This window comes from Streptomyces sp. GbtcB6, assembly GCF_019091475.1.
GTDB classification, from domain to species: Bacteria; Actinomycetota; Actinomycetes; order Streptomycetales; family Streptomycetaceae; genus Streptomyces; species Streptomyces hyaluromycini.
Map to the genome: position 1 here is coordinate 313,234 of NZ_JAGXJL010000004.1, position 55,824 is coordinate 369,057.

Genomic DNA, 55,824 nt, shown 5'->3' on the forward strand with positions numbered 1-55,824 from the left:
TCCGGCTGTCACCGCGGCGGCGGCAGCGGCGGGGGCGCCCACCAGCGCTCGCCGGGAAATCTTCGCCTGATCCATACCGCCAGCATGGCGAGCGGACCCCGCCCGGATCAGCTCCCGAAAGTCTGTCTCCGCACATCTTTCGTAGCTGCCTCGGCATCCCGAAGGCATCCCGAAGTCGTACCGGGAGCGGCCCATGGACTCCGCCAGAACTCCGCCGGACTCTGGAGCTCCGCCGGAGCCTCGAGCCCCGAGCTCAGAGCTCGTAGTCCTGCGCCGGCTCGTCCCAGGCCACCTCCCGCAGCCCCTGGTCCGCTTCGTGGCCCGACGGCGGCTGGGGTGTGGCCTGGAACCAGACGATCGTGAGGGACGAGCGGTGCAGGACCGGGTCGTTCTCCGGGCTGACGGGTGTGGATTCGAACAAGCCTGTGCAGGCGACGGGCGGGAGGATCTCCACCGGGCCGAAGGGGCCGGCGCGGCCGTCGTCCGGGTGTTCGCGCGGGGGCGGGACCAGATGGGCCGGGGTGTGGGGGACGACGGCCGCGGCCGAGGACAGGAGGTCCTTGATGCGGCGGTCGTTGAGGGTCCGGTGCGGATGGCCCTCCAGCAGCCCGCCGTACGTCGAGGAGAGCCGAAGGTGGGTGAGACCGATCGAGCGGCCGGAGGCGAGGACGACGCGGGTCAGGGGCATGAGCGGCAGGTTAGGGGGGCGGGCGGCTGGGGGTGTTCGAATTTCAGGGTCGGCGGCCGGTCATGCGGGCCGCCGACGCGATCGTCGCTCGGGCCTCTTGTTCCGTCAGGCCCGTGTGGACCGCCGCGTCGATCAGCGGGGCCCGCAGGGCTCGGCCGATGCCGTTCTCGTAGGCGCGGCAGGCCGCCCAGAAGAGGCGGGTGTTGCGCTGGCCCTCGTGGGCGGAGAGGACGAACTGGACCAGGCCCTGGCCGCGGTTTCCGACCGAGGGGTGGGTCGCGGGGTGCGGTGCGCGTGGCGGCGGGAGCAGGAGGCGGAGGAGGGACGGGGGGCAGGGTGCGGGGACCAGGTGCTCGGTGCCGGGGGCGGTGGCGTAGACGCCGTGGTCGGTACGGGAGCCGGGGCCGACCAGGTAGCCGCCGGCGCCCCGGATGTCGATGCCGGGGGCCAGGCGGCTCGCCGAGTTGGGGATCACGGCGTCCGGCGGGCCGGTCAGCCAGAGGTGGCGGCCGCCGCTCGGGGTGAGGACGACGACCGTCGGCGGGAGGGTGAACAGGTGCCGCAGGGCCAGTTCGCGCAGGGCGGAGGTGGAGTCCGTACCGGACTTCACGTCGAGGTCGACGCCGATCAGGCGGTACGGGGGCAGCCCGCAGGCGATGCCGTAGCCGGTCGCCCAGGGCGCCGCGGCGAACAGTTCGCGGATACGAGCCGGGTCGGTGGTGGCGTCGTACACCCCGTGGCCGGGGCGGCCGCACTCGCCGTGGCAGGGCGGCAGCGCGGGGTCCGGGGCGTGGCGGTGCGGGGAGCGCAGGGCCGGGAGCTTCGTGCGGGACAGGGGGATGACGGCCAGGCCGCGCTCGGCGGCTGACAGGGCGTGTGCGAGGGCCAGCGTCGTGGCCTGCCGATCGGTGGTGGCCATGACTCCATGTTCGTACGTGCGTTCGAAAAAGGGAAGAGGGGGTCGGTGTGACACGCCGAGGGCGGGTACTTCGTCGCGGGTCGGGGCCGGAACGGTTTTTCCCTTGGGGTGGCTGATGGGGGTTGATGTCCCGAGTGGTCATGACTGGGGCAGGAGTCGACCAAAGATGGCGAAAAGGGTTTATCGACTTGTCATCACGCTTGAGGGCGAATAACGGCTTCCGGGGTGGTTCGCCGGGGATTCGGTGGGCAACTCTGGTCTCGCGACGTCGATGACAACCACCGAGGCGGTCGGCCAACTGCCCCGGAAAAAGCATTACTTGACGTACTTCCGGCACAGCCGGGCTCTGAGAGGAAACAACATGGCAAGCATCCGTACCGCCCGCGTTCTCGCCGCCGTCTCCGCCCTCCCGCTCGCCGCCGCCCTCTTCGCCGGTGTCGCCGCGGCGGACAACGGTGCGATCGCGGACAACGGATCGAGCGCCAACGCCGGCGTGGCGGGCATCATCGGCAGCGGGGTCGGCCGCGACAACAACGGCAACTCCTCCACCACCCAGCAGAACGCGGTGGGCAACGGCGCCTCGAACCAGAGCAACACCGCTCAGGTCAACCGCTCCGCGTGGACTGCGATCCAGCAGGGCAACGACAACGTCGCCGTCCACTTCACCCAGCTGTGGTAAGCCCCGGCTGAGCCCTGGTGGGGGTGTGGTCTGTGGGGATGGGCAGTGCGTCCGCGCGGCGGTGCTTCGGCACCGCCGCGCAGGCGTTTTCCGGCCCCTCCGCCGCCCCGTTCGTCGGCCCCTTCGCCGACCCGTTCGACCTTGACAGTGAGCCATATCTGACGGACAGTCAGAAACCATGCATCTGGCTCCCACCGAACGCCAGCAGCGGCTGCGTGCCGAACTCCGCGCCTACTTCAGGGCCTTGATTCCATCCGCCGCCCCCGAGGACCCCGCCGAACGCCGTGCCCTGCTGCGCCGCATCGGCGCGGACGGCCTGCTCGGCCTCGGCTGGCCCGTCGAGTACGGCGGTCAGGGCCGGGGCGCCGACGAGCAGTTCGTGTTCTTCGACGAGGCGTACCGGGCCGGCGCCCCCGTCTCCATGGTCACCCTGAACACGGTCGGGCCGACGCTGATGAAGTACGGCAGCGAGGAGCAGAAGGCCCGCTTCCTGCCCGGCATCCTCCGCGGCGACCTCGTCTTCGCCATCGGCTACAGCGAACCCTCCGCCGGCACCGACCTGGCCTCGCTGCGTACCCGGGCGGTACGGGACGGCGACGGCTGGCGGATCGACGGGCAGAAGATCTTCACCTCGGGCGCCCAGCACGCCGACTGGATCTGGCTGGCCTGCCGCACCGACCCCGAGGCGCCCAGGCACCGCGGTATCTCGATCCTCCTGGTCCCCACGGACACGGCCGGGTTCTCCTGGACCCCGATCGAGACGGTGGGCGGCCAGATCACGACAGCGACGTATTACGACGGCGTCCGCGTCCCCGCCGGGAACCTGGTCGGCACCGAGCACGACGGCTGGTCGCTCATCACCAACCAGCTCAACCACGAGCGGGTCGCCCTCGCCGCGACCGGTATGCAGGCCGAGGACTTCTACACGGCCGCGCTCACCGCCGCCCGCACCCCCGATCCGGTGACGGGCCGGCGCCGTATTGACGAGCCGTGGATTCGTTTTCGGCTGGCCGAGGCGTATGCCCGGCTGGCGGCGAACCGCCTGCTCAGCTGGCGTCTGGTGGGGGATGCGGGGGCGGGCCGGGTGGCCCCCGCGGAGGCCAGCGGGGTGAAGTTCGCGGGAACGGAATCGGCAGTCGCGACGTATCGCATGTGTCAGGAGATCGTCGGCGAGACGGCATTGGTCCGGTCCGGCTCGCCGGGGGCGTTCGGGGGCGGCGAGCTGGAGCGGCTCAACAGGGCGGCGCAGATCAACACGTTCGGGGGCGGGGTGAGCGAGGTGCAGCGGGAGATCGTCGCGACGATGCGGCTCGGGATGCGCAGGACGGGGAGGGGTGGCGACCGTGGCAGCGGCAGGGGGGAGTGACGAGCGGGGGGTGCGGCCTGCGGAGGACGATGCGGACGATCTCGGAGCACGGCTCAAGGCGTACGAGGGGCAGCCGGCGGCCCGGGCCGGCACCGGCAAGGACCCGGTCAACCTGCCCATGATCCGGCACTGGTGCGAGGCGATGGGCGACACCGACCCGGCGTACGAGGGTCCGGACGCCGTCGCCCCGCCCACCATGCTCCAGGCCTGGACGATGGGCGGCCTCTCCGGCCACTCGGCCCGCACGGGCGCGTACGACGAGATGCTCACCCTCCTCGACGAGGCGGGCTGCACCTCGATCGTCGCCACCGACTGCGAGCAGGAGTACCTCAGGCCCCTGCGGCCGGGCGACGAGGTCGGCTTCGACACGGTGATCGAGTCGGTGTCCGGGCGGAAGACCACCAAGCTGGGCACGGGGTACTTCGTCACCACCCGTACGGACGTCCGCGTCGGGGACGACCTCGTCGGCACCCACCGCTTCCGCGTCCTCAAGTACGCGCCGAGCGGCCGGAAACGCAAGCCGCCGCCGCGCCCCCGCCCGGTCGTCAACCGGGACAACGCCGGCTTCTGGGAGGGCGTGGCCGAGCGGCGTCTCCTCGTCCAGCGGTGCGCGGCCTGCGGCACCCTGCGCCACCCCTGGCTGCCGGGGTGCAACGCCTGCGGCTCTCTCGACTGGGACACGGTCGAGTCCTCCGGCGAGGGCACGGTCTATTCGTACGTCGTGATGCACCATCCGCCCTTCCCGGCCTTCGCCCCGCCCTACGCCGTCGGCCTGATCGAACTCGCCGAGGGCGTGCGGATGGTGAGCAACGTGGTGGGGGTGCCGTACGACAAGGTGCGGATCGGGCTGCCGGTACGGGTGGAGTTCCGCCGGTACGAGGACGCGGAGGGGACGCTGACCCTGCCCGTCTTCCGGGCCGCCGACGTGCTCGGCGATCACGGCGCTGTCGGTGCTCCCGGCCGTCCCGGCGATCACGGCGCTCCCGGCGGGGAGGCCTGACATGGACTTCGCGCCCACCGAGGCCCAGGCCGAGGCCCGTGACCTGGCCGCCAGGATCTTCGCCGACCTCGCCACCCACGAGCGGCTGCGGGCCGCCGGCACCGGCAGCGACCCGGAGCTGTGGAAGGCGCTGTGCGGGGCGGGACTGGTGGCCGCGGTGGAGGAGCTGGGCCTGCTGGGGCTGGTGCTCCTCCTGGAGGAGCAGGGCCGCACCACGGCTCAGGTGCCCTACGCGGCGAGCTGTGTCTACGGGCTGCTGGCGATCACCGCCCACGGCACCGACGAGCAACGGCAGCGCCTGCTGCCGGGCATCGCGGCCGGCTCGACCGTGGTGACCGGGGCGTTTCCGGCGCAGCCGGGGGTACGGCTCCCTGTCCACCCGGGGGCACGGCCCTCCGCGCGGCCGGTGCTGAGCGGCACCGTCCCCGTCGTCCCGTGGCTGCGTGACGCCACGCATGTCCTGGTCGCCGACGCCGGCCGGCGGCTGTGGCTGGTGGATCTCGCGGTGGGCACCGGTGTCGAGGAGATCGAGCTGACCGCGCCCTGGTCGGCGGGGCGGCTCACGCTCGACGAGGCCCCTGCCGAGCCCCTGGGCGCCGACCCCGCCCTCGACCCTGACCCCGACCCCAGCCCCGCCTCCGGCGCCTATGCCGACGTCCTGGCCACCGCCCGCACCGCCTTCGCCGGTCTCCAGGCGGGCGTCTGCGCGGGCTCCCTGGCCCGGGCGGTGGCCCACACCAACACCCGCGAGCAGTTCGGGCGCCCCCTCGCCACCCGGCAGGGCGTCCAGCTCCGCGCCGCCGACGCCCACATGGACACCGAGTCGATACGGGTGACGGCGTACGAGGCGGCCTGGCGGCGGGACGCCGGGCTGCCGTACGCCACGCACGCGCTGACCGCGGCCTGGTGGGCGTCCGAGGCCGGACAGCGGGTGGTGCACACGGGCCAGCATCTGCACGGCGGCGCGGGCGCCGACGTCGAGCATCCGGTGCACCGGCACTTCCTGTGGGGACGGCAACTGGACGCGTATCTGGGCAGCGGGGGCGAAGTGCTCCAGGAACTGGGGGAGTTGATCGCGAGTGGGGACTGAGACGACGCGGCCGGCCGTGGGGACTGCCCTGCCGCCGCTGGAGATCCCGATCACGCGGACGCTGATCGTGGCCGGGGCGATCGCGTCCCGGGACTACCAGGACGTGCACCACGACGCAGAACTGGCCCGCCAGAAGGGCTCCCCGGACATCTTCATGAACATCCTGACGACGAACGGCCTGGTCGGCCGGTACATCACCGACCACTTCGGTCCGCCGGCCGTCCTCCGCAAGGTGGTCATCCGGCTGGGGGCGCCCAACTACCCGGGCGACACGATGGTGCTGACCGGCCGGATCGAGGAGCTGGACGACGAGGCGGGGACGGCGACGGTCCGGGTGGTCGGCGCCAACAGCATCGGCAACCACGTGACCGGCACGGTGACCGTCGCCCTCACCGGACGCACCGTGGACAGGGTGACCGTCACCGTCCCCGACGAGGAGGACTCATGAGCGTGCGGGGGCGGGACTCGCTCGGCGGGCGGGCGGCGATCGTGGGGATCGGGGCGACCGAGTTCTCCAAGGACTCGGGGCGCAGCGAGCTGCGGCTGGCGGCGGAGGCGGTGCGGGCCGCGCTGGACGACGCGGGGCTGACGCCGGCCGACGTTGACGGGATGGTGACGTTCACGATGGACACCAGCCCGGAGATCACCGTGGCCCAGGCCTGCGGGATCGGCGAGCTGTCCTTCTTCTCCCGCGTCCACTACGGCGGCGGCGCGGCCTGTGCGACCGTCCAGCAGGCGGCTCTCGCCGTGGCCGCCGGGGTCGCGGAGGTGGTGGTCTGCTACCGCGCCTTCAACGAGAGATCGGGCCGCCGCTTCGGCTCGGGCGTACAGCACCGGGAGCCGTCGGCGGAGGGGGCGGCGCTCGGCTGGGCGCTGCCGTTCGGGCTGCTCACCCCGGCGTCCTGGGTGGCGATGGCGGCGCAGCGCTACCTGCACACGTACGGGCTGACCCCGGAGGCGTTCGGGCATGTGGCGGTGGTGGACCGGAAGTACGCCGCGACCAACCCGGCCGCCTACTTCCACGGCCGCCCCATCACCCTCGCGGACCACGCGGCCTCCCGCTGGATCGTCGAGCCGCTCCGTCTCCTGGACTGCTGCCAGGAGACGGACGGCGGCCAGGCCCTCGTCGTCACGTCGGTGGAGCGGGCGCGCGATCTGCCGCAGCCGCCGGCCGTGATCGCGGCGGCCGCGCAGGGCGCCGGCCGGGCCCAGGAGCAGATGACCAGCTTCTACCGGGACGATCTGACCGGGCTGCCGGAGATGGGCGTGGTGGCCCGGCAGCTCTGGCGCACCAGCGGACTCGCCCCGGCCGACATCGACGTGGGGATCCTGTACGACCACTTCACCCCGTTCGTGCTGATGCAGCTGGAGGAGTTCGGGTTCTGCGGGCGGGGGGAGGCGGCGGACTTCGTGGCCGAGGAGCGGCTGCCGCTGAACACGCACGGGGGCCAGCTCGGGGAGGCGTACCTGCACGGGATGAACGGGGTGGCGGAGGGGGTGCGCCAGCTGCGCGGCACGGCCGTGAACCCGATACCGGGGGCGGACCGGGTCCTGGTGACGGCGGGCACGGGCGTACCGACGTCCGGACTGGTCCTGACCTCGGACGGCTGAGCCCGCCCCACAGGCCGGGCGCCTCGGACGGCTGAGCCCGCCACCATGCCGGGCGCCTCGGACGGGTGAGGCCGAGGCCCCTGTCGTCCTCCCCCTGAGGGGTAAACCCGCAGGAGTTCCGCGCCCGTACTCCACCTTCAGGAGGTGTAGGCAGCCCCACCCCTACAACCTGAGGGGGACTCTGCTTCGGGACCTGCGGCCGATCCGCCGCGACACCGCTCGCTCATAGCGTGGAGCCATGACCACACCCGTCTGCACCAGCGCTTCGGACGCCGCTGTCTCGCCGAGGCAGACCCGCCCGCACGCCCGCCCCTACCCGTCGTTCGCGTCGTATGTCAGGGCCCGCCAGCCGGTCCTGCTGCGCACCGCCCGGTCGCTGACCGCGAACCCGAGCGATGCCGAGGACCTCCTCCAGACCGCGCTGGCCAAGACGTACGTGGCCTGGGAGCGGATCGAGGACCACCGGGCGCTCGACGGCTATGTGCGCAGGGCCCTGCTCAACACGCGTACCTCGCAGTGGCGCAAGCGCCGGGTGGACGAGTTCGTCTGCGACGAGATGCCCGAGCCCGAGTCGGTGCCCGGCGAGGACGACCCGGCCGAACGGCAGGCGCTGCACGACGCGATGTGGCGGGCGATCATGAAACTCCCGGCGCGGCAGCGGGCGATGGTCGTGCTGCGCTACTACGAGGACCTGAGCGAGGTGCAGACGGCCGAGGTGCTCGGGGTGTCGGTGGGCACGGTGAAGTCGGCCGTGTCGCGTGCGCTCGGCAAGCTGCGTGAGGACCCTGAGCTGGACCTCGCCCGATAACGGCCGGAGCGTCCGGAGCCTCAGGAACCTCCGGACGGGCTTTGTTGGCTTTCTCCTAGTGACATACCGCCCGGTATGTGCGCAGAATCAGCGCAGCCCCCTTTACCGCCGAGTAGGCAATGTCGCCTTGGGAGGACGCCGTGCTGAGCACCATGCAGGACGTACCGCTGACCGTCACCCGCATTCTTGTGCACGGTGTGCTGGTGCACGGACGGTCCCAGATCACGACCTGGACCGGCGAGGGCGAGCCGCAGCGGCGCAGCTTCGCCGAGGCGGGCATCCGCGCGGTGCAGCTGGCGAACGCCCTCCGCGACGACCTCGGCGTCCGCGGCGACGACCGGGTCGCGACCCTGATGTGGAACAACGCCGAACACGTCGAGGCCTACTTCGCCGTGCCGTCCATGGGCGCGGTCCTGCACACGCTCAACCTGCGCCTGCCCGCCGAGCAGCTGGTCTGGATCGTCAACCACGCCGCCGACCGCGTCATCATCGTCAACGGCTCGCTGATCCCCATGATCGCGCCGCTCCTGTCCAAGCTGCCGACCGTCGAGCACATCGTCGTCTCCGGCCCGGGCGACCGGTCGCCGCTCGCCGGTGCCGCCGCACAGGTGCACGAGTACGAGGAACTGATCGCGGACAAGCCGAAGACGTTCGACTGGCCGGAGCTCGACGAACGCCAGGCCGCCGCCATGTGCTACACCTCCGGCACCACCGGCGACCCCAAGGGCGTGGTGTACAGCCACCGTTCGATCTACCTGCACTCCATGCAGGTCAACATGGCCCAGTCGATGGGCCTGACCGACCAGGACACCTCGCTGGTCGTCGTACCGCAGTTCCACGTCAACGCCTGGGGCCTGCCGCACGCCACCTTCATGACCGGCGTCAACCTGCTGATGCCGGACCGCTTCCTCCAGCCCGGCCCGCTCGCCGAGATGATCGAGCGCGAGCGCCCCACGCACGCGGCCGCGGTCCCCACCATCTGGCAGGGCCTGCTCGGCGAGCTCACCGCCCGCCCCCGGGACGTCTCCTCCCTCACCCAGGTCACCATCGGCGGCGCCGCCTGCCCGCCCTCCCTCATGACGGCCTTCGACAAGCTGGGCATGCGGGTCTGCCACGCCTGGGGCATGACCGAGACCTCCCCGCTCGGCACCATCGCCCGCCCGCCGGCCCATGTGGTGGGCACGGAGGAGGAGTTCGCGTACCGCCTCACGCAAGGCCGCTTCCCCGCGTCCGTCGAGGCCCGGCTCAGCGGCCCCGGCGGCGAACGCCTCCCCTGGGACGGCGAGTCGGCGGGCGAGCTGGAGGTGCGCGGCCCCTGGATCGCGGGCGCCTACTACAACGGCCCCGACGCCGAGCCCCTGCGCCCCGCCGACAAGTTCAGCGAGGACGGCTGGCTGAAGACCGGTGACGTGGGCACCATCTCCGCCGACGGCTTCCTCACCCTCACCGACCGTGCGAAGGACGTCATCAAGTCCGGCGGCGAGTGGATCTCCTCGGTCGAACTGGAGAACGCGCTGATGTCCCACCCGGACGTCGCCGAGGCCGCGGTCGTGGCCGTACCGGACGACAAGTGGGGCGAGCGCCCGCTGGCGACCGTCGTCCTGCGGGAGGGCGCCACGGCCACCTTCGAGACCCTGCGCATCTTCCTCGCCGAGGAGGGCAAGATCGCCAAGTGGCAGCTCCCCGAGCGCTGGACGGTCATCGAGTCGGTCCCGAAGACGAGCGTGGGCAAGTTCGACAAGAAGGTGCTCAGGAGGCAGTACGCCGACGGGCAGCTGGACGTCACCAGCCTGTGAGCGCCCCTCGCTGAAGCGCCCCGTCAGGGGCGCGGGGAACTGCGCGACCGGCCACGACCAACCCGCGGCCGAAGGTCGGCAGTTCCCCGACGGCGCTTTCTTGCCTCAGTTCGTCCCGATCCTGGCCAGCAGATCAACGATCCGGCTCTGCACCTCGGAACTCGTCGACCGCTCCGCCAGGAACAGCACCGTCTCCCCCGACGCCAGCCGAGGCAGGTCCGCCTGGTCCACGGCCGCCGTGTAGACGACCAGCGGTGTCCGGTTCAGCTGCCCGTTCGCGCGCAGCCAGTCGATGATCCCGGCCTGGCGGCGGTGCACCTGCATCAGGTCCATCACCACCAGGTTCGGCCGCAACTGCCCGGCCAGCGTCACCGCGTCCGCGTCGCTCGCCGCCCGCGCCACCTGCATCCCGCGCCGCTCCAGCGTCGAGGTCAGCGCGAGCGCGATCTCCGCGTGCTCCTCGATCAGCAGCACCCGCGGCGGATGCTGCTCGCTGTCCCGGGGCGCCAGCGCCTTCAGCAGTACGGCGGGATCGGCACCGTACGCCGCCTCGCGCGTCGCCTGTCCCAGTCCGGCCGTCACCATCACCGGCACCTCGGCCGCCACCGCCGCCTGCCGCAGCGACTGCAGCGCGGTCCGGGTGATCGGCCCGGTCAGCGGGTCCACGAACAGGGCCGCCGGGAACGCGGCGATCTGCGCGTCGACCTCCTCACGGGAGTTCACGATCACCGGCCGGTAGCCGCGGTCGCTCAGTTCCTGCTGGGTGGTGACGTCCGGCGCGGGCCACACCAACAGTCGGCGCGGGTTGTCCAGCGGCTCCGGGGGCAGCTCGTCGTCCATCGGCTGCGGGCGCGGCGGGTCCGCGACCTCGACCGCACCGCCCGGACCGTCCAGCGGCTCCGGGCCCTCGGCGGCGTTCACGTCCGGCGCGCCTATCGCGTACGACCGTCCGGCGCCCTCGGTGGCCCCCACCAGCCGGGACTGCCCGGCCAGCGACGGCTGCGGCAGCGACGGCTGTGGCAGCGACTGCGCGGCGACCGGCTGTTCGGCCGACGGATGCGGCCGGGCCGACTGCTCGGGCTGCGGCTGCTCGGCACGCGTGCCCGGGTCCGGGGGCGTGCCCAGCTTGCGGCGCCGCCCGTTGCCGCCCGGCTGGTGCGGGGGCGGGGTCGCCGTCGGCTGCTGCACCTGCGCGGCCTGCCGCGAGAACGGCACCCCCTGCCCCAGCGTCCGCACGCTGAACGCCCGGCCCTGAGTGGAGTCCGGGTCGATCGGTGCCGGTGCCGGTGCCGGTGCTGGTGCCGGTGCCGGAGTCGCCGCCGGCAGCGCCGTCGCCTCGGCGGGCAACGGCTGTGCGGCACGCGCCGGTCGGGAGGCGGCGGGGGCGTCGTCGGCGCCCGGCCACTGCTGCGGCCCGGGGGCCACCGGAGCGGCCTCCGCCGGGAGCGGCTGCGCGGGAGCCGGGGCGGCTTCGGCGGCCGGGGCAGGCTGCCCGGGGGCCACCGGAACGGCGCCCTGCGGCTGCGGTTGTGGCTGCGGGGATGCCTGGGCCGGTACGGGAGCGCCCGGCAGCGCCTGCGCAGCCGGAAGGGCGGGCCGGCCCTGGTTCGCCGGCCCGGCCTGCACGGGGATGCCCTGAGGCTGCACCGGCTGTCCGGGGACGGCCGCCTGTGCGGGCACCGCCGGGACTGCTGGCACCGCCGGGACCGCCGGGACCGCCGGGACCGCCAGGGCGTCCGGAGTGTTCTCCGCCCCCGGCTGGCCCACGGCCCGTCGGCGACGGCCGGTCGGTGCGTTGGTGGGGTGCGGCTGCGGCGGGGTGTGGTCCTCGGCCTGGTCGTGCGCCACGGCGTCGTGCCGGCCCTCGTCGCCCGCCGCGTCGATCGGCATCGGCTCGGGGGTGCGGTCGGCCTCGGCGGGCGGCAGCGCGAAGACCGGGCGGGGGCCCGCCTGCTGCTGCTCGGCCCGCTCCGCCCGCTCGGCCGCGGCGGCCAGCGCGCGGCGCCTGCGTCCGCCGGGCTGCCCCTCGTCGACGGCCGGCTCGGACGGGGCCGAGGGCAGGGCAGGCGGCAGCGCCTGCCGCTCGTCCGGCTCCCGCCGGGCGCGCCGCCCCGACGCCGGCACGGGCACGCCCTGCGGCGGAACGGTGCCGCCCAGACCCGTACCCGAGGCGGCCGCCCCCGCGCCCTGCTCGGCCGCCGTCACCACGGCGCCCTCGGCGACCCCCGGGTCACCGTCGGCCGCGCGCCCGCGCCGCCGTCCGGTACCGCCGGACGCCGACTCCGCGCTCTCGATCGCCGCGGGCCCGCTCTCCGGGCCCTCCACCTCGGCGGCGCGCCGGCGCCGCCGTCCGGTCGGCGCGACCGGGCCCTCGCCCTCGCCGCCGGCCTCGCCGGGAACGTCACTCTCCAGGAAGGCGTCCACGGAGGACCGCCGGGCCCGCCGCCGGCCGGCGGCACCGGTCTCGTCGGCGGCCTGGACCGTGGCCACCTCGGTACCGGCCACCGCGGTACCTGCCGGAGGCGTCACGGCTCCGGCGCCACCGCCGATCGGCACCTCCAGCACGAACGCGCTGCCGCTCATCCCCGGCACTTCATGGGTCTGCAGCACCCCGCCGTGGGCCCGCACGATCCCGCGCACGATCGGCTCGTGCACCGGGTCTCCCCCGGTGTACGGCCCGCGCACCTCGATACGGACCACCTCGCCGCGCTGTGCCGCCGCGACCACCACCGTGTTGTCCATGTAGCCGCCCGCGGAGACGGGCGCGTTGCCGGTCGCGTCGACGCCGGCCACGTCCGCGATGAGATGCGCGAGCGCGACGGCGAGCCGCTGCGGGTCCACCTCGGCCTCGATGGGCGGCGCGTGCACGGCGAACTGCACCCGCCCGGGCCCGATCAGCTCCACCGCCCCGTCCACACCGGCGGCGACGACGGCGTCGAGCATCACCTTCGTACGGGTGATGTCCTCGGTGCCCTCGTCCAGCCGCTGGTAGCCGAGCACGTTGTCGATGAGCTGGGTGATCCGCGAGTAACCGGCCGACAGGTGATGAAGCACCTGGTTGGCCTCGGGCCACAGCTGCCCGGCGTCGTCCGCGGCGAGCGCGGCCAGTTCCCGGCGCAGCTCGTCGAGGGGGCCGCGCAGCGACTGCGCGAGCAGCGTCAGCAGCTGCTCGTGCCGCCCGGAGAGGGCCTCGTACCGGTCCTTCTCGCGCTCGCCGAGGGCCGCGTACCGGTCCTCGCCGGCCGCCAGTTCCTCGGCGTGCCGTTCGAGCAGCTCCTCCACCTCGGTGACGTGCTTCTGGCGCAGCGCGGTCAGGTCGGAGGCGTGCTCCTCGGAGAGCCGCTCCAGCTCGTCGGTGTGGGCCTTCTCCTGGGCCGTCTTCTCGTCGACGACGGAGTCGTACGGCCGCCGGTCGGTGAACGTCATCACGGCGCCGACCAGCTGGTCGCCGTCGCGCACCGGTGCGGTCGTCAGGTCGACCGGCACCTTCTTGTCGCCCTTGGCCCACAGCACCTGCCCGCGCACCCGGTGCTTGCGTCCGGAGCGCAGGGTGTCGGCGAGCGGCGACTCGGCGTACGGGAAGGGAGAGCCGTCGGCGCGCGAGTGCAGCACGAGGTTGTGCAGCTCCTTGCCGCCCAGCTCACCGGCCCGGTATCCCAGTATCTGAGCGGCGGCCGGATTGACGAGCACGATCCGCCCGTCGGTGTCCGTCCCCACGACGCCCTCGCTCGCGGCCCGCAGGATCATCTCGGTCTGCCGCTGCGAGCGGGCCAGCTCGGCCTCGGTGTCCACGGTGCCGGTCAGGTCGCGGACGACGAGCATCAGCAGCTCGTCGCCGCTGTAGCCGTAACCGTCGTACGCCTGCTGCCCGTTCTCCAGGTTGGCGCTGGTGACCTCGACCGGGAACTCGGACCCGTCGGTGCGCCGCGCGACCATCCGCGTCGGCTTCGTCCGGCCACGGGGGTCCATGTGATCGGGCCGCCGCATCGATCCCGGGATCAGCCGCGAGTCGAACTCCGGCAGCAGATCGAGCAGCCCTCGCCCGACCAGCGCGGTACCCGGCGCCTCGAAGGCCTCCAGAGCGATGGTGTTCGCGTTGACGACCGTGCCGTTGGCGTTGACCAGCACCAACGCATCCGGCAGCGCATCCAGTATGGCTGCGAGGCGAGCAGCGCCTCGGGATGGCCTGCTGCTCACGAGACGCTTCCTCCCTGTTACCGCACCTTGCCGACCGCTCGGGCCATCTTGCCAACCGGCCCGCGGCGTGTCACGCGAGGGAGTCTAAAGGCACCGGTTGCGCTCGCGACGCCGGATGAGAGGGAGGTCGCACGACGAAGTGACGGCGAACATGTGACCGACACGCCTCACCTCCGCCATACCTTCGCGCGACATTTACGGAAGCGGGGCCACGACCGTGAAACGGCTGTGCCGCCGTTATGAGCCGAGGCTGGCTCACGAACCGAGGCGGGTTCACAGACCGAGGCCGGTTGATGAACCGAGGTCGGGCAGCAGGGGCACCATCCGGTCCCAGCGTCCGATCTCGCAGCCGTTGCTGCGGTCGTACGTGGCGTCGACCGGGCGGCCGGCCCAGGTACCGGTGACGTGGGCGGTGGCCGGGCCGCCGTAGAGCATGGTGCAGGCGGTGCCCGGGGCGACCGGGGCGAAGGTGTCGCGGCCCCAGCGGGTGTTCCGGTCGAGCGCCTGGCAGGCCCCGCCCACGTCCGGGTGACTGCCGGCGCCGGGGTGACAGGACAGCTCGTACGTCCCGTCCCGCCCGTCCCCGGCGTGCCGCACGGTGACGGTGAGGTGGTCTGCCGTCTCGGCGGCGGAGGCGGGCAGGGCGGCGACGGACCCGAGGACGGCGGCGACGGCCCCGAGGGCGCCCCGCACGGCGAAGTGAGACATGCCCTGCCCAACGCGCGGCCCGCCGGGATGTTGCGCGACGCCTCCGGGCCTCGCGGGAAGGGCTTTGCCCTGCGGCCCGACTGCCTAGTACCGTGGGAGCCGATTGGTGACAGCACGCTCGACTGTGTCATCATCTGCACGCACCACTCGCGCTCACGCGGGCGGCTGTGCTGGAGGCGTCGCCTAGTCCGGTCTATGGCGCCGCACTGCTAATGCGGTTTGGGCCTTAAAGCCCATCGAGGGTTCAAATCCCTCCGCCTCCGCACCTCAATCAGGGAGTCCAACCGTTTCGGTCTGGGCTCCCTGATTCGCGTTTACGGCCCTGCCACCACGACATCCCACACCGCCACCACCGCGACGGCGACCCGCCACACGCCCCGCCCCAACCCCCGGCCGCCACCGCCCGCAGGCCCCGCCCGATACGACGTTTCCGCAGCTCACAAGGGGTGCGCCTAACGGATTTCACATGGCGGCGGCAGTCATGTAATGTTCTTCCTGTCGCCGCGAGCGGGCCGAAAGGGCCAGGAGCAAAGACAAAATATAAAAAAACAAGCACTCGTAGCTTAACGGATAGAGCATCTGACTACGGATCAGAAGGTTGCAGGTTCGAATCCTGCCGAGTGCACACAGGTCAAAGGCCCCCCGGAATTGTTCTGGGGGGCCTTTGACATCAACCGCTGACATCAACGCGCCTGGAAGCGCCGATCACTCCCCAGTGTCCGGCTCCTGCTCTTCCTGTGAATCTTCCTTCGGATCATCCAGCCCGAGAGCGTCGTCCATCCGATCGGCGGCGGCCCTGAGCGTCGTGTTCATGACGTGGGCGTAGGTGTCCAGCGTCATGGTGATCGTGCTGTGCCCGAGCGTTTCCATGATCGTGCGAGCGTCCACACCCTGAGCGAGCAGCAGCGAGGCGCACGTGTGCCGGAGGTCGTGCACGCGCACGCGCTGTACGCCGGCGTCCCGGCACAGGATGGTGAGCATCCGGTTCAGGCTGCGGGGGTCGGTGACGCGGCCGGTCGTCGTGGTGAAGATCAGTCCGTTGGGCTGGCCCGGCACGGACTGCCACTTCTTCCCCGCGACCTTGCGTTCCCGCTCCTGCTGCTCCTGGTGCTGAATCAGTGCCTGCGCGCAGGCCTTCGGGAGCGACACCTTGCGGATCGATCGCGGATCGATCGCGTTGTCTTGGGGGTACCGAAAATCAACTCACGCCGGATGCGCTGCACGTTCCTGCGGACGCGGAGTTGGCCGTTCTTCAGGTCGATGTCCTCCCAGGTGAGTGCGAGAGCTTCACCCCGGCGCGGGCCCGTCGACACGAGCAGCAACCACAGGGCGTAGAGGCGGTGGGGCCAGGCGGTCTTGAGCAACAGGCGGACCTCGGCGCTGTCCAGCGGACGCACCTCCTTCGGGGTGACGGTCGGGGTTTCCACGATTCGGGCGACGTTCCGCGCGATCAGTTCCTCGCGCATCGCCTGCTGGAGCGCAGACCGGAGAACGGCGTGGACGTACTGGACAGTGCGGGCCGACGGCCGGCGCTCGCAGCAACGCCCCACCGCGCAGCAAGAACGCTTATCCTCAGGGCGTTCCTTGTCCGCACCTCGGAGGCAGCACAGGCAAGATCCCTTGAACTCCGACAGGAACCGGCGCACGTCGGCCGGCGACAACCGGTTCAGCCGCTTCTTTCCGAGAGCGGGCCGGATGTACAGGCGGGTCAGACCCTCGTAGCTGTTGAGCGTGGACGGCTTGAGCCGCCCCGACGCGATGACGGCGAGCCAGTAGGTCAGGTAGTCGCCGAACGCCATCGTGGACTCAGCCGCCGGAATGCCCTGTCGGGTCTTCTCCTGCAACTCCGTGAGCTTGTCGGCGACCTCCCGCCGCGTCTTGCCGTAGACGAACTTCCGGGTACGGGTTCCGTCGGGGCGGTAGACGTAGGCGGCGGCCTGGTAACGGCCGTCCGCACGGCTCGTGATCGTTCCTTCGCCGTTGGCGCGGCGCTTGGACATCAGTCGGTCTCCTCAATGCGGGTCTGCATGTACCGGCGTACGGCGTCGACCGGTACGCGACGGGCGCGACCGGACGTGAAGCTTTCGAGCTGCTTGGAGCGGATGAGGTCGTAGACCTTGCTGCGGCTGAGGCGCAGAGCGGACATGACTTCGGGGACCTTGAACGCCTCGGGGGTTGGGGGCGTGGCAGTCCTCGGGGGGGGGGGGCTTCTCTGAGGGGCGCTACTTCCGCTACCGCCGCTACCGCGCAGGTCAGGGGCCTGTTCGGGGTAGCGGGAAGGGGTAGCGGTAGCGGATGGGTAGCGGCGCGGTAGCGGCAACTCGGGGCCGTTGCCGCTACCGCGTTGTTGCTGGTCAGGCCTGGTTTTCGGTGCCGGGTAGCGGAGGTAGCGGACTTTCCGGGGGTGGGGGGCAGTAGCGGGCCCACGCGTCGTGCAGATCGGTGGCGTAGCAGCCCTTGAGGACGCTCCCGGCGGTCTTGATGTTGCGGGAGGCGATCGGCTCGTTGTCCGCCGTCATGTACTCGGCGAGCATCCGCGACAACCTGCGGTTGTCGAGCGGCTTGCCGTGCAGATCGGCCCAGGGTGCGTCGTCCAGGGCGTTGAGCCGGTCCAGGATGGCGACGGTGGGCAGGCGGTCGATGCCGGCCATGACGTGGTCGCGCAGGTCGGCGAGCAGCCGGATGCCGAGGCTGCCTTCGTCGTTGGCCTTGGACGCGGTCACCAGCGTCACGCACGCCTTCCGGGCCTGCTCGGGCCAATCGCCGCCGACTGCGTCCGCGATGGCGAGCAGGGGCTCCCACACGTCGGCGGGCCGGTCGGTGCCCCGTCGGGCATGTCGGGCCAGGCGCCCATGACGAGCCCCTGCGCGTGTTCGGCCCATTGGGCGAGCCGGTCACGGAGCTTGTGCCCTTCCGCCTCGTGGACGCGGGCCCGGAAGGATTCCACGCGTTCGTTGCGGGCCCGTCGGCGCATCCGGATGATGACCGACCGGGTCATGATCGTGTCGGGCAGCGAGCCGAGGCCGGCGACCGCGACGGCGCAGTACGAGGGGAAGGCCTGGACGGTCTGGTTCCCGCCGTCGCCGATGCACCGGTAGGTGACTCCGGTGCGGCGGTGGCCGGCGTTCAGGAATCCGCGCAGTTCCTCGTTGTCGCCTGCCTTCGGGCCGAAGACGGTGTCGATCTCGTCGAACAGGATGGTGGGCCGGCCCTGCGGGTTGGACACTGACCGGAACAGGGCGGCGGCGGACGCGTTGACGGCCGTCATGGGGGCGGGCACGAGGGTTTCCACGATCTCCAGCGCGCGGGACTTCCCCGACCCCGGTTCCGGGGAGAGGAAGGCCAGGCGGGGGGTGGAGTCGAAGCGGTCGAGCAGGTGCGCGTGGGCGTCCCACAGGGCGACGGCGACGTAGGCGGCTTCGGTGGGGAAGACGTTGAACCGGCGGTGGAACGCCTCGACGTCGTTGAGCAGCGTGGCCCCGTCGATGGTGGGGGTCATGCGGCGGCCCTTCCTTCCGTGTGGGATGCGGGCGTGCCGTCGCACACCTGCTTGTGCACCTCGTATTCCGTGATCAGGGCGGGGACGGTGCGGGGGCCGGTGGCGGTGCCTGTCTGTCCGCAGGGCCAGGCGTAGGCGGCGGTGGGGGTGTCGCCGTAGCGCTTGGACCAGCGGGCCCCGTCGTCGTGATCGCGGTAGACCGGCGGGGCGTAGATCCGGATCCCGGGCCGTTCCGGCGTCGGGTCGGCCGGGTCGGTGGTCTGCGGGTCAGGGCGAAGGGCAGTTCGGACGCCCTTGCGGGCGACGTCCTTCGGTTCGCCCACGGCTGCGGTGTCCACAGGCTGTGGAGCGGCGTGCGGGCCGCCCGGGGTGGTGGTGATGCTCTTCAGGAGGGGGGCGGGAGCGAGGGCTCATGCCGCCTCCCGGCGCCCGGAGTTGTGGGTGATGGACCAGTCCAGGGCGCTGCGGAGGGTGGAGCGGCACTCGGCGGCGGACAGACCGGCCCCCTGCCCCGCCTCCTGAAGAGCCTGCTCGACCACGTGCCGGGGGAGGTCGCCCCACGCGATGAAGCGCCCCAGAGCGCGCGCGGCCCGGAACAACGCGCTTTCCCGCGCCCCGGGTTGGGCCCCGGCGACGTTCCGTGTCTCGTTGGCGAGTGCTACATCCGCATATCGGCGTGATTGCCCCGCTGCTACGCCTGAGGGGGTCTGTGCGGGCTTGAGGGCGGGTTGCAGGATGGTTTGGAGCCAGAGAGGCAGCGGGGCTGCCTCGGGGGCGCTCAGGGCTTCGTAGGCTCCGGTGGGGGTGGTGCTGCCGGCGGCGACGATGTACCCGCCCCATGCCCGGGTGTCGACCGAACGGGCCACGGTCCCGGTGGTGTTGGTGAGGCGGACGCCGGCCGGGGCGGTGAAGTACAAGTGCATGCCGCCGCTCGCGGTCCGCACCCGGTAGGTGTCGGGGACGTCGTGCCCGGCGCGCTCGCAGAGCGCTGCGAAGGTCGCCGCGCCGTCAGGCGCGTCCGAACTGCCCTTCCTGTTCTGGCTCTTGGGTACGTCCAGGTCGACCACGAGCAGCCCGGACGGACCGGTTGCGATGCCGACGTTGAACGGGGCCCGCGCCCACGCGGCGCGGACATGGCACTGGGCATCGACGTTGCCTAGAAGGCTACGGACCACACCTCCTACAGGGGAACGATGCCGCGTCCGTGACCGCGGCCATGAAGCCGCTCGCCCGCGACTGACAACGGACCCGTAAGCGCAGGTCAATCCTGCGATGCTCCGTCTCATGCTCCCCCGTCCGGCGCCGTCCGCAGCGGTTCACGCGCTGGACCGAAGTAGGGGAATGAACGAGGTTGAAGACGCGCATTAGCCTGTCGAGACGTTTCCTCATGGTCTTCCGGGTGACATGCCGGCGATAGCTCTCACGAGGGGAAACCCGCGGACATAAGGTTTCTGCATGACCATCGGTGAAGTTACTATCCAGGCGGCGACCGCACTGATGGTCCCCATCGTCACCGCAGCGGTCGGCACAGCAGGACTTATGGCCCAGGATCGCTGGAGGGAAAGGGATTTCGGGTTCCGCCATAAGGCGCTGCTGGAGAAGGCCCAGTTGGAAGTACAGTTCATCACTAGTTGGATTCAGGCGAGGAAACAACTGGAACCTGCGATCAACGTTTTTCCCGCGGCTGAGAGCTGGCTGGACCGTTGCTACCAGTCGGCCGAGGAGGCTAGCTCTGCAACTCCGCCGAAGCCGTCACAAAGCCGATTCGTCGGGCCATTGCGAGATGCTGACCTGACTAGCAAGATCGGCGAGCCCATCATCTTTGAGAGCACCCGCGTATTCTGACCGTTTGGACCAAGGGATAGCTTCGAGCAGGACGCGGTGCATCCCAAACCGGTTATGACGGGATCCCGCTGAGTTACTCCTTCAGGCTGTCGTCATCGTCCTCCATTGGCGTGTCGGGAAACACCGCATGGTCGCCCCGTTACCGTGCGGGGGTCGACCACAAAGGACTGCCCGGCGGCTGGCGGGTAAGGGCTCCGTCAGCCGCGTAGCGGCGTAGCCCGATCGAGAGGATCTGGACCTTGAACGATTGTTCCCGCCGCTACCTGCTCAGGGCGTCAGCGGCCGCCGGCGCCGGGGCGATCGTCATCCCGGGCCTTACGGCCGCAGGCGCGCCGGACATTGCGGCCGCGAGCACCTCGGACCTTCTGGCCGCGAGCGACCCGACTAAAGGGTCGTCGGGATGTCCGCCGGCGAAGCTGACCGGTCGCGTCGTCCGCCCCGGTGACGCCTCGTACACGGATGATCGCATCGACTACGACCAGCTGTTCTCTCACTACCCGCTGGTCATCGTCTTCGCCCAGGAGACCCAGGACGTGGTGAACGCCCTCACCTGGGCGCGGCAGCACAACGTCGCACTGCGGGTACGCAGCGGCCGCCACGCCCTGGAGGGCTGGTCGAACATCGACAACGGCATCGTGATCGACGTCAGCCAGCTCAAGTCGGTCCACATCGACACCGACGCTCGTACCGCGACGGTCGGCGCCGGCCTGACCCAGTTGGAAGCGGTGACGACGCTCGCCAAGCAGGACCTCGCGGTCACGACCGGAAGCGAGGGCAGCGTCGGCTTGGTCGGTGCGACGGTCGGCGGCGGCCTTGGCCCCCTCAACCGCTGGCTCGGCATGGCCTGTGACAGCCTGATCGGGACCGAGGTCGTCGTCCCGTCGGGTCGCGACTGCGCCGAGGTGATCCATGCCGACCTGAAGGACCACTCAGACCTGCTCTGGGCGCTCCGTGGGGCGGGAAACGGCAACTTCGGAATCGTCACGCAACTCACCTACAAGGTGCACCCGCTCAAGCGCATCGCCTATGTGCAGGCGACCTGGGACGGCCTTACGGACCTGCATGGGATCTTCGATGCATGGCAGCGTACGGTACCGTTCGCCGACAACCGCCTCGGATCCGAAGTCGAGATCCACAAGTCCCAGATCCTGCTGTTCGCGTGGCTCGCGGAGGGCACGGCGGCAGAGGCCAGAAAGATGCTGGCCCCGATCCTGTCGATCGGCACGCCCGATGTGAAGGTGCAGGTCGGTAACTGGGGCCCCATCTTTGCCGGAGCCCAGGTCCCGCGCTCGCAGGAGCCCGCCAACGTGAAGTTCTTCTCACAGTTCGCCAAGAAGCTGTTCCCGAAGAAGGCGATCGACGTCATCGGCTACTACATGCGAAACGCTCCCACGGAGGACAGCAACTACTTCGTCGATGCCTTCGGCGGGGCGATCAAGAAGGAGCCCCGCGGCGGCACCGCGTTCGTGCACCGCGACGCGATCTTCTACGGCGAGATCGGCGCAGCCTGGGGGACTCCTTCAACGACACCAGGCGTCTGCGACCCGCTCACCTCGACGTGCCAGGCCTGGACCGCCGAATTCAGCCAGGCGATGCGCAGCTTCGTGGACGGCGCCTACGTCAACGTGCCGAACGTCGGCATGCAGGAGTGGGAGACCGCCTACTGGGGGAGCCGCCACTTCGAGCGGCTGCGCGAGATCAAGGCGAAGTACGACCCCTCCAACGTCTTCCAGTACGAGCAGAGCATCCCGCCCGCGTCACGCTGATCGACAGTTCGCCGTCGGGGCCCCGCCCCGGTCAGGCTCGGCCTTTCACGCAGAAGGGTCCGACGCAGTCGAAGGGTGTCGTTAGCCTCGATCTTGCATGAGGGATCGTCAGCTTGCTGACGATCCCTTTGCTCGTTCAGAGTGAAGATTTCTGCTTGCGGGCAGGGCTGATGGTCCCGCTGTCGTGCCGGGTGGGCGCCGGGTTCCACGGCTCCGGTTGTGATGGTGCTGGTAGCAGGGATGGGATGCTGCTGGTCAGCCAGGGTTGGGCAGAGCATCGAGCCGGTCGAGGGCGATCTGGATGATCTCCAGCCAGATCTGGCTCTGGGGCGTGTCGTGCAGGGCAGGTTGCGCAGGCCGGTGGAACGGGCGGCGCGGATGCGGTCCTCGGCGCGGACGCGCGGTGCTGACATCAGCAGCTGACATCAACAAGCACGGACAGCGGTGCATAGTCACGGACGGTTACCTGAAGCAAGGTGCGACGTTGGTGCATTGGATGGCTTCTGGGACTTGATCGACTGCGACCTGCACGCGCCTACGGATCAGAAGGTTGCAGGTTCGAATCCTGCCGAGTGCACACAGGTGAGAGGCCCCGGAGAGATCCGGGGCCTTTTGCGTTTCGGCTTCAGCAATGTGCAGAGTCAGGGCCACCGGCGCTTGGAGTGCTGGGCCAGCGGCGGTGCTCCGCGCCCGCGCACTGGGTATGGACGCGGTCCGGCCCTGAGCTGATCATCCGGCTCTGTTGCGGCTGACATCAACAGCTGAGTTCAACGCTGGCGGACAGAAGCGGAGCGAAGCAGCCGTCGAGCCTCCTCCATGTGGTGCGGGCCTGCCGGGTCGTCGTCGGGGAGCTGCATGACAGGATCAGTGCCGGCTCGGAGGGTCAGGGGGAGGCCAGGGTGGGGATCTTTAAGCGACGGCCCGCGGACACGGCGGCCCTGGAGGCAGAGGCTCTCGTACAACGCATCGAGCGGGCCGTCCCCTCCGGCGGAGTGGGCGCGATTTCGGATGAGGCTCAGGCCGAGCTACGCGAGTGCCTGGCCGAGGCCGAGAGTCGCCTCGGTGACGGGAATCGTGCGACGCAGCTGGCCCTGTACCAGCTGAGCGTCGGACTGCTTCATACCGGTCCCGTAGCCGAGGCGGAGGCAGGGTTCCGGCGACTTCGGAAAATCCGAGGCCGGGCCCTGACCGACCGGGCCACTCCGATCCTGCTGCGGCTGCACGCCGCCAGCCTGTCCCGTCTGGGCCGCCACGAGGAAGCCGCTCGCGCGTACGAAGCCGTTGGCGATCAGCTCGGGGAACACGTCGACGAGCTCAGCTCGGCGTGGCTCAGCGTGCGGGCCCTGCGCTCCTCCGAACTGTGTCACCTGCGCCGGTTCGGAGAGGCCGAAACCGATGCGCGTGCCATCATCGAGCGGAGCGTGTTCACACCCGCGCCCACAGGCCTCTTCGTGCGGTGGATCGCGACACACTCACTTTCCTACGCCCTCACCCGCCAAGGACGGCCAGAGGAGGCGGAGTCGGCCGCACGCAAAGCCCTGGCGGCCATGCGGGTGCGCCAGGACGACAGAGGCGACTTGGTTTTCTCCCTGGAGCAGAGCCTCGCCCACTCACTCAGCGCGCAAGGCCGCTACGCCGAGGCCCTCGACTGCGTGACCAGTGCCCGCCAGGCCTACACCACCTCTCGACACTTCGACGCCGCCGAGGCCCACACCGCCGGCGTCCCCACGGCCGAGGCTCTCCTGGGCCTCGAACGCCACGACGAGGCGGCCCAGGCCGCCCGCGACACCATCACCGCTCTCACGGAACTGTTCAGCCCCGACCACGCGTGCGTACGCGATGCCCGAGAACTGCTGGTGCGGGCAACGAGCGCTACAGCGCCCTGACCCGGCCTCTGGCTTTTGCCTCGACGGCAGTGTTCGACGGGAACCGGCTCCGGTCTGTCCGTGCCCTTGGAGGGGAACACTGTTCGGCATGCCTGTCTCGTTGCATCACATCGTCATAGACGCCCACGATCTTCCCGCCCTGGCCCGGTTCTGGGCCGAGGTGCTGCGCTGGCGGGTCCTCTCCGAGCGGGAGCGGGAGGTGGTGATCGGGCCGGACGAGACGGCCCCGGTGGGAATCTGCTTCATGCCGGTGACCGATCGCAAGGTCGTCAAGAACCGCCTGCACCTCGATCTGACCTCCCCGGCGGAAGACCGGGAGGCCGAGATCGAGCGGATCCTCGCACTCGGCGCTCGCAGAGCGGACGTCGGACAGAGCGGTGACGAGTCGTGGACGGTGCTGGCCGATCCGGAGGGGAACGAGTTCTGTGTGGTCCGTCCGAAGGAGACCCTCATCGGCTAGCCCTGGGAGTCACGCGGTCGAAGCCGGTCGAGCGCTGTGCGGTTCGCAGAACTCTGGCCAGGCGCTGCAGCGTGGCCGCAACATGACTCCATGGCCGCCGGCAGAGGTTTCCGACTGTTCGCATCCAAAGCTCTGTTGATCTGGACCGCCTGCCTGGCGGGGCTCGCCTTGGCCGACGGGATCTACTGGGTCCAGCGTCACCGTCTCCCCGACGCGTCGAGCATCAACATCTCGATCGGCGGGACCGCGTTCGTGGCAATCGTCGGCAGCGTGAGTGCCATGCGGCGTACGCAGCGCAGGAAGCACAGGGAATCGCGGGAACCACGGGAACCGCGCTGAAAGCGGTACCAGCGGCGGCCGGGTTTCCGCCCGGTGGCACACCCCGGCACGGCTGCGGCAGCCGTCGAGTTCGGCTATCGGCTATCGGCTGACGTGGTCTTCGCCGGCACCCGGCCGACCGTCGGGATCATCACGCTGGTACTCGGTGTGGCGGTCACGTCCTGGGGCGTTGTGCGAAGGGCGCGTGCCATGGTCCGTGGGATGGCCGACTTCACGGAGCCGTACGGGCAGACCCGCAAAGTGGCCGACGGCCAAGGCGCGGTCACCACCGGCGAGCTGGCGTCCAGCACCATCGAGTGGACGGTGTTCCGGGAGTAACTGGAGACACCCGGCCTCTTCGTGCTGCTGGGCGACGATCGCGCGGTCGCGTTCGCGGTACTGCCCGAGACAGGGGCGTGGGACGGCTTCGCGCCGCGAGTTCAGCAGGGCTCCGCCGAGTCGTTCCTGTTGAGCTTCTCCAAGTAGTCGTGGGCCAGGGCGGTGGCCCGGGTGAACCAGTCCGTGAGGGTGGCGAGTTCGTCGGGGGTGTAGTCGGCGAACAGTTCGGTGAGGCGTGCGTAGTGGCCGGCGTACACCGCTTCGACTCGGGTGACGGCTTCCGGGACCGCGGCGACGCGGACCCGGCGGCGGTCGTCGGGGTCGGGCCGGCGGGTGACGTAGCCCGCGCGTTCCAGGCGGTTGAGGATGCCCGTCACCGCGCCCGTCGTCACATGGGCGCGCGCGGCCAGGTCGCCCGCCGTCAGCAGGTCGGCGCCCGCCTCCAGGACGAAGGCGAAGCAGGTGAGGTCGGTGACGTTCACTCCGAGCCGCCGGGCCAGTTCCTGCTGGCCGATCACATGGGCCGCGATGAGGTGGTCCATGGCGGACAGTGCCCGGGCAGCGTCGGCGGCCGGTCGCGGCTTGCCGTGCATGTGCGTTCCCGATTCGTCGTTCGAGATGACCGAGTGACCGAGTGCCTTTGGGTTCCGGGACCCTCGGATTGTCGGATCCCCGGATTCTCTTAGTGCGTGAGAAGTGTGGGTAGTAAATTTCTTACCTGGTGAGGGATTCTAGTCGCCCTCACGTCGGACTGTGTGTTTCCGCTGCCTATGAACGGGAGACGGGTACGTGAGTCAGCACGACGAAGGCCACACGGTGGCAGGGTGGACCGGTACCGCGATCGCGACCGTCGGAAGCGGTCTGCTGGGTTGGGGCGTGTGTACGGTCTCGGCCGCCGCCCTGGTCGCGGGGCTCGCGGTGTGTGCCGTGAGCGTCCTGGTCACCTGGTATCTGCATCTGGCGGGGTGGGGCAAGCCGCCGGGGCCGCGGCCCCGGGCACAGTGGCCCCTCGGGGTGCGGGACACCGGCGCCCGCGACGGCCACCCCGGATGCGTCTCCTGCCGGCTGGCCGGCCGGGGGCGGCGTACCGCGTCGGCGCTCCGGCCGGTGTCCGCCTCCGGAGAGGCGGAACCGGCGACCGCGGACGCCGGCAGCTGATCGGGAGAGGCTGAGGATCCCTCCCCCGGGCCCCGGCCCCGTCCAAGTCAGCTGCCGCGGGCTGCCGGCGGTCGCTGCGGGCTGTCGTCGGCTGACGCCGAGCTGTCGTCGGTCTCCCCGAGCCGTAGCCGGTCGCCCCGAGCCGTTGTCAGTGCCGCCCTCTACCCTCGCGAGTGATGGCACAGGTGTGGAAATGCTCGGGGCTGCGGTGGTCGGACGACGGACCCGTGCTGGTGTGGAGCGGCGGGCGGCGCAGTCCGCTCGCCCGGGGGAAGCGCGTGGCCTTCGGGGTCGCGGAAGGGGCCGCGGCCCGGGGCGTGCGGGAGTGCGTGGGAGCGCGGGGACACGCCTGCCCGACCAGGGCACCCGTGTCCGGCAGGAGTACCGGCGCCCGGTGCGAGGAGTGTGCGCGGCTCGACCGGGCGCACTCCGTGGCCGCCGACACCCTCGCCGACGATCCCCGGCCGTACCACGTGTATCTGGCGTGGTTCGGGCCCGGCATGGTCAAGGTGGGGATCACGGCCGTCGAGCGGGGGCCGGCCCGGCTGCTGGAGCAGGGGGCCGTGTGCTTCAGCTGGCTCGGTGCCGGGCCGCTGATGGCCGCCCGGCGGGCGGAGGAGTTGCTGCGGGCGGCTCTCCGGGTGCCGGACCGGATCCCGTACGGCGACAAGCGCGTCGTACGTGCCCTGCTGCCGGCGACCCCGGCCGAGCGGGCGGCCGAGATCGAGGAACTGCACGCGCTTTCTGTCGCGCTCGGCGGCTGGCCCGAGTCGCTCGTCCCGGAGCCCTGCCAAGTCGTCGACCATGTGCGGGTGTTCGGGCTGGACGGGGTTTCCGCCGCCGTCGGAGAGGTGGCCGAACTGGTCCCGGGCGGTGTGGTGAGCGGGGAGCTGGTCGCGGCGGCCGGGCCGGATCTGCATCTCGCCACCCGGCGCGGGGTGGTCGTCCTTGACACGCGCTTGCTGCCCGGGTGGGAGCTGACCGCCGCCGGGGCCGGGGAAGAAGGGCAAGTCAGGGTGCCCGTAAGGGAGTTCGCGGCACCCCAGGACGGGCTCTTCTGAACCCGGGGGAGCCTCACCGCGCGGTACCCGAGCCGGCTCGGTACGCTCTCATCAGCGGCTCATCAGCACTTCATCAACGGTCCGTAGTGCGCCCCGGACGGACATGGTCCGCACAGCTCCGCGCGAGCGTGGTCACGAGTTCATGCACATGTGATGGGATTCCCAGGCGTTCCCTGAGAGGCGCCTGTGTGTTTCTTAGGGAAATCACAGATTAGTGAAAGCGTGTTCTCAGAGGACCCGGACAAGGTGTCCACCATGACCACGACCTCGCCCCAGGGGCGCACCGAACTGCTGAGGCCGGACGGGAGCCCCGTCCGAGTGCTTGTGGTGGACGACGAGCTGTCGATCACCGAACTCCTTTCCATGGCCCTCCGTTACGAGGGCTGGCAGATCCGGAGTGCCGGTGACGGGCAGGGCGCGATACAGACCGCCCGGGAGTTCCGGCCCGACGCCGTCGTCCTCGACATGATGCTGCCCGACATGGACGGCCTCACCGTGCTGGGGCGCCTGCGGCGCGAACTGCCGGACGTGCCGGTGCTGTTCCTGACCGCGAAGGACGCGGTCGAGGACCGGATCGCGGGGCTGACCGCGGGTGGCGACGACTACGTCACCAAGCCGTTCAGCCTCGAAGAGGTCGTCGCCCGGCTGCGCGGGCTCATCCGCCGCTCCGGTGCCGCCGACCGGCGCTCCGACTCCGTGCTCGTCGTCGGTGACCTCACCCTGGACGAGGACAGCCACGAGGTCTCGCGGGCCGGGGAGTCGATCCACCTCACCGCCACCGAGTTCGAGCTGCTGCGCTTCCTGATGCGCAACCCGCGGCGCGTGCTCAGCAAGGCCCAGATACTCGACCGTGTGTGGTCGTACGACTTCGGCGGGCAGGCCAATGTGGTCGAGCTCTACATCTCGTACCTGCGACGGAAGATCGACGCCGGCCGTGAGCCGATGATCCACACCCGGCGTGGCGCCGGCTACCTGATCAAGCCAGCCGCGTCATGAGCGGGCGACGACGGCCGCGTACGCAGAAGCGACGAGCGGGAAAGCCGCGCACCCTGCGGACTCGGCTCGTCGTCGTGTCGGTGACGCTGATCGCCGTGGTCTGCGCGGTGATCGGGACCGTCACCACCCTCGTACTGCGCGACCACCTGTACGGGCAGCTGGACGGCTCCCTGAAGGAGGCCGCCGCACGCCTGTCGGGCGGACCGATCGGCGGTCCCGACGGCAAAGGCAACGGCACCGACCTCCCCGGCGCCGGCAAGACGCTCAAGCCGACGCAGACGTCCGTCCTCGAGGAATTCGTCACCCGCGGTCCCCAGCCGCAGAAGACCATCGCGGCCACGGTCGAGAACGGGTCGGTCACCAGCGGCAAGGTCGGCAACAAGGAGAACAACTCGGCCGGCTACACCCAGATGACCCCCGGGACCCTGAGCGAGGCCCAGCTCAAGGTGATCGGTTCCGTCGCCCAGGACCAGAGGCCGCACACGGTCGACATCCCCGGCCTCGGCACCTACAAGGTCCAGTACGTCACGGGCAACAAGGGCACCTTCTACGTCGGTATCCCGACCTCCGACGCCGACGGCACCATCAACACCCTGATCATCGTCGAGATCAGCCTCACCGTCTCCGGCCTGATCGCCGCCACCCTCGCCGGCACCGTCATCGTCGGCGTCGCCACCCGCCCCCTGCGCCGGGTCGCCACCACCGCCACCCGTGTCTCCGAGCTCACCCTCCACACCGGAGAGGTGAACCTCAGCGAGCGGGTGCCGGACACCGAGTGCGACCCGCACACCGAGGTCGGCCAGGTCGGTTCCGCGCTCAACCGGATGCTCAACCACGTGCACGGCGCCCTGCACGCCCGCCAGCAGAGCGAGATGCGGGTACGGCAGTTCGTCGCCGACGCCAGTCACGAGCTGCGGACCCCGCTCGCCTCCATCCGCGGCTACGCCGAGCTCACCCGGCGCGGGCGGGAGCAGGTCGGGCCCGACACCCGGCACGCCCTCGGCCGTATCGAGTCCGAGGCCGGGCGGATGACCCTCCTCGTCGAGGACCTGCTGCTGCTCGCCCGGCTGGACGCGGGGCGGCCGCTGCAGTTCGAGCACACCGACCTCATCCCGCTCGTCGTCGACACGATCAGCGACACGCGTGCCGCAGGCATGGACCACAACTGGCGCCTCGATCTGCCCGACGAGCCGGCACTGGTCGCCGCCGACGCGGCCCGTATCCAGCAGGTGCTGATCAACCTGCTCGGCAACGCGCGCAAGCACACCCCGCCGGGGACCACCGTCACCGCCCGCATCGAGCGGCGCGGGCCGTGGATGTGCGTGGACGTCGAGGACAACGGGCAGGGCATCCCGCCGGATCTGCTGCCGCACGTCTTCGAGCGGTTCGCGCGCGGTGACTCCGCGCGGTCGCGGTCCACGGGGTCCACCGGACTCGGGCTCGCCATCGTGCAGGCCGTCGCGACCGCACACGGCGGCGCCGTCACCGTGGACAGCGTGCCCGGCCGTACGGTGTTCACCCTCTATCTGCCCGCGCTTGCCCCGGCGGCTCCCCAGCCTTCCCCCGAAACGAATTGGCAATCGCACTCACAGGCACAGCACAGTGCCACCACATGGGTGCAACAGGGCGCTTGACGAGAGTCGATGCCATGCGAACCGACTCTTCTCCCGGCACCCTGCCGGCGCGGGAGCACCTCCCGGCCGGCAATGCCGGAACGCCTGTCCTGGACGTTGTGATCCCCGTCTACAACGAGGAGAAGGACCTCGGCCCATGCGTCCTCAGACTGCATGAGCACCTCAAGCACACCTTCCCGTACGCGTACCGCATCACCATCGCGGACAACGCGTCCACGGACACCACCCCCCAGGTGGCGAAGCAGCTTGAGGCGGAGATCGCCGAGGTGAAGTCGTTCCGGCTGGAGCAGAAGGGCCGCGGCCGGGCGCTGCGGACCGTCTGGTCGGCCTCGGACGCGCCGATCCTCGCGTACATGGACGTGGACCTGTCGACCGACCTGAACGCGCTGCTGCCGCTGGTGGCGCCGCTCATCTCCGGCCACTCCGACCTGGCGATCGGTTCCCGGCTGGCCCGCTCGTCGCGCGTGGTGCGCGGCGCCAAGCGGGAGTTCATCAGCCGCTCGTACAACCTGATCCTGCGCGGCTCGCTGCAGGCCCGCTTCTCGGACGCGCAGTGCGGCTTCAAGGCGATCCGGCGCGATGTCGCACAGGTGCTGCTGCCGATGGTCGAGGACACCGGCTGGTTCTTCGACACCGAGATGCTGGTGATCGCCGAGCGCGCGGGCCTCCGTATCCACGAGGTGCCGGTCGACTGGGTCGACGACCCGAACTCGACCGTGCACATCGTGAAGACGGCGACCGAGGACCTCAAGGGCGTGTGGCGGGTCGGCAAGGCCCTGGCCACCGGTTCGCTGCCGCTGGACCGGGTCGCCCGCCCGTTCGGCGACGACCCGCGCGACCGCGACATCCAGGACGTGCCGAAGGGCCTGGCCCGCCAGCTCGTCGGGTTCTGCGTGGTCGGCGGCCTGTCGACCCTCTTCTACCTGGTCCTCTACAGCCTCTTCCGGGAGTTCTCCGGTTCGCAGATAGCCAACGCGCTCGCGCTTCTGGTGTCGGCGGTGGCGAACACGGCCGCCAACCGGCGCCTCACCTTCGGGGTGCGCGGCCGGGGCGGGGCGGTCCGGCACCAGGCGCAGGGCCTGGTCGTCTTCGGTATCGGCCTCGCACTCACCAGCGGCTCCCTCGCCGCCCTGAACGCGGCGACCAGCGACCCCTCGCACTCCACCGAGCTGGCGGTGCTGATCGCCGCCAACCTCGCGGCGACCGTGCTGCGCTTCCTGCTCTTCCGCGCCTGGGTGTTCCCGGACCGCGACGGCGCCGGCGCCGATTCCGGTCGGCAGGACTCGATGGTGGTGGCGACGCACAACCCGGCGTCCCCCACCTACATGACCGGGACCCCGGCCCCGTACCAGCCGCAGGGCCCGCTCCCGCAGCGCCCCACGCACCAGCCGTACGCCCAGAACGGCACCACGACCACTCAGTTCCGCGCCGGTGAAGCCGCGGACGGCACCTGGAGGGACAGCACCATGCAGTTGCAGCCGGTGCGCCCCCACGACACCGACCCGGGGGAACCCCGATGAGTACGAACGCCGACCCCGCGACCCAGTGGGGCCCGCCCCCGACCGCACCCCCCGCTGCTTCGCCCACCGCTCCCCCGGAGCCGCAGCAGCACCCGCAGCAGCCGCAGTCGCAGTACGCGCCGGACGGCCATGACGCCCCGGCCGCGCCGGCGCCGCAGACGGGCTCGGGCGAACCGAAGCAGCCCTTCGTCCGGAGACTGTGGCGCGGCCGCCCCGAGGACCCCGGCTGGGCGCGCCCGGCCTTCCTCGGCCTGCTGCTCGTCACCGCGGTGCTGTACTTCTACAACCTGAGCGTCAACGGCTACTCCAACTCCTTCTACTCGGCCGCCGTCCAGGCGGGCACCAAGAGCTGGAAGGCGATGTTCTTCGGCTCGCTGGACGCGGGCAACGCGATCACCGTGGACAAGCCCTCGGCGTTCATGTGGCCGATGGAGATCGCGGCCCGGATCTTCGGCCTGAACTCCTGGACGATCCTCGGCCCCGAGGTCCTGATGGGCGTCGGCACGGTCGCGGTCGTCTACGCCTCCGTGCGCCGCCGGTTCAGCCCCGCGGCCGGCCTGATCGCGGGCGCCGTGCTCGCGCTCACCCCCGTCGCGGCGCTGATGTTCCGGTTCAACAACCCGGACGCGATGCTGGCCCTGCTGATGGCGCTGGCCTGCTACTTCGTGGTCCGGGCCGTCGAGGACGGCCGTACCAGGTGGCTGGTGTGGGCGGGTGTGGCGATCGGCTTCGCCTTCCTCGCCAAGACCCTGCAGGCGTTCCTGATCCTGCCGGCGCTGGCGTTCGTGTACGCGGCCGTCGGCCCGCACACGTGGAAGAAGCGGATCGGGCAGCTGGCCCTGGCGACGGGCGCGCTGGTCGTCTCCGGCGGCTGGTGGGTGGCGATCGTCGAGCTGTGGCCGGCCTCCTCCCGCCCCTACATCGGCGGCTCGCAGGACAACAGCTTCCTGTCGCTGACCTTCGGCTACAACGGCCTCGGCCGCATCAGCGGCGACGAGACCGGCAGTGTCGGCGGCGGCGGTGGCGCGGGCGGCACCGGGCAGTGGGGCGCGACCGGCTGGAACCGGATGTTCAACGACGAGATCGGCAGCCAGATCTCCTGGCTGATCCCGGCCGCGCTGATCCTCCTCGTCGCCGGTCTGGTGGCGACCCGCAAGCTGAAGCGGACCTCGGTGACCCGGGCCTCGTTCCTGGTCTGGGGCGGTTCGCTGCTGATGACCATGATCGTGTTCAGCTACATGGCGGGCATCTTCCACCAGTACTACACGGTCGCCCTCGCCCCCTACATCGCCGCCGTGGTCGGCATGGGCGCGGGTCTCCTCTGGGAGAAGCGCAGCGAGCTGTGGGCGTCGATCACCCTCGCCGCCGCCGTGGTCTCGGCCGCGGTGTGGGGTTACGTCCTCCTCGACCGGACCTCCACCTACCTGCCCTGGCTGAAGTACCTGGTCCTGATCGGCGGTCTGGCCGCCGCGCTCGGCCTGATCTTCGCGGGCCGGATCTCGCGTCAACTCGCCCTCGGTGCGGCCGCGGTCGGCCTGGTGGCCGCGCTGGCGGGCCCGACGGCGTACACCCTCAGCACGGTGAACTCCGCGCACACCGGCTCCATCCCGACGGCCGGTCCGGCGGGCGCCAGCATGATGGGCTTCGGCGGCGGTGGCGGTCCCGGCGGCGGCCGGGGCGGCTTCGGCGGCGGCACGGGCGGCGGTGGCACCACGCAGGGTCAGGGTCAGGGCCAGAACGGCACCGGCGGCTTCCCGGGCGGCGGCACCGGCGGCACCGGTGGCTTCGGCGGCGGTATGCCGGGCCAGAACCAGCAGGGCGGCAACGGAACCACGCAGAACGGCACCGGCGGCTTCCCGGGCGGCGGCCGGATGGGCGAGGGCGGCGGCATGGCCGGCGGCGGTGGCGTCGGCGGTCTGCTGAACGGCGCGACCGTCACCTCCGAGGCGAAGGCGCTGCTGCAGAAGAACTCCTCCCAGTACACCTGGGTCGCGGCGGCCATCGGCGCCCAGAACGCGGCGAGCTACCAGCTCTCCACCGGCGACGCGGTGATGGCGATCGGCGGCTTCAACGGCACCGACCCGTCCCCGACGCTGGCCCAGTTCGAGAAGTACGTGGCCGAAGGCAAGATCCACTACTTCATCTCCTCCGGCACCGGTGGCATGGGCGGCAGCAGCAGCGGCACGTCCTCGCAGATCTCCTCCTGGGTCGAGAAGAACTTCAAGAAGGTGACGGTGGGTTCGTCCACCTTCTACGACCTCACACAGAAGGCGAGCAGCAGCTGACCAACTCCTGAGCGGCGCAAGGGCGGTGACCTCCCCGGTCACCGCCCTTTGCCGTGCCGCGGGTGCCGGGAGAAATCGCGTTGTACGCTGTATAGTAACTGCCTTACGGTGTACAACATGACTTCTCAGGGCCATCCCCAGCGCTGGCTGATCCTCGGTGTCATATGTCTCGCGCAGCTGACCGTGCTGCTCGACAACACCGTCCTCAACGTGGCCATCCCCTCCCTCACCCGGGAGCTGCACGCGGCCACCGCCGACATCCAGTGGATGATCAACGCGTACTCGCTCGTCCAGTCCGGCCTGCTGCTCACGGCGGGCAGCGCGGCCGACCGCTACGGCCGCAAGAAGATGCTGATGGCGGGCCTGGTCCTGTTCGGCGCGGGTTCGCTGGCCGCGGGCCTGGCCGGTTCGACGGGCCAGTTGGTCGCGGCGCGGGCCGGCATGGGCGTGGGCGGCGCGCTGCTGCTGACGACCACCCTGGCCGTGGTGATGCAGGTCTTCACCCCCGACGAGCACTTCAAGGCCATCGGCATCTGGAGCGCGGTCAACGCGCTGGGCTTCGCCGCCGGTCCGCTGATCGGCGGGTTCATGCTCAACCACTTCTGGTGGGGCGCGATCTTCCTGATCAACCTCCCGGTGGCCGCGCTGGCCCTGGCGGCCGTCATCGTCCTGGTCCCCGAGTCCAAGAACCCTCAGGGCGACCGCCCCGACCTGCTCGGCGCGCTGCTCTCCACGGTCGGCATGGCCGCGCTGGTCTTCGCGATCATCTCCGGCCCGGAGCACGGCTGGACGTCGGCGCGGGTGCTGGGCACGGCCGCCGTGGCGGTGCTGGTGCTGAGCCTCTTCGCGTACTGGGAGAGCCGGATCCCGTACCCCATGCTCGACCCGCACTTCTTCAGGGACCGCCGCTTCACGGGTGCCGTCGCCGGCGCGGTCCTCATCACCTTCGGCATGGGCGGAGCGCTGCTCCTCCTCACCCAGCACCTGCAACTCGTCCTCGGCTACGGCCCGTTGGAGGCGGGTCTGCGGACGGCGCCGCTCGCGCTGACGGTCGTCGCCCTCAACTTCAGCGGCCTGTCGGCCAGGTGGGCGACGCGACTGGGCACGCCGGTGGCAATAGCCCTGGGGATGCTGCTGATGTCGCTGGGCCTGGTGTCCATCGCCGTACTCGATTCGAGCGGTTACGGCGGCACGCTGCTCGGTCTGCTGCTGATCGGCGCGGGGTGCGCGATCGCCAACCCCGCGATGGCCCACGCCATCATGAGCGCGATCCCTCCGGAGAAGGCCGGGGTGGGAGCCGGGATCAACGGAACGCTGGCCGAGTTCGGGAACGGGTTGGGGGTCGCCGTGCTGGGCGCGGTGCTCAGTTCCTGGGTGGCGTCGGGGAAGTCGCTGTCGGCGGGGCTGGGGGCGGGGCAGTTGGTGGGGGCCGCGGCTGTCGTTGCCGGGGGGTTCGTGGCTGCGGCGCTTCTCAGGAAGGCGGAGAAGAATGTCGCCTAGTGGGGAGGGGGTACATGTCCAGCGGCGGGTGCGGGTGGATTGTGGCTGGTCGCGCCCACGCGGCGGAGCCGCATATCGGACACAGTCCCGCGCCCCTGACGGGGCGTTGGAGCTTTAGCATCTTTAGAAGTGGTCGTGGAGGAGGGTGTCGTGATGGCGCGGGCCAGTGTGTGGCTTGAGGAGAAGGACCGCCGCGGCGGCCGTGGCGGTCAGCCGTCCGGTCTCGACCGGGCCCGTATCACCTCCGTCACCGTCCGGCTGCTCGACTCCGACGGGCTCGACAAGTTCTCCATGCGGCGGCTGGCGGCCGAGCTCAAGGTGACCGCCATGTCCGTGTACTGGTACGTCGACACCAAGGACGACCTGCTCGAACTCGCCCTCGACGCGGCCTTCGGCGAGCTGTCCCTGCCCGATGCCGCCGTCGGCGACTGGCGGGAGCAACTGCGGGCGCTGGCCACGGAGTACCGCGCCCTGCTGGTCCGCCACCCCTGGCTCTCCCCGCTGGTCGGCCGATACCTCAACGTCGGCCCCCACTCGCTCGCCTTCTCCCGGGTGGTCCAGCAGGTGGTCCGCCGCGCCGGCCTGCCCGCGCACGGCGTGACCGGCGCGATCTCGGCCGTCTTCCAGTTCGTCTACGGCTACGGCACGATCGAGGGCCACTTCGCCGAGCGCGTGGCGGCGGCCGGCATGACCCCGGACGAGTACTTCAGCACCGCGATGACCGCGGTGACCGAGGCCCCGGCGACAGCCCAGATCATCGAGGAGTCCAGGGACCTCATGGCGGCAAGGGGTGGCGACACCGTCGCCGAGATGCTGGACAGGGACTTCACGTTCGCACTGGATCTGCTGATCGCTGGAATCGAGGCCATGGTGCAGCGCCCCTGAAGGGGCGCGGGGCTGTGTCCGATATGCGGCTCCGCCGCGTGGGCGCGAGCAACCACACACAACCCGCACCCGCGCACTCACACCGCACCCCACCCCTTTAGGCGTCCGGCGAAGCCAACCGCGCCGGAAATCCCCCGGTCGCCACCGGCCCCCACTTCTCCGGCGTCACCCGAATGATCGACTTCCCCTGCTTCACCATCGCCGCCCGGTACTCGTCCCAGTCCGGATGCTCCCCGGCGATGTTCCGGTAGTACTCCACCAGAGGTTCCACCGACTCGGGGGAGTCGATCACCTCGGCCCGCCCATCGACCTGCACCCACGGCCCGTTCCAGTCGTCGCTGAGGACGATCACGCTGACCCGCTCGTCCCGCTTCGCGTTCCGCGTCTTCGCCCGTTCGGGGTACGTGGAGGCGACGATGCGCCCGGAGTCGTCCACCCCGCAGGTCAGCGGCGACCCCTGCGGGGACCCGTCGGCGCGTCGGGTGAGCAGGATCGCGCGGTGGCGGGGTCGTACGAAGTCCAGCAGTTCGTCGAGGGAGACGGCGGTGTTCGTCGCGATGTTCGGTGCCATGGCGTCAGCCTAGGGCCGTGGGGCCCGCTCAGCCTGTCCCTGCCGGGCTCATGTTCACGCCTGCGGCAGCGACTCGCCCTGCACCGCCTGGATCTCCAGCTCGATCTTGAGGGTCGTGCCGATCGCGGCGATGCCCGCCTGGACCACCTGGTTGTAGTTCATGGCGAAGTCCTCGCGGTGCAGTTCCGTCGTCGCGCGGAACGCGGCGCGCGTGCCGCCCCACGGGTCGGCGCCGGTGCCGAGGTAGGAGAGGGTGAGGTCGACCGGCCGTACGACACCGTGCAGCGAGAGCTCGCCGTGGACCGTCCAGCGGTCGGAGCCGGCCGCCGTGAGGCCGGTCGAGAAGTAGGTGATCTCGGGGTGGCGTTCGACGTCCAGGAAGTCGGCGGAGCGCAGGTGGGTGTCGCGCATGCCGTTGCCGGTGTCGATCGAGGCGGCGCGGATGACCGCCTGGACGCGGGACTTGGCGATGTCGTCGGGGGCGATCTCGATGGCGGCGGAGAAGTCCGTGAAGCGGCCGCGGACGCTGGAGATGCCCAGGTGCTGGGCGACCGCGCCCACGGTGGAGTGCGCCGGGTCCACCGTCCACGGGCCCGGCGGCGGCAGCTCGGTGCCGCCCTGCCGCGCCAGCGTGACCGTGCCGACCTCGGCGCGCCCGCTCGCGGTGACGATGGCGCTGGCGGCGGCCGGCGCGTAGCCCACGGCCGTGACGATGACGGTGTACGCCCCGGGCGCGAGCGGGTTCGGGTCCCGTACCGCGCCCTCGTCGTCGGCCTCGGCGCGCAGCACCTGCGTGCCGGTCATGTCGGTCACCGTGACGACCGCGTGCGACACGGCCCATCCGTCCCGGGTGCGGATCCTCGCGGTCAGTCCCATCCCGTTTCTCCCTGCGAACACGTCAGACACTCATACGGTCAGACAGTCAAACGATTACAAATTGGCCTTATGGGACCGGCCCGCGGCGGGCGCCTCCTTGTGGGCGCGCCCGCCACGGGCCGGAGTGCGAACTACTCGCCCGGGTGGGAGAGCTCGATGTCGTGGCCGTCGACACCGGCGCCGGTGACGTTCAGGGCCGTGGCGACCGGCGGGTAGCCCGTCGCGATCACGGTGTAGTCGCCGCCGTCCAGGTCGGCGAAGGCGTACGCGCCGTCAAAGCCGGTGGTGGCCGTGCCGACCACGTTGCCCGCCGCGTCCACGAGGGTCACGCGGGCGTCCGCCAGCGGGCCGTGCGGGGCCCGTACGACACCCTGGAGCTGGGCGCCGGCGTCCAGGTCGACCTCGATCCGGGTGACCCCGGTGCCGCCGATCTCGACCGGGACCGCGCGGGGCCGGTAGCCGGCCGCGTTCACCGCGACCGTGACGACACCCGGCACCAGCTCGCCGAAGCGGAAGTCGCCCTGCTCACCGGTGGCCGCGGTGGCCAGCAGGTCGCCGCGCACGTCGGTGACGATCACCATCGCGTCCTTGACGGGGAGCGCGCTGCCGGCGCCGCGGACGATGCCGCTCAGGCCGCTGGTGCCGCTCAGCAAAATGTCATATGGCACCGGCTCCTCGCCCACCACGATCGTGGCGGCCTGCGGCTGGTAGCCGTCGGCGGAGGCGATCAGCACGTACGAGCCCGCGCCGGGCGCGTCCAGCCGGTAGGAACCGTCGAAGCCCGCGACCGAGCGGCCCAGCTGGCGGCCGGACAGCGAGATGAGGGTGACCGCGGCCTGCGAGACCGGGGCGCTCTCGGCACCGCGCACGTAACCGTGCACCGGGGTGCCGGCGGAGCCCGCCGACTGCTCGGGGACCGCGATGGTGGCCACGGCGGCGAACTGCCGGGTGGCTTCCGGCGCGGCCTCCGTGGTGCTGCTCACGACCGGGGCGGCCCAGCTGGGGACCTGCTGCTCCCCGGCGGGGGCCGGGACAGCGGCGGCGATGGCGGCAGGCGCGGTCTCCGGGCTTCCCTCGGTCTCCGCCTCGGCGGCCTGGGCGAGCCCGCCCTTGGTCTTCAACGGGACCTCCTTGATGAACAGGCTGATCAGGAACGCGAGGGCCGCGAGGCCGCCGGCGATCAGGAAGACGTCGGCGATGGCGTGGCCGTAGGCGCTCTCCAGCAGGGTGCGGATCGGGGCCGGGTACTTGCTCAGGTCCGGGATGCTGTCGGTGGACGAGCCGGAACCGGCCAGGGCGGCCTGGTACTTGGGGGAGAGGGAGGCGATGCCGTCCGTGACGTAGTGCGTGATCCGGTTGGCCATCACCGCGCCCAGCGCGGAGACGCCGACCGCACCGCCGAGGGAGCGGAAGAAGGTGACCGTGGAGCTGGCCGAGCCGAGGTCGCTCGGGGCGACCTGGTTCTGCGTGCAGAGCACCAGGTTCTGCATCATCATGCCGATGCCGAGACCCAGCAGCGCCATGAAGATCGACATCTTCCAGTAGGCCGTGTCGTAGCGGATGGTCCCGAGCAGGCCCAGGCCGGCCGTCACCAGCACGCCACCGCTGACCAGCCACGCCTTCCAGCGGCCGGTGCGGGTGATGAACTGGCCCGAGACGGTGGAGGAGATGAACAGACCGCCGATCATCGGGATCGTCATCACACCGGACATCGTCGGGGACTTGTCGCGGGCCAGCTGGAAGTACTGGCTGAAGAAGACCGTGCCGGTGAACATCGCGACACCGACGAACAGGGAGGCCAGCGAGGCCAGGGTGATGGTGCGGTTGCGGAACAGCCGCAGCGGGATGATCGGCTCCTTGGCCTTCGACTCGACGAGCACGAAGATCAGACCGAGGACGATCGAGCCGCCGATCATCGCGTACGTCTGCCAGGAGATCCAGTCGTACTTGTCACCGGCGAAGGTGACCCAGACCAGCAGCAGCGAGACGGCGGCGGCGACGAAGAACGCGCCGGCCCAGTCGACCTTGACGTCCCGCTTCACGGTGGGCAGGTGCAGGGTCTTCTGCAGCACGATCAGGGCGAGGACGGCGAACGGGACACCGACGTAGAAGCACCAGCGCCAGCCCAGCCACGAGGTGTCGGTGATGACACCGCCGAGCAGCGGGCCGCCGACGGTGGCGACGGCGAAGGTCGCGCCCAGGTAGCCGGAGTAACGGCCGCGCTCACGCGGCGAGATCATCGCGGCCATGACGATCTGGGCGAGCGCCGACAGACCGCCGACACCGATGCCCTGGACGACACGGCAGGCGATCAGCATGCCGGCGTTCTGCGACAGACCGGCGGCCGCGGAGCCCAGCACGTAGATGACCAGGGCTATCTGGACGAGCGCCTTCTTGCTGTACAGGTCGGAGAGCTTGCCCCACAGCGGGGTGGTCGCGGTCATGGCCAGCAGCGAGGCGGTGACGACCCAGGTGTAGGCGGACTGGCCGCCACCGAGGTCGCTGATGATGTGCGGCAGGGCGTTGGTGACGATCGTGGAGGACAGGATCGCCACGAACATGCCGAGCAGGAGGCCGGAGATGGCCTCCATGATCTGCCGGTGGGACATCGGGGCCTGCTCGACGGAGCTGCCGGAGCTGCCTCCCCCGTGCTTGGCGTGAGCCCGCACACCGGCTGGTGTGGTCGTTGCCATGAGCTTCCTTTTCTTACGTCTTATGCGGGTGTACGGGTGGTCGTCGGTTCGAGTACGGGCGTGGGGGCGCGGGCGGCGGAGGTCACCGTGACCGTGGCCGTGTCCATGGCCGTGGCCTTCGGGGTGCCCGGGGCGGGCGCCGTGCCGACGGCGGGCCGGGGGTGCGGGGCCGCGGCCCGGCAGTCGCCGAAGCTGTCCCGGAGCCGGGTCATCAGCCGGATCAGCTGGTCGACCTCTTCGTCGCTCCAGTCGCCGAGCCGCTCGGCGAGCAGCTCGGTGCTGCGCCGGGACAGGTCCACGAGGGTCGCCTCGCCCGCGGGGGTGAGATGCAGGATGCGGGAGCGCTTGTCCGCCGGGTCGGCGGAGCGCTCGATCCAGCCGCGCTCGGCGACGTGTGCCACGTGCCGGCTGGTCACGGACATGTCCACGGCGAGCAGCTCGGCGAGCTTGCTCATGCGCATGGAGCCGTGGCGGCCGAGCAGCGTCAGCACGGCTGCGGAACCGGTCGGGCAATCGGGCGGCAGAATGCGCCCCAGGTCCCGCTTCACGGCTCCGACGGCGCTGAGCTGACGCGCCAGCTCCTCGAACTGCGTCTGCCTCGCCATCACACACACCTCCTCACGACCGTATTCGTTGCTTGGGGCAACCATAGAACTACTTGGTTGCCACAGGCAAATGAATCAGTGGGGGTGGGTATAAAAAACTTGGCAAAGGCAAGTATTGCGGACGTAAACGCGCAGGTGGGGTAGCTTGCGCCCACGGGAGGCCCCCCACTTGGGCGACATCCGCAGATTCGCTAGTGTCTCGGGCCATGGCTAACACCCAGGGCCCCCAGGGCAACTACGACCCCGCCGGCAGCACCCAGATGTTCCGCGCGTTCGTCGACGAGGCCCCGCAGACCTCCCAGCAGACGACGTCCACCTACGCCTCCTCCTCCGGCCCTCGTGTCGGCCTGATCCTCGGCGTCGTCGCCGTGGTGGTCGTGGTGGCGGCGGTGGCCTGGCTCGCGCTCATGTAATACGGCTGCCCGGCGGCCGATCCGGCGGTCATGGCAGCGGTACGACGAAGAACCCGGGGTCGCGTGCCCCGGGCTCTCGTCATGCTCAGCTCCAGTCGACCGTCACGACCCGGGTCTCGATGTGCATGCCCAGGGGTACCCGCCAGTCGTCCACACAGACCGTCCAGGTCCTGGCCGTACGGGAGCCGGGGGCGATCGGGGTCGGCAGGGGCTCCGTCGACTTGATCGTCGACCAGTCGATGCCCAGCAGGTCGATGATGTGCGTGCCGAGGGTGATCGTGCCGGAACGGACCGCCGTACCGCCGGAGTTGGCGAAGGCGACGGTCACCTTCTCGCACCACCGCCGGTCCGTGGCCTCGCGGGTGGGGGTGCTCCAGGTGAGGGCCGCGGGTGCGGGGGAGACCGAAGAGGTGCCGGGCTGCGGCGAGTTGGGCACCGCCGGGTCGGAGGCCGGTGGCTGGGCGCCGTTGCGGTGCGCAGACGAAGTCGGCGAGCCGTGAGCGGAGTTGGCCGTGCCGGCCGGCCCGTCGGACCCGGAGGTCGCGCCGGCCGACTCGCCGGCCGCCGTAGCCGTTCCGGCCGCCGTCCCGCCGCCCGTCCCCTTCGCCCCGTCCAGCGGGACAAGCGTCACCGACCCCGTCGGTCGCGCCGCCAGGGTCGGTATCGTGCCGCCCGCCGCTCCTACGGCCGTATAGCCGCCGCCTTGGCCGCCTCCGCACGCCGTGAGTGCCGAGGCCAGGCAGACGGCGGCCGCCGACGCTGCCGTGACGGCGCCTCGGCGGCCACCCGATGTCCTCGCTGCCTTCGGAGTCCTCGGTGCCTTCGGAGTCCTGCGGAGAAGCATCGCGCCAGTGTGGCTGACACTCCGTCAGTAAGGAACCCGTAGGCGCGACTTCAGTCCGAGATCAGGCCCTCGCGGAGCTGGGCCAGGGTGCGGGTCAGCAGGCGGGAGACGTGCATCTGGGAGATGCCGACCTCCTCGCCGATCTGGGACTGGGTCATGTTCGCGAAGAAGCGGAGCATGATGATCCGGCGCTCGCGGGGCGGGAGCTTGGCGAGGAGCGGCTTGAGCGACTCGCGGTACTCGACGCCCTCCAGGGCCGTGTCCTCGTAGCCGAGGCGGTCGGCCAGGGAGCCCTCGCCGCCGTCGTCCTCGGGGGCCGGGGAGTCGAGGGAGGAGGCGGTGTACGCGTTGCCGACGGCGAGGCCGTCGACCACGTCCTCCTCGGAGACACCCAGGACGGCCGCGAGCTCCGTCACCGTCGGGGAGCGGTCCAGCTTCTGGGAGAGCTCGTCGCTGGCCTTGGTGAGGGCCAGGCGCAGCTCCTGGAGGCGGCGCGGGACGCGCACCGACCACGAGGTGTCACGGAAGAAGCGCTTGATCTCGCCCACGACCGTCGGCATCGCGAACGTCGGGAACTCCACGCCCCGTTCGCAGTCGAAGCGGTCGATCGCCTTGATCAGGCCGATGGTGCCGACCTGGACGATGTCCTCCATCGGCTCGTTGCGGCTGCGGAAGCGGGCCGCCGCGTAGCGCACGAGGGGGAGGTTGAGTTCGATCAGGGTGTCCCGGACGTAGGCACGCTCGGGGCTCTCCTCGTCGAGTGCGGCAAGGCGCAGGAACAGGGAGCGGGACAGGGTGCGGGTGTCGAGGTTCTCCGAGACCACCGGGACTTCCGGGGTCGGAGGGGCCTCCAGCGCTGGGGCGCCTTCGATCGCGCCATCGATGCTGTCGAGCACGTCGATGGCGTCGAGCTCCTTGGGCGCTGCCTCGCTTTTCGTGGGCGTGAGCACCTTCGAGCTGCCCTGGTCTGCGGACATGCCACCCCCTTTGGGTCGCGGGACGGTCGCGGCTGCGTTCCCTGGGAGGAACGATGCCTTCACCTGAATACCGGAGCCGGAGCCTCGGCAAACGCGCTTCCGGCAGAATGTCACATGTCGGCAACACGCTGTAGTGACATGTCGACATGCGAGATGTGAATCCGCCCTGGATGAAGGGGGTCTGACGCTTTTTCGACCCTCAACTGTCGGGAAGTGCGCTGGTGAGCGATTCGCTCTCGAAGGTGATGGCTCGATCCTTTTTGCGGTTACGGCCGCACCAAGTCGCCCGGCGCGGGTCTCGGACCGGTAACGGGCCCCTGGGGCGGGCTCTGAGCGGGTCCGGCGAAGTCGGCTGCGGTTCGGCAGCGCCCCGTTAGGGGCGCTGGGGGTACCCCCAGCCTTCGGCTGGGGGAGGAACTGCGCGTCCAGCCACGACGCGCCGCAGTCGGCAGACGGCACATCGCGGCACTTCCGGCGGAGCGCTCAGGCCTCGATGCGGTTCGCCGAGCGCAGGCGCTGGAAGCTGCGGGCCAGGAGGCGGGAGACGTGCATCTGGGAGACGCCGAGCTCCGCGCTGATCTGCGACTGGGTGAGGTTGCTGTAGTAGCGCAGCAGGAGGATCCGCTGCTCCCGCTCGGGGAGTTGGACGAGCAGGTGGCGGACCAGGTCGCGGTGTTCCACGCCGTCCAGGGCCGGGTCCTCGTAGCCGATGCGGTCGAGGAGGCCGGGCAGGCCGTCGCCCTCCTGGGCGGCCTCCAGGGAGGTCGCGTGGTACGACCGGCCGGCCTCGATGCAGGAGAGCACCTCCTCCTCGCTGATCCGCAGCCGTTCGGCGATCTCGGCGGTGGAGGGGGAGCGGCCGAAGGCGGTGGTCAGGTCCTCGGTGGCGCTGTTCACCTGGACCCACAGCTCGTGCAGCCGGCGCGGGACGTGCACGGTGCGGACGTTGTCCCGGAAGTAGCGCTTGATCTCCCCGACGACGGTCGGCATCGCGAAGGTCGGGAACTGCACGCCCCGGTCCGGGTCGAAGCGGTCGATGGCGTTGATCAGGCCGATGGTGCCGACCTGGACGACGTCCTCCATCGGCTCGTTGCGGGAGCGGAAGCGGGCGGCCGCGTAGCGCACGAGCGGGAGGTTCGCCTCGATGAGCGCCGCGCGCACCCGGTTGTGCTCCGGCGTGCCCGGCTTGAGCTCCTTCAGCTGGCCGAAGAGCACCTGGGTCAGCGCCCGGGTGTCGGCGCCCCGACGCTTCTCCGGGGCGGGGGCGGCGCCTTGGGCGGGAGCGGCGGGGGTCTGGGCGGCGGGCTGGGTGGCGGTCTGGGCCGGGGGCTGGATCGGGGCGTGGGCGGGGGTCTGAGCGGGGGCGGGCGCCTCTTCCTGGGGCGGCGCAGAACTGGCCGACACGGTCAACGCCACCTCTTCATCGGTCAATCATCCGTCAAAAGCGGTCATAGCATCACAAGACATGTGCACTGTGTGCAAGCACCTCATAACGTCGTGTTGGGTATTAATACTGGCAAGTTGAGGCATAAGGCGCAGTAAAGCCCCCCGCCGTCGCAGGCGAGGGGCTCGGGATCCGGAAGCCGCCGTACGGCTCAGAACTCGTAGTCGGCGATCACCCACGTGGCGAACTCCCGCCACTGCGCCGCGGCCGCCTGGTGGGCCGGGTGCTCGATGTACCGCTTCAGCGCGTCCGGGTCCTCGACCGCCGAGTTGATCGCGAAGTCGTAGGCGATGGGGCGGTCGGTGATGTTCCAGCCGCACTCCCAGAAGTGCAGCTCCTCGATCTGGTCGCCGAGGGCGAAGAAGGCCTCGGCGCCCGCGACGGCACGCGGATCGTCGCGCTCGACGCCCTCGTTGAGCTTGAAGAGGACCAGGTGGCGGATCATGGCTACTCCCAGTGCGGCTACTTCGCCCCGTCGGCCAGCCAGGTGAAGAAGTCGCCGACGGACTTCGCGGCGTCCGATATGCCTTGGAAGACTATCTGGACCCAGTCCGCCGCCTTGGGCGGGTCCGTGATGATCACGTAGAGCGCGAAGATCACGAGCACGTAGACGGCGATCTTCTTGGCGTTCACCGCCACCTGGCCTCTCCCCTGTCTGGTCCCCCGGCTGCCGGGCGCGAGTGTAACTCTCCGATCGTTTTGTATGACCAACGGCGCGATGGATGCCGGATTTTTTTCTCCGATGCGCCGTTGCCCCGAAGCGTGAACCGATCGCGGGTGTCGCTCCGATGAAGGGCCGAGGGAACGAAGACGGAGGGAACGCACAGATGCTGATGACAACGATGGCCTTCGGGCTCGTCGCCCTGCTGGTCGTGCTCGTCGTGGCGGCGCTGCTCGACTGCGTCCGCACACCGGCGGAGCGGGTCAGGTACGTCCCGAAGTGGCTCTGGCTGCTGTTCCTGCTGCACGCCCCGGTCTTCGGGGCCCTCGTCTGGAACTACGCGGGCAAGCGCCCCGAGCCGTCGGCATAACGCATGAAGGGTGGCTCCGAATCGGAGCCACCCTTCATGTGACAGCGGTAGCGGAGGGATTTGAACCCTCGGTGACTTGCGCCACACTCGCTTTCGAGGCGAGCTCCTTCGGCCGCTCGGACACGCTACCGAGGGAGACCTTACAGCACGGGGGGCCGTGCTCTGAAATCGGTATTCGGGGGCCGGGACAGGCCCCCACGGGCGGGTTCAGCGGGTGCGGAAGAAGTCCGTGAGGAGGCGGGCGGATTCGTCCGCCAGAACGCCCTCGACCACCTCGGGGCGGTGGTTCAGGCGCCGGTCGCGGACGACGTCCCAGAGGGACCCGGCGGCGCCGGCCTTCTCGTCGCGGGCGCCGTAGACGACCCGGTCCACCCGGGACTGGACCAGGGCGCCGGCGCACATCGTGCAGGGCTCCAGCGTGACGACCAGGGTGCAGCCGGTGAGCCGCCACTCCCCGAGCGCCGCGGCGGCCCGGCGCAGGGCGAGGACCTCGGCATGCGCGGTGGGGTCGCCGGTCGCCTCGCGTTCGTTGTGCCCGGCGGCGAGGACCGTCGTACCGTCCGGGGACAGCACGACGGCGCCGACGGGGACGTCCCCGCCCCGGACGGCCCGGGCGGCCTCGGCCAGGGCGAGCCGCATCGCGGCCCGCCAGCGGTCGCGTACCGGGTCGGGGGACCCGGGTGCCTCGTGGAGGGTCAGCGGACGGTCTCCAGGACGTCGGAGGCGCCCAGGGCCTCGGCGATCTCGCTGAGCGCGTCGTCGCTGAGTGACAGCAGCTCCTTCGCGCTCACGCCCAGGTCGTCGAGGATCGCGGCGTCGCCGACCGGGCCGGCCGGCACGGCGGAGCCGTCCCCGTCGTCGTCCTCATCGGCCTCCGGCTCACCGTCCTCGGTGCCGTCGAGGTCGAGGGCGTCCAGGTCGTCGGATTCGTCCTTGGGCTCCCTTCCGAGCAGTTCGTCGGTGAGCAGGAGCTCGCCGTACGAGCTCCGGGCGGCGGCGGCTGCGCTGGAGACGAAGACCCGGGGGTCCTCCTCGCCGTCGACGCGCACGACGCCGAACCAAGCGTCTTCCTGCTCGATGAAGACGAGCACCGTGTCGTCGGCGTCCGACGCCGATTCCCGGGCCAGGTCGGCCAGGTCCGACAGGGTCTCCACATCGTCGAGCTCTGTGTCGCTCGCTTCCCACCCGTCTTCGGTGCGCGCGAGCAGTGCGGCGAAGTACACCGTGACTCTCCCACTGGTCTTAGGCGTGCCGGTTGGGGGTCCCCCCGGCGGAGGTTCTGGGCGGGGAGAGCTGTGCTCCGAGCCCCACCCACTCGGAATCGTGGCAGAAACAAGGCGTTCAGGGGACGTCTTCGGCTCCCTGTGTCTGGCAGTTTTGATCGCACGTATGCAAAGAGGCTTCCATGCGTCCGTCAACGCAGCCACCAGCGCACTCGTTGCCGCCACCTGCGGATCGTACGCGGGTTTTCCCGCAGCCCACGCACGGCCTTCCCTATGACGGACCGCAACGCGCCACAAGCAGTGGATCTTTGCCGAAGGATCGGCTTTACGACTCTTGCCGAGTCTTGTGGGCTCTTACCGGGTCCTGGGGACTCCTACCGATTCCTACCAGCGGAACGTCCGCATGCGCAGTGCGTGCCGCAGCCGGGCCGCCTTGGCGCGGCGGGGCTGGACCCGGTCACGCAGGGCCCGCGCCTCGGCGAGCTCGCGCAGGAACAGGGCCCGGCGGCGGCGCCGCTCGGCCTCCGTCTCGCCCTCGGGCGCGCCGTACGCACGGTCGGCCCGCTCGGGCCCCTCAGACAGCTCAGGCACGGTCACACCACCCCCGTCCGACACCTCCACTTTCCCCCGGATGGAGGGTTTGATGCCAGCGTGGGCCTGCCCGGGGCTGCGCGAGGTGGGCGGGGGCGCGGTTACTGTTGTGGACATGCGTCTCCACGTCGTCGACCACCCTCTGGTCGCCCACAAGCTCACCACGCTGCGCGACCAGCGCACCGACTCCGCGACGTTCCGGCGGCTCGCCGACGAACTGGTCACCCTGCTCGCCTACGAGGCGACGCGGGACGTGCGGACCGAGGCCGTCGACATCCAGACCCCGGTGGCCGCCACGACCGGCGTCAAGCTCGCCCGTCCGCGCCCGCTGGTGGTGCCGATCCTGCGGGCCGGGCTCGGCATGCTGGACGGCATGGTCCGGCTGCTGCCGACCGCCGAGGTGGGCTTCCTGGGCATGATCCGCAACGAGGAGACGCTCCAGGCGTCCACGTACGCGTCGCGGATGCCGGAGGACCTCTCCGGGCGCCAGGTGTACGTCCTGGACCCGATGCTGGCCACGGGCGGCACGCTGGTCGCGGCGATCCGCGAGCTCATCAAGCGCGGCGCGGACGACGTGACGGCGGTCGTGCTGCTGGCCGCGCCCGAGGGCGTCGAGCTCATGGAGCGGGAGCTGGCGGGAACGCCGGTCACGGTGGTGACGGCGGCGGTGGACGACCACCTCAACGAGCACGGGTACATCGTGCCGGGGCTGGGGGACGCGGGGGACCGGCTGTACGGGGCGGCCGAGTAGCGAGCCGTTCTCCGGCGGTCCGAGCCGCGGTTCTTCGGTCCGCCGCCGCATGGTGCCCGGCGGGCCGTTCGCTTCGGCGTACCGCGCCCCGCCTCTTTGACCGCCGCGACGGTGATCAGCCACGACGGCGGAGTCCGGCGGTGCCTCGCGGTATCCGGCGGGGCGTTCGCCTGGGCGCCGTAGCCGGGTGCGGGTGCGGTCGGCGGCCGCGGGAGCGTCGTGGCTGGTCGCGCAGTTCCTCCCCCAGCCTTCGGCCGGGGGTACCCCCAGCGCCCCTTACGAGGCGTCGCCTTACGGGGCGCTGTTCAGCAGGCCTTCTTCGAAGTGGACGCCGTCGGTGTGGGGTTGGACAGGGCCGTGATCGCCTTGGCGGCCGTCGCCTGGGGGGTCAGGGCCTTGAAGGCGTTGCCCAGGATCAGGTCCACGGCAGCGCCCTTGCGGCCCGCCTCCGTGCGCTGGTCGGCGGCCGTCACCTGGGTGGCCAGGACCGGGAGCGAGGTCTTCAGGGCCGAGGCCGGGCCGAGCAGTATCGCCGTGCCCTTGACCTTCTGGTCGAACCTCGCCGGTGCGTTGCCGATGTCGCCGATCTTGAAGCCGCGCTTCTTCAGTTCGTCGGCGGTGTCCTTGGCCAGGCCCGTGCGGGTCGTGGCGTTGTAGACGTTCACCGTGATCTGGGCCGGCTTCGGCAGTGTCACGGCCGGCTTACCGGCCGACGCACCGGCCGCGGGACTCGCGCTGGTGGCGGCCTGCTTGACGCAGTCGCCCGCCGAGCCGGCCGCGGACGCCGTCCCGCCGCCGCCCGTGAAGACGTCGATGAGCTGCAGGGTGCCCCAGCCGACCAAGCCGAGCGCGGTGACGGAGGCGACCATGGAGAGGACGAGCCGGGCACGTCGTCGGCGCGGGCGCATGCGAGGGTATTTGTCCCCTGTGATCCGGTACTGGCCGCCCATGCCGGGGGGAGTCAGCATGCTCATGAGCGCAGCGTAGTGCGCCACGGGTGCGTTGACTAATAGATGATCATCTGACGGTGCTCGGTCCAACCCGAAAGGGCCAACCGGCGGCAAATGCCGGATGGCAGGCGGGTGTCAGGCGGGTGTCAGCCGAGTTCGAGCACGCGCGCGTGCAGCACCTGACGCTGCTGGAGGGCGGCGCGGACCGCACGGTGCAGCCCGTCCTCCAGGTACAGGTCGCCCTGCCACTTCACGACGTGCGCGAAGAGGTCGCCGTAGAACGTCGAGTCCTCGGCGAGGAGGGTCTCCAGGTCGAGCTGCCCCTTGGTCGTCACGAGCTGATCGAGGCGGACCGGGCGCGGTGCGACGTCCGCCCACTGCCGGGTGCTCTCCCGGCCGTGGTCGGGGTACGGCCGGCCGTTTCCGATGCGCTTGAAGATCACACGGAAAGCCTACCGGTCCAGACGTTCCGGGCGCAGCCATGGCGACCGAGTGCGACGCTGGAAAAGACTCCGTAAAGGTCATCAAACGGGCTAAAAGGGAACAGGGGGTCCGATGATGAGTGCCGGCGAGGCCGACGAAGCAGGTGCCACGACCCCGGGCACGACTCCGGCCACGACCTCGGCCACGTCTCCGGCCATGACCCCGGCCAGGGACGCAGCCGACCCCGCGGGCGCCACTGACTCCGCGGGCGGCACCGGTCCCGCGGGCGCCACCGGTCCCGCAGACCCCGTGGTCGCCGGGATCGCCGCCGGGTACGCCTTCGACGGTCAGGCGCTGGAGCTCGGTGCCCTGGTCTGGGACGGGCGGTGCCGTCCCGACGCCCCGGTCCGCATTCCCCTCCCCATGCTCAACCGGCACGGCCTGGTCGCCGGCGCCACCGGCACCGGCAAGACCAAGACGCTCCAGCTGATCGCCGAGCAACTCTCGGCGCAGGGCGTCCCGGTGTTCCTGGCGGACATCAAGGGCGACCTGTCCGGCATCGCCCGCCCCGGGCAGCCGAACGACAGGGTCCGGGGCCGGACCGGCGAGGTGGGGCAGGAGTGGACGGCGACCGGCTTCCCCGCCGAGTTCCTCGCGCTCGGCGGCCTCGGCCACGGCATCCCCGTCCGGGCGACGATCACCAGCTTCGGACCGGTGCTGCTGTCGAAGGCGCTCCAGCTCAACCAGACCCAGGAACAGTCCCTGGGCCTGATCTTCCACTACGCCGACACCAAGGGCCTGGAGCTGATCGACCTCAAGGACCTCAGGGCGGTGGTCGCCTTCCTCACCTCCGACGAGGGCAAGGCGGAACTGAAGAACATCGGCGGGCTGTCGACGGCCACCGCCGGGGTGATCCTGCGCTCGCTCACCGCCTTCGAGGCCCAGGGCATGGCGGACTTCTTCGGCGAGCCGGAGTTCGACACGGCCGACCTGCTGCGCAGGGCACCGGACGGCCGGGGCGTCGTCTCGGTCCTCGAACTCCCCGCCGTCCAGGACCGGCCCCTTCTCTTCTCCACCTTCCTGATGTGGCTGCTCGCCGACCTCTTCCACGACCTCCCCGAGATCGGTGACGCCGACCGGCCCGGGCTGGTCTTCTTCTTCGACGAGGCGCACCTGCTGTTCAACGACGCCTCGAAGGCGTTCCTGGACTCGATCACGCAGACCGTGCGCCTCATTCGCTCGAAAGGGGTCGGCGTCTTCTTCGTCACGCAGACCCCGAAGGACGTACCGTCCGACGTCCTCGCCCAGCTCGGCAACCGCGTCCAGCATGCGCTCAGGGCCTTCACCCCGGAGGACCAGAAGGCGCTGCGGGCGACCGTGCAGACCTTCCCGAAGTCGTCGTACGACCTCGAAGAGCTGCTCACCGGGCTCGGTATCGGCGAGGCCGTGGTGACCGTGCTCAGCGAGACGGGCGCCCCGACGCCGGTCGCGGCGACCCGGCTGCGGGCCCCCGAGTCCCTGATGGGGCCGGTGGACGCGGCGGAACTGGACGCGGCGGTGCGTGGGTCCGCGCTCTACGGGCGTTATGCACAGGCTGTGGACCGGGAGTCGGCGTACGAGAAGCTGCAGCGGACGCCGGCCGAGCCGAGGGCCCCGAAAGCTCCGAAAGCTCAGCAAACCCCGAAGGAAGAACCGTCGCTGGTCGAACAGGTGGTCAGCAGCGGGATGTTCAAGTCCCTCGCCCGGTCGGTGGGCACCCAGCTCGGCCGGGAGATCACGCGGTCGCTGTTCGGCACGGCCCGCAGACGCAGGTGAGCCGGGAACCGGGAGCCGGGGGCCGGGCGCCCCGCACGGGCCGCCCGGTTCCGGCCTCTCCGGTCCGAGGGATCAACCGCGTTTCTGCTCCTGCGGTAGCGGCCTCGACGGCTCCGCCGTCTTCGTCTCCGGCTTCGGCGTGCTGCGGACGGCTTCCGCGCGCAGCAGGGCGCGCAGGACCGCGTACGGGTCTGAGGACATGACTGTGTTCCTTGCGTAGAGCTGACTGGCCTGGGGGGAGTGCGGGACAGGCAGGTCGGTCAGCAGCGCAGGACCACGGTGCGCAGGAGGGGTGTGGCGTACGGCGGACGCGGTGTCGTCGGGCAGGGGCGGTGGCGGTCCGCCGGGCCGGCGGGCGGCGCCGCGTCGGGGAGCGGCGCGAGGCGCTGGGGTACGTCGGCGCGGTGGACGGCGCGGGCGGGTGGCCGTAGCGGGGTGTCGAGGACGTCGTGCTCGGCGGTCTCCGCCGAGACGGTCGCGGTGGCCGCCGCGAGCGCCTCCGCCGCCGTCGGGACGCCGGCCAGCAGCAGGGCGAGCAGCAGCACGAGCGCCCGCGGCCAGACGGGGCCTGGCCGCGGGCGGCGTCCGGTCGGGGGACCGCTGCTCATGGCGGTCATCTCCCCGCGTGGTGGGCGGTGTTCATCGCGCGGGGCGCGAGATCCGCTCGCTCGGCGTACCGGCGAGGCGTGAAGTTGACGAAACCGACGGGCCGGTGCCGACGAGGCCCGCGCTCGCTCGGCATCCGCACGTTCGGTCTGCGGCCACGGGGCGGCCGGCGACGCTCACAGGGCCTGCGGGATCTGCTGGGCGCGGCCGCGGATGCCGAACGCCGTGACGATCTCGACGATGCCGACGACGACCAGCCAGATGCCGGCGACGAGGGTGAGCACCGCGACCGACCTGAACGGCGAGACGATCAGCACGATGCCGGCGACGAAGGTGACGATCCCGAGGAAGATCATCCAGCCGCGGGCGGGCATTCTGTGGTCGTGTACGGCGGCGAGCGTCTGGGTGATTCCGCGGATCAGCCAGCCGATCCCGATCCACAGGGCGAGCAGCAGGATCGACTCCAGAGGGCCCCGGAAGCAGAACAGGCCCAGCAGGATCGACAGTGCGCCGCTGATGAAGGCCAGCACGCGCAGCGAGGTCGTCTTGTGCGTGCCGAACGCGGCCACCAGCTGGAAGACGCCGCTGATCAGCAGATAGATGCCGAAGAGCACACCGGCGGCGAGCAGCGAGGCGCCGGGCCAGACGAGGATCAGGATGCCGAGGATCAGGGATGCGATCCCGGTGAGCAGGACGGTCTGCCAGGCGGCCTTGGAGAGGGCGTGCAGCGGTCCCTCGAAGGGCGGTTCGGGCTCGGGCCGAGCGGTGCCGGTGGCATGCGCCTTCCGGTCGTCGTCGGCGGGGCCGGTGCTGGGGGGCTCGGTCATGGTTACAGCTGAGACCGACGGGGGCGGCCCTGCCAGCAGGACAGGGCCGGACGGGTGAGCCCTCGGATCCGGTCGGGGGAGTCCCTACTTCCCACCCGCCTTCGCGGCCTTCGCCGCCGCCTTCATCTCCTGCTTGTGGGCTCGCACCTTCGCCAGCGACTCGGGCCCGGTGATGTCGGCCACCGACCGGAACGCCGCCGCCTCCCCGTACGCCCCCGCCGCTTCCCGCCACCCCTTCGGCGTCACCCCCAGCTGCTTTCCCAGCAGCGCCAGGAAGATCTGCGCCTTCTGCTTCCCGAACCCGGGCAGTTCCTGGAGCCGCCCGAGCAGCTCCGCCCCGCTGTCGACGTCACGCCAGATGCCCTCGGCGTCACCGTCGTAGTGCTCGACGAGGTACTGGCACAACTGCTGGATTCTCTTGGCCATCGAGCCGGGGTACCGGTGCACGGCCGGCTTCTCGGAGAGCAGTGCGGCGAAGGCCTCCGGGTCCCGGGCGGCGATCTCGTGCGCGTCCAGGTCGTCCGTGCCCATGCGCTGCGCGATGGTCGCCGGCCCCTTGAACGCCCACTCCATCGGCACCTGCTGGTCGAGCAGCATGCCGGTGAGCGCGGCGAGCTTGCTGCGGCTGAGGAGTCCGTCGGCCTCGGGGTCCTGGGCGAGATGCAGGGCGGGGGAGTCGGCGTTGGCGTCCATGGCTCGATGATCCCGCGCCAGGACTGCCCTCGCGCGCCCGCGGCGGCCCGGCCTCTTGGCTTGCCCCACCCCTCACGTACGATTCCTCCGCGATTCAGCTTAGGTAAGGCTAACCTCAGACAAGGGGGTCACCGGGTGACCATCGAGACGTACCGCGACGCCTGGGGCATCCCGCATCTGCGGGCGGCCGACGCCCGCGAACTCGCCCGCGCGCAGGGCCGGGTGACGGCCCATGACCGGGCCTGGCAACTGGAGGTGGAACGGCACCGCGCGCAGGGCACCTCGGCGTCCTTCCTCGGCACCCCGGCCGTCGCCTGGGACGTCTTCGCCCGCCGGGCCCGCCTGGCGGACACGGCGAGACGTTGCTTCGAGGCGCTGGAGAGACGGGACCCGGAGACGGCGGAGTGGGTACGGGCGTACGTGGCCGGCGTCAATGAGGGCCTGCCGGCCGGCGCCGCCCGCACGCCCGAGTTCGCCCGCACCGGCCTGACCCCCGGCACCTGGGAGCCCTGGCATCCCCTGGCTATCTGGCTGGCCACCCACATCCTGTTCGCCGGCTTCCCGGCCAAGCTGTGGCGCGAGGAGGCAATACGGCACCTGGGCGAGGAGGCGGTCCCGCTCTTCGCCACGGACGGCCCCACCACCGCCGGCAGCAACGGCTGGCTCCTCGCGGGCCCCCGCACCACCACCGGCCACGCCCTCCTCGCCGGTGACCCCCACCGCTTCATCGAAGCGCCCGGGGTCTACCAGCAGATCCACCTCGCCTGCCCGGAGTTCGACGTCATCGGCCTGGCGGTCCCGGGCGTCCCCGGCATCGCCCACTTCGCCCACACGGGCACGGTCGCCTGGTCCATCACCAACGCGATGGCCGACTACCAGGACCTCTACCGGGAGCGCCTGCGGCGCACGGTGACCGGCGTGGAGGCCCTCGCCCCCGACGGCACCTGGACCCCGGCCGCCCACCACACGGAGACGATCGAGGTCTCCGGCAACCCCCCAGTACGGATCGAGGTACTCGAAACCCCCCGGGGCCCGGTCATCGCCGGGGGGCCGGAGGGTCCGGGGACGGGGCCGGTGGAGGGTCCGGGGACGGGGCCGGTGGAGGGTTCGGAGGGTCTGGAGGCGGGGGCGGCGGTGGGTCTGGCAGGTCTGGAGGCGGGGGCGGCGGTGGGTCCGGCAGGTCTGGAGACGAGGGCGGTGGAGGCGGCGGCGGGGACGAAGAAGGAGGCGACGGGGGCGATGGTGACGGGGACGATGGAGGTGGCGGCGATGGAGGTGGCGGAGACGGCGGACGTGCTCGACCGCGAACTTCGCACGCCTCTCGCCCCGCCCGCCGAACGGCCTGCTGTCGCGCACGCACCGGCAGCCGCCGACGGCGGTCGGCCCCCGCGGGGGCCACTCGCACCCGACGACGAAAGCCGCACGGGTGGTGCGGGTGGGAAGACATCCGCCGATGGCGGAGCCGAGGCGTTGGCGCTCCGCTACCCGCCCCGCGTCACCGAAGACCTCGGCTTCAGCGCCCTCCTCCCCCTCCTCCGCGCCCGCCACGTCACCGACGTCGACCGGGCCTTCGACGCCTGGGCCGAGCCCGTCAACGTCGTCCACGCCGCCGACACCGCCGGAGGCCTCCTGCACCGCGTCGCCGGTCGCGTCCCCGTCCGCTCCCGCACCAACCGCACCCGTCTCGCCCCAGCCTGGCTCCCCGGCCACGACTGGCAGGGCTGGCACGAGATGCCGTACGGCGACATCACCGACGGCGTGGCAGTGATGGCGAACCAGCGCGGCCCGGCCACCCCCCTCGGCGTCGAGTTCGCCCCGCCCCACCGCGCCGACCGCATCCGCACCCTCCTCGGCGAGCGCCGCACCTGGTCCGCCGCCGACATGCCCGCGATCCACACCGACACCCACCTGGCCTCCGCCACCCCCCTCCTCGACCGCCTGGCCGCCCTCGACGACCTCACCCCCGAGGCGGGCAGGCTCCGCGACCGCCTCCTCGCCTGGGACCGCCGGATGGACGCCGACAGCACCGGCGCCGCCGCCTACGCGGCCGTACGCTCCGCCGTCGTACGGCACCTCGCCGCCCACCCCGCCTTCGCCGCCCTCACCGAACCCCCGGCCCGCCCCGAGGTCCTGCTCCCCTGGCTGGCCCTCACCCCCCGGATCGCCTTCGCCCTCGAACACCTGCTGAGGGCGGAGGAGTTGTACGGCGTCGACCGCCCCGCCGTCGTACGCGCGGCCGTGGAAGACGTCGCGGCAGGCCGGCCCACCGGCACCTGGGGCGACACCCACCGCCTCACTCCCTGGCAGGCGCTGCCCGAGCCGTCGTACGACGACGGACCGGCCCTGTCCGGTGACCACGACTGCGTGCTGTGCACCTCCGCCGTCCCCGGCCTCACCGACCGCTCCGCGCGCGGCCCGGCCGCCCGGTACGTCTGGGACCTGGCCCATCGCGACGACAGCCGCTGGGTGGTCCCGCT

53 protein-coding genes, 3 tRNA genes and 2 pseudogenes (1 of these 58 only partly in view) are annotated in these 55,824 nt (G+C 71.1%); 28 read left to right on the forward strand and 30 right to left on the reverse strand.

What is annotated here, in order from left to right; genetic code table 11:
* Positions 1-253 precede the first annotated feature (253 nt).
* Together KVT45_RS09330 and KVT45_RS09335 are read right to left on the reverse strand one after the other, a co-directional pair.
* Complete coding sequence (locus KVT45_RS09330) at positions 254-688, reverse strand: hypothetical protein (RefSeq protein ID WP_217546030.1); 435 nt, start codon at positions 686-688, stop codon at positions 254-256.
* Positions 689-731: 43 nt separating this feature from the next.
* A complete protein-coding gene (locus KVT45_RS09335; RefSeq protein ID WP_217546031.1) occupies positions 732-1,607 on the reverse strand; it encodes a bifunctional DNA primase/polymerase in 876 nt (291 codons plus the stop codon).
* A 361-nt stretch (positions 1,608-1,968) separates the two neighbouring features.
* Between KVT45_RS09335 and KVT45_RS09340 the strand changes: the two genes are divergently transcribed.
* From KVT45_RS09340 to KVT45_RS09375, 8 genes are all read left to right on the forward strand, one after another.
* Positions 1,969-2,286: a hypothetical protein gene (locus KVT45_RS09340; RefSeq protein ID WP_217546032.1), complete on the forward strand. Its 318-nt coding sequence runs from the start codon at positions 1,969-1,971 to the stop codon at positions 2,284-2,286.
* A gap of 178 nt (positions 2,287-2,464) precedes the next feature.
* Positions 2,465-3,652 carry an acyl-CoA dehydrogenase family protein gene (locus KVT45_RS09345; RefSeq protein WP_217546033.1) on the forward strand — a complete coding sequence of 396 codons (1,188 nt, stop codon included), beginning with the start codon at positions 2,465-2,467 and terminating at the stop codon, positions 3,650-3,652.
* A gap of 10 nt (positions 3,653-3,662) precedes the next feature.
* The gene (locus KVT45_RS09350) at positions 3,663-4,652 is read left to right on the forward strand and encodes an OB-fold domain-containing protein (RefSeq protein WP_217546194.1); all 990 of its coding nucleotides are present in this window, start codon (positions 3,663-3,665) and stop codon (positions 4,650-4,652) included.
* Position 4,653: 1 nt separating this feature from the next.
* Positions 4,654-5,742 carry an acyl-CoA dehydrogenase family protein gene (locus tag KVT45_RS09355; protein ID WP_217546034.1) on the forward strand — a complete coding sequence of 363 codons (1,089 nt, stop codon included), beginning with the start codon at positions 4,654-4,656 and terminating at the stop codon, positions 5,740-5,742.
* Positions 5,743-5,758: 16 nt separating this feature from the next.
* The gene (locus KVT45_RS09360) at positions 5,759-6,190 is read left to right on the forward strand and encodes a MaoC family dehydratase (protein ID WP_217546035.1); all 432 of its coding nucleotides are present in this window, start codon (positions 5,759-5,761) and stop codon (positions 6,188-6,190) included.
* Positions 6,187-7,353: a lipid-transfer protein gene (locus tag KVT45_RS09365; RefSeq protein WP_217546036.1), complete on the forward strand. Its 1,167-nt coding sequence runs from the start codon at positions 6,187-6,189 to the stop codon at positions 7,351-7,353. The genes KVT45_RS09360 and KVT45_RS09365 overlap by 4 nt, the downstream gene beginning before the upstream one ends.
* A 238-nt stretch (positions 7,354-7,591) precedes the next feature.
* A complete protein-coding gene (locus KVT45_RS09370) occupies positions 7,592-8,161 on the forward strand; it encodes a SigE family RNA polymerase sigma factor (RefSeq protein WP_089100565.1) in 570 nt (189 codons plus the stop codon).
* A 140-nt stretch (positions 8,162-8,301) separates the two neighbouring features.
* Positions 8,302-9,957: a long-chain fatty acid--CoA ligase gene (locus KVT45_RS09375; RefSeq protein ID WP_217546037.1), complete on the forward strand. Its 1,656-nt coding sequence runs from the start codon at positions 8,302-8,304 to the stop codon at positions 9,955-9,957.
* A gap of 105 nt (positions 9,958-10,062) precedes the next feature.
* On the opposite strand, the gene KVT45_RS09380 is transcribed toward KVT45_RS09375, so the two are convergent.
* Both KVT45_RS09380 and KVT45_RS09385 read right to left on the reverse strand, forming a co-directional pair.
* The gene (locus tag KVT45_RS09380) at positions 10,063-14,154 is read right to left on the reverse strand and encodes a PAS domain-containing protein (protein ID WP_217546038.1); all 4,092 of its coding nucleotides are present in this window, start codon (positions 14,152-14,154) and stop codon (positions 10,063-10,065) included.
* Positions 14,155-14,427: 273 nt separating this feature from the next.
* Complete coding sequence (locus tag KVT45_RS09385; RefSeq protein WP_217546039.1) at positions 14,428-14,862, reverse strand: SSI family serine proteinase inhibitor; 435 nt, start codon at positions 14,860-14,862, stop codon at positions 14,428-14,430.
* Positions 14,863-15,034: 172 nt separating this feature from the next.
* Here KVT45_RS09385 and KVT45_RS09390 point away from each other — a divergent pair.
* Positions 15,035-15,125: transfer RNA gene (locus KVT45_RS09390), tRNA-Ser, on the forward strand.
* 289 nt (positions 15,126-15,414) lie between these two features.
* Positions 15,415-15,487: transfer RNA gene (locus KVT45_RS09395), tRNA-Arg, on the forward strand.
* Between the two features lie 80 nt (positions 15,488-15,567).
* Here the strand turns inward: KVT45_RS09395 and KVT45_RS56180 are convergent.
* The 6 genes and pseudogenes from KVT45_RS56180 to KVT45_RS09420 form a co-directional block, all read right to left on the reverse strand.
* Positions 15,568-16,011, reverse strand: a complete 444-nt coding sequence (locus KVT45_RS56180) for a tyrosine-type recombinase/integrase (RefSeq protein WP_308310686.1) — start codon at positions 16,009-16,011, stop codon at positions 15,568-15,570.
* Entirely contained in the window at positions 15,978-16,862 is an 885-nt protein-coding gene (locus KVT45_RS09400) for a site-specific integrase (RefSeq protein WP_254646495.1), read from the reverse strand. Before KVT45_RS09400 ends, KVT45_RS56180 begins: the two co-directional genes overlap by 34 nt.
* Positions 16,862-17,044: pseudogene (locus KVT45_RS09405) on the reverse strand (helix-turn-helix domain-containing protein); the annotation flags it as partial. The pseudogene KVT45_RS09405 and the gene KVT45_RS09400, both read right to left, overlap by 1 nt.
* A 172-nt stretch (positions 17,045-17,216) precedes the next feature.
* A pseudogene (locus KVT45_RS09410) lies at positions 17,217-18,361 on the reverse strand (DUF3631 domain-containing protein).
* Positions 18,358-18,684, reverse strand: coding sequence for a hypothetical protein (locus tag KVT45_RS09415; protein WP_217546041.1), 327 nt, complete (start codon positions 18,682-18,684; stop codon positions 18,358-18,360). Before KVT45_RS09415 ends, KVT45_RS09410 begins: the two are co-directional and overlap by 4 nt.
* A gap of 87 nt (positions 18,685-18,771) precedes the next feature.
* Positions 18,772-19,536 (reverse strand): bifunctional DNA primase/polymerase, encoded by a 765-nt coding sequence (locus tag KVT45_RS09420; RefSeq protein ID WP_308310687.1) that lies wholly within the window; start codon positions 19,534-19,536, stop codon positions 18,772-18,774.
* A gap of 280 nt (positions 19,537-19,816) precedes the next feature.
* Here KVT45_RS09420 and KVT45_RS09425 point away from each other — a divergent pair, with 280 nt between their 5' ends.
* The 5 genes from KVT45_RS09425 (at position 19,817) to KVT45_RS09445 (ending at position 24,657) form a co-directional block, all read left to right on the forward strand.
* Positions 19,817-20,206, forward strand: coding sequence for a hypothetical protein (locus KVT45_RS09425; RefSeq protein ID WP_217546043.1), 390 nt, complete (start codon positions 19,817-19,819; stop codon positions 20,204-20,206).
* Between the two features lie 239 nt (positions 20,207-20,445).
* Positions 20,446-21,972 carry an FAD-binding oxidoreductase gene (locus KVT45_RS09430; RefSeq protein ID WP_217546044.1) on the forward strand — a complete coding sequence of 509 codons (1,527 nt, stop codon included), beginning with the start codon at positions 20,446-20,448 and terminating at the stop codon, positions 21,970-21,972.
* Positions 21,973-22,964: 992 nt separating this feature from the next.
* On the forward strand, positions 22,965-23,858 hold the full coding sequence (locus KVT45_RS58050; protein ID WP_217546045.1) for a tetratricopeptide repeat protein: 894 nt from the start codon (positions 22,965-22,967) through the stop codon (positions 23,856-23,858).
* An 88-nt stretch (positions 23,859-23,946) separates the two neighbouring features.
* The gene (locus KVT45_RS09440; protein ID WP_217546046.1) at positions 23,947-24,318 is read left to right on the forward strand and encodes a VOC family protein; all 372 of its coding nucleotides are present in this window, start codon (positions 23,947-23,949) and stop codon (positions 24,316-24,318) included.
* A gap of 90 nt (positions 24,319-24,408) precedes the next feature.
* The gene (locus tag KVT45_RS09445) at positions 24,409-24,657 is read left to right on the forward strand and encodes a hypothetical protein (protein WP_217546047.1); all 249 of its coding nucleotides are present in this window, start codon (positions 24,409-24,411) and stop codon (positions 24,655-24,657) included.
* Between the two features lie 419 nt (positions 24,658-25,076).
* Here KVT45_RS09445 and KVT45_RS09450 read toward each other — a convergent pair whose 3' ends face one another.
* Positions 25,077-25,568: a MarR family winged helix-turn-helix transcriptional regulator gene (locus tag KVT45_RS09450; RefSeq protein ID WP_217546048.1), complete on the reverse strand. Its 492-nt coding sequence runs from the start codon at positions 25,566-25,568 to the stop codon at positions 25,077-25,079.
* A 196-nt stretch (positions 25,569-25,764) separates the two neighbouring features.
* Here KVT45_RS09450 and KVT45_RS09455 point away from each other — a divergent pair, with 196 nt between their 5' ends.
* The 8 genes from KVT45_RS09455 (at position 25,765) to KVT45_RS09490 (ending at position 36,014) form a co-directional block, all read left to right on the forward strand.
* A complete protein-coding gene (locus KVT45_RS09455; protein ID WP_217546049.1) occupies positions 25,765-26,133 on the forward strand; it encodes an HGxxPAAW family protein in 369 nt (122 codons plus the stop codon).
* A 176-nt stretch (positions 26,134-26,309) separates the two neighbouring features.
* Positions 26,310-27,194: a DUF2797 domain-containing protein gene (locus KVT45_RS09460; RefSeq protein ID WP_217546050.1), complete on the forward strand. Its 885-nt coding sequence runs from the start codon at positions 26,310-26,312 to the stop codon at positions 27,192-27,194.
* A 255-nt stretch (positions 27,195-27,449) separates the two neighbouring features.
* Positions 27,450-28,190 (forward strand): response regulator transcription factor, encoded by a 741-nt coding sequence (locus KVT45_RS09465; RefSeq protein ID WP_150134013.1) that lies wholly within the window; start codon positions 27,450-27,452, stop codon positions 28,188-28,190.
* Positions 28,187-29,824, forward strand: a complete 1,638-nt coding sequence (locus tag KVT45_RS09470) for a HAMP domain-containing sensor histidine kinase (protein ID WP_217546051.1) — start codon at positions 28,187-28,189, stop codon at positions 29,822-29,824. The genes KVT45_RS09465 and KVT45_RS09470 overlap by 4 nt, the downstream gene beginning before the upstream one ends.
* Before the next feature lie 14 nt (positions 29,825-29,838).
* Positions 29,839-31,344 (forward strand): bifunctional glycosyltransferase family 2/GtrA family protein, encoded by a 1,506-nt coding sequence (locus tag KVT45_RS09475; RefSeq protein WP_217546052.1) that lies wholly within the window; start codon positions 29,839-29,841, stop codon positions 31,342-31,344.
* Entirely contained in the window at positions 31,341-33,629 is a 2,289-nt protein-coding gene (locus tag KVT45_RS09480) for a glycosyltransferase family 39 protein (protein ID WP_217546053.1), read from the forward strand. The genes KVT45_RS09475 and KVT45_RS09480 overlap by 4 nt, the downstream gene beginning before the upstream one ends.
* A 117-nt stretch (positions 33,630-33,746) precedes the next feature.
* Positions 33,747-35,129 carry an MFS transporter gene (locus KVT45_RS09485; RefSeq protein WP_217546054.1) on the forward strand — a complete coding sequence of 461 codons (1,383 nt, stop codon included), beginning with the start codon at positions 33,747-33,749 and terminating at the stop codon, positions 35,127-35,129.
* A 153-nt stretch (positions 35,130-35,282) separates the two neighbouring features.
* Positions 35,283-36,014 carry a TetR/AcrR family transcriptional regulator gene (locus tag KVT45_RS09490; RefSeq protein WP_217546195.1) on the forward strand — a complete coding sequence of 244 codons (732 nt, stop codon included), beginning with the start codon at positions 35,283-35,285 and terminating at the stop codon, positions 36,012-36,014.
* A 97-nt stretch (positions 36,015-36,111) separates the two neighbouring features.
* On the opposite strand, the gene KVT45_RS09495 is transcribed toward KVT45_RS09490, so the two are convergent.
* The 4 genes from KVT45_RS09495 to KVT45_RS09510 all read right to left on the reverse strand — a co-directional run bounded on the left by KVT45_RS09495 (position 36,112) and on the right by KVT45_RS09510 (position 40,759).
* Positions 36,112-36,585, reverse strand: coding sequence for a PPOX class F420-dependent oxidoreductase (locus KVT45_RS09495; RefSeq protein ID WP_217546055.1), 474 nt, complete (start codon positions 36,583-36,585; stop codon positions 36,112-36,114).
* Between the two features lie 54 nt (positions 36,586-36,639).
* A complete protein-coding gene (locus tag KVT45_RS09500; protein ID WP_217546056.1) occupies positions 36,640-37,461 on the reverse strand; it encodes a YceI family protein in 822 nt (273 codons plus the stop codon).
* Positions 37,462-37,592: 131 nt separating this feature from the next.
* Positions 37,593-40,154 (reverse strand): MFS transporter, encoded by a 2,562-nt coding sequence (locus KVT45_RS09505; RefSeq protein WP_217546057.1) that lies wholly within the window; start codon positions 40,152-40,154, stop codon positions 37,593-37,595.
* Positions 40,155-40,174: 20 nt separating this feature from the next.
* Positions 40,175-40,759, reverse strand: coding sequence for a MarR family winged helix-turn-helix transcriptional regulator (locus KVT45_RS09510; protein WP_217546058.1), 585 nt, complete (start codon positions 40,757-40,759; stop codon positions 40,175-40,177).
* Positions 40,760-40,965: 206 nt separating this feature from the next.
* On the opposite strand from KVT45_RS09510, the gene KVT45_RS09515 reads away from it, so the two are divergent.
* Entirely contained in the window at positions 40,966-41,172 is a 207-nt protein-coding gene (locus KVT45_RS09515; RefSeq protein ID WP_089100590.1) for a hypothetical protein, read from the forward strand.
* An 85-nt stretch (positions 41,173-41,257) separates the two neighbouring features.
* Here KVT45_RS09515 and KVT45_RS09520 read toward each other — a convergent pair whose 3' ends face one another.
* From KVT45_RS09520 to KVT45_RS09540, 5 genes are all read right to left on the reverse strand, one after another.
* Entirely contained in the window at positions 41,258-41,803 is a 546-nt protein-coding gene (locus KVT45_RS09520) for a hypothetical protein (protein ID WP_308310688.1), read from the reverse strand.
* Positions 41,804-42,066: 263 nt separating this feature from the next.
* Positions 42,067-42,993, reverse strand: a complete 927-nt coding sequence (locus KVT45_RS09525; protein ID WP_217546060.1) for an RNA polymerase sigma factor SigF — start codon at positions 42,991-42,993, stop codon at positions 42,067-42,069.
* 483 nt (positions 42,994-43,476) lie between these two features.
* Entirely contained in the window at positions 43,477-44,403 is a 927-nt protein-coding gene (locus KVT45_RS09530; protein ID WP_217546196.1) for an RNA polymerase sigma factor SigF, read from the reverse strand.
* 185 nt (positions 44,404-44,588) lie between these two features.
* Positions 44,589-44,882, reverse strand: coding sequence for a Dabb family protein (locus tag KVT45_RS09535; protein WP_217546061.1), 294 nt, complete (start codon positions 44,880-44,882; stop codon positions 44,589-44,591).
* Between the two features lie 17 nt (positions 44,883-44,899).
* Positions 44,900-45,076, reverse strand: coding sequence for a hypothetical protein (locus KVT45_RS09540; protein WP_089100593.1), 177 nt, complete (start codon positions 45,074-45,076; stop codon positions 44,900-44,902).
* A gap of 188 nt (positions 45,077-45,264) precedes the next feature.
* Here KVT45_RS09540 and KVT45_RS09545 point away from each other — a divergent pair, with 188 nt between their 5' ends.
* Positions 45,265-45,468 carry a PLDc N-terminal domain-containing protein gene (locus KVT45_RS09545; protein WP_217546062.1) on the forward strand — a complete coding sequence of 68 codons (204 nt, stop codon included), beginning with the start codon at positions 45,265-45,267 and terminating at the stop codon, positions 45,466-45,468.
* 45 nt (positions 45,469-45,513) lie between these two features.
* Here KVT45_RS09545 and KVT45_RS09550 read toward each other — a convergent pair.
* The 4 genes from KVT45_RS09550 to KVT45_RS09565 all read right to left on the reverse strand — a co-directional run bounded on the left by KVT45_RS09550 (position 45,514) and on the right by KVT45_RS09565 (position 47,273).
* A tRNA-Ser gene (locus KVT45_RS09550) sits at positions 45,514-45,598 on the reverse strand.
* Between the two features lie 77 nt (positions 45,599-45,675).
* Positions 45,676-46,107 (reverse strand): tRNA adenosine(34) deaminase TadA, encoded by a 432-nt coding sequence (gene tadA / locus KVT45_RS09555; protein ID WP_254646496.1) that lies wholly within the window; start codon positions 46,105-46,107, stop codon positions 45,676-45,678.
* A gap of 56 nt (positions 46,108-46,163) precedes the next feature.
* Complete coding sequence (locus tag KVT45_RS09560) at positions 46,164-46,691, reverse strand: hypothetical protein (protein WP_217546063.1); 528 nt, start codon at positions 46,689-46,691, stop codon at positions 46,164-46,166.
* A 384-nt stretch (positions 46,692-47,075) separates the two neighbouring features.
* Entirely contained in the window at positions 47,076-47,273 is a 198-nt protein-coding gene (locus KVT45_RS09565; RefSeq protein ID WP_217546198.1) for a hypothetical protein, read from the reverse strand.
* Between the two features lie 124 nt (positions 47,274-47,397).
* Between KVT45_RS09565 and upp the strand changes: the two genes are divergently transcribed.
* The gene (gene upp, locus KVT45_RS09570) at positions 47,398-48,033 is read left to right on the forward strand and encodes a uracil phosphoribosyltransferase (protein WP_217546064.1); all 636 of its coding nucleotides are present in this window, start codon (positions 47,398-47,400) and stop codon (positions 48,031-48,033) included.
* 305 nt (positions 48,034-48,338) lie between these two features.
* On the opposite strand, the gene KVT45_RS09575 is transcribed toward upp, so the two are convergent.
* On the reverse strand, positions 48,339-49,007 hold the full coding sequence (locus KVT45_RS09575; protein WP_254646497.1) for a LytR C-terminal domain-containing protein: 669 nt from the start codon (positions 49,005-49,007) through the stop codon (positions 48,339-48,341).
* Between the two features lie 122 nt (positions 49,008-49,129).
* On the reverse strand, positions 49,130-49,426 hold the full coding sequence (locus KVT45_RS09580; RefSeq protein WP_003955420.1) for a type II toxin-antitoxin system VapB family antitoxin: 297 nt from the start codon (positions 49,424-49,426) through the stop codon (positions 49,130-49,132).
* Positions 49,427-49,622: 196 nt separating this feature from the next.
* Between KVT45_RS09580 and KVT45_RS09585 the strand changes: the two genes are divergently transcribed.
* Entirely contained in the window at positions 49,623-51,221 is a 1,599-nt protein-coding gene (locus tag KVT45_RS09585) for a helicase HerA-like domain-containing protein (RefSeq protein ID WP_217546200.1), read from the forward strand.
* A 72-nt stretch (positions 51,222-51,293) separates the two neighbouring features.
* Here KVT45_RS09585 and KVT45_RS57630 read toward each other — a convergent pair whose 3' ends face one another.
* The 4 genes from KVT45_RS57630 to KVT45_RS09600 form a co-directional block, all read right to left on the reverse strand.
* Positions 51,294-51,422, reverse strand: coding sequence for a hypothetical protein (locus tag KVT45_RS57630; protein ID WP_302832484.1), 129 nt, complete (start codon positions 51,420-51,422; stop codon positions 51,294-51,296).
* Positions 51,423-51,481: 59 nt separating this feature from the next.
* Positions 51,482-51,829: a hypothetical protein gene (locus tag KVT45_RS09590; RefSeq protein ID WP_217546065.1), complete on the reverse strand. Its 348-nt coding sequence runs from the start codon at positions 51,827-51,829 to the stop codon at positions 51,482-51,484.
* 174 nt (positions 51,830-52,003) lie between these two features.
* Complete coding sequence (locus KVT45_RS09595) at positions 52,004-52,654, reverse strand: HdeD family acid-resistance protein (protein WP_217546066.1); 651 nt, start codon at positions 52,652-52,654, stop codon at positions 52,004-52,006.
* An 84-nt stretch (positions 52,655-52,738) separates the two neighbouring features.
* Positions 52,739-53,347, reverse strand: a complete 609-nt coding sequence (locus KVT45_RS09600) for an HhH-GPD-type base excision DNA repair protein (protein ID WP_217546067.1) — start codon at positions 53,345-53,347, stop codon at positions 52,739-52,741.
* Between the two features lie 135 nt (positions 53,348-53,482).
* Here KVT45_RS09600 and KVT45_RS09605 point away from each other — a divergent pair, with 135 nt between their 5' ends.
* Positions 53,483-55,824, forward strand: partial view of a penicillin acylase family protein gene (locus KVT45_RS09605; RefSeq protein ID WP_217546068.1) — the 5' portion only. 172 nt of this gene lie beyond the right edge of the window; only the first 2,342 of its 2,514 coding nucleotides appear in the window; the start codon lies at positions 53,483-53,485; its stop codon lies beyond the right edge, outside the window.

Excerpts from the sequence above, each read along its gene's own strand:
- KVT45_RS09490 (WP_217546195.1), top strand. The coding sequence starts at position 35,283 with ATGGCGCGGGCCAGTGTGTGGCTTGAGGAGAAGGACCGCCGCGGCGGC.
- KVT45_RS09585 (WP_217546200.1), top strand. The coding sequence starts at position 49,623 with ATGACCCCGGCCAGGGACGCAGCCGACCCCGCGGGCGCCACTGACTCC.
- KVT45_RS09330 (WP_217546030.1), bottom strand. The coding sequence starts at position 688 with ATGCCCCTGACCCGCGTCGTCCTCGCCTCCGGCCGCTCGATCGGTCTC.
- KVT45_RS09365 (WP_217546036.1), top strand. The coding sequence starts at position 6,187 with ATGAGCGTGCGGGGGCGGGACTCGCTCGGCGGGCGGGCGGCGATCGTG.
- KVT45_RS09440 (WP_217546046.1), top strand. The coding sequence starts at position 23,947 with ATGCCTGTCTCGTTGCATCACATCGTCATAGACGCCCACGATCTTCCC.
- tadA (WP_254646496.1), bottom strand. The coding sequence starts at position 46,107 with ATGCGGCTCGCCCTGGCCGAGGCCGCCCGGGCCGTCCGGGGCGGGGAC.
- KVT45_RS09385 (WP_217546039.1), bottom strand. The coding sequence starts at position 14,862 with ATGTCTCACTTCGCCGTGCGGGGCGCCCTCGGGGCCGTCGCCGCCGTC.
- KVT45_RS09470 (WP_217546051.1), top strand. The coding sequence starts at position 28,187 with ATGAGCGGGCGACGACGGCCGCGTACGCAGAAGCGACGAGCGGGAAAG.
- KVT45_RS09370 (WP_089100565.1), top strand. The coding sequence starts at position 7,592 with ATGACCACACCCGTCTGCACCAGCGCTTCGGACGCCGCTGTCTCGCCG.
- KVT45_RS09500 (WP_217546056.1), bottom strand. The coding sequence starts at position 37,461 with ATGGGACTGACCGCGAGGATCCGCACCCGGGACGGATGGGCCGTGTCG.
- KVT45_RS09340 (WP_217546032.1), top strand. The coding sequence starts at position 1,969 with ATGGCAAGCATCCGTACCGCCCGCGTTCTCGCCGCCGTCTCCGCCCTC.
- KVT45_RS09450 (WP_217546048.1), bottom strand. The coding sequence starts at position 25,568 with ATGCACGGCAAGCCGCGACCGGCCGCCGACGCTGCCCGGGCACTGTCC.
- KVT45_RS57630 (WP_302832484.1), bottom strand. The coding sequence starts at position 51,422 with ATGTCCTCAGACCCGTACGCGGTCCTGCGCGCCCTGCTGCGCGCGGAA.
- KVT45_RS09515 (WP_089100590.1), top strand. The coding sequence starts at position 40,966 with ATGGCTAACACCCAGGGCCCCCAGGGCAACTACGACCCCGCCGGCAGC.
- KVT45_RS09485 (WP_217546054.1), top strand. The coding sequence starts at position 33,747 with ATGACTTCTCAGGGCCATCCCCAGCGCTGGCTGATCCTCGGTGTCATA.
- KVT45_RS09505 (WP_217546057.1), bottom strand. The coding sequence starts at position 40,154 with ATGGCAACGACCACACCAGCCGGTGTGCGGGCTCACGCCAAGCACGGG.
- KVT45_RS09335 (WP_217546031.1), bottom strand. The coding sequence starts at position 1,607 with ATGGCCACCACCGATCGGCAGGCCACGACGCTGGCCCTCGCACACGCC.
- KVT45_RS09495 (WP_217546055.1), bottom strand. The coding sequence starts at position 36,585 with ATGGCACCGAACATCGCGACGAACACCGCCGTCTCCCTCGACGAACTG.
- KVT45_RS09545 (WP_217546062.1), top strand. The coding sequence starts at position 45,265 with ATGCTGATGACAACGATGGCCTTCGGGCTCGTCGCCCTGCTGGTCGTG.
- KVT45_RS09595 (WP_217546066.1), bottom strand. The coding sequence starts at position 52,654 with ATGACCGAGCCCCCCAGCACCGGCCCCGCCGACGACGACCGGAAGGCG.
- KVT45_RS09480 (WP_217546053.1), top strand. The coding sequence starts at position 31,341 with ATGAGTACGAACGCCGACCCCGCGACCCAGTGGGGCCCGCCCCCGACC.
- KVT45_RS09400 (WP_254646495.1), bottom strand. The coding sequence starts at position 16,862 with ATGTCCAAGCGCCGCGCCAACGGCGAAGGAACGATCACGAGCCGTGCG.
- KVT45_RS09525 (WP_217546060.1), bottom strand. The coding sequence starts at position 42,993 with ATGTCCGCAGACCAGGGCAGCTCGAAGGTGCTCACGCCCACGAAAAGC.
- KVT45_RS09345 (WP_217546033.1), top strand. The coding sequence starts at position 2,465 with ATGCATCTGGCTCCCACCGAACGCCAGCAGCGGCTGCGTGCCGAACTC.
- KVT45_RS09465 (WP_150134013.1), top strand. The coding sequence starts at position 27,450 with ATGACCACGACCTCGCCCCAGGGGCGCACCGAACTGCTGAGGCCGGAC.
- upp (WP_217546064.1), top strand. The coding sequence starts at position 47,398 with ATGCGTCTCCACGTCGTCGACCACCCTCTGGTCGCCCACAAGCTCACC.
- KVT45_RS09475 (WP_217546052.1), top strand. The coding sequence starts at position 29,839 with ATGCGAACCGACTCTTCTCCCGGCACCCTGCCGGCGCGGGAGCACCTC.
- KVT45_RS09425 (WP_217546043.1), top strand. The coding sequence starts at position 19,817 with ATGACCATCGGTGAAGTTACTATCCAGGCGGCGACCGCACTGATGGTC.
- KVT45_RS09460 (WP_217546050.1), top strand. The coding sequence starts at position 26,310 with ATGGCACAGGTGTGGAAATGCTCGGGGCTGCGGTGGTCGGACGACGGA.
- KVT45_RS09445 (WP_217546047.1), top strand. The coding sequence starts at position 24,409 with ATGGCCGCCGGCAGAGGTTTCCGACTGTTCGCATCCAAAGCTCTGTTG.
- KVT45_RS09510 (WP_217546058.1), bottom strand. The coding sequence starts at position 40,759 with ATGGCGAGGCAGACGCAGTTCGAGGAGCTGGCGCGTCAGCTCAGCGCC.
- KVT45_RS09590 (WP_217546065.1), bottom strand. The coding sequence starts at position 51,829 with ATGAGCAGCGGTCCCCCGACCGGACGCCGCCCGCGGCCAGGCCCCGTC.
- KVT45_RS09355 (WP_217546034.1), top strand. The coding sequence starts at position 4,654 with ATGGACTTCGCGCCCACCGAGGCCCAGGCCGAGGCCCGTGACCTGGCC.
- KVT45_RS09535 (WP_217546061.1), bottom strand. The coding sequence starts at position 44,882 with ATGATCCGCCACCTGGTCCTCTTCAAGCTCAACGAGGGCGTCGAGCGC.
- KVT45_RS09575 (WP_254646497.1), bottom strand. The coding sequence starts at position 49,007 with ATGAGCATGCTGACTCCCCCCGGCATGGGCGGCCAGTACCGGATCACA.
- KVT45_RS09600 (WP_217546067.1), bottom strand. The coding sequence starts at position 53,347 with ATGGACGCCAACGCCGACTCCCCCGCCCTGCATCTCGCCCAGGACCCC.